Below are 57,671 nucleotides of genomic sequence, written 5' to 3'. Positions count from 1 at the left end.
CGATCCGGAAGCTGGCGTCGGCGATGCCGCGGATGATCTCCTCGTGGAAGGGCAGGTAGCGCACCCGCCCGACCGCCGGATCGTTCTTGATCAGTTCCAGGATCATGGCGTCGAGTTCGTCGCGGTTCTCCTCCAGCGCGGCGGCGATATTGCGGGTGTACCGGCCGCGGCGCAGCACATCGGCCACCTCCTCCAGCACGGCCATGGTGACCGGGCGCCGGACCGCGTCGACGATCACGGCGATCGAGCGGTTCACGACCGCGGCGGTGACCCGGTCACCGAAGGCCCGGTCGGCGACGCGCGCCAGCCGGACCAGGATCACGACGATGCGCAGCAATCGGAATCCCCGGAAGAACGGGCTGGTCACCGGGATCATGCCCAGGACCTCGTACCAGTAGACGAACGGGTAGGTCCACGACCAGTCCGCCCGCCGCCAGCGCCACAGGAATTCGAGGGCGAACACCGCACAGATCGACGAGTCGACCACCACGATCACGTGATATGTGTGCTGCGGCACGGTGAAGAAGGTGATCCAGGTGACCAGACCCACCGAGACCACGGCGAGAGCCAGCATCAGCAGATCGGTCCACAGCGCCGGCGGCTTGCGCGGATACTGCTCGGGCAACGGTCCAGCCGGGTACTGCGCCACAACGGTCCCTTCCACATCGAACGGGTACCCGCCGAGAGTAGCGGCCCCGACGGCGCCGGGAAGCCGCCACGAGTGCCCGTGCGGCGCGAATCAGTGCCCGGCGCGGATGATCGCCTCGACGTTGCGTTCGGCCAGTGCGGTGATGGTCAGCGACGGATTGGCCGCGCCGGTGCTGCCCGGAATCGCCGCACCGTCGACTACGTACAGCCCGGGATAGCCGTTGACCCGGCCGTAGTTGTCGGTGGCCAGGCCCAGCACCGCACCGCCGAGGGGATGTGCGGTGAACGGGGCATTGGCGTCGTAGCCGAGCGCCTGGTAGTCGAACAGAGCCCCCGACCGTTCGGCGATGCGCTGGTCGACCGCGCGGCAGGCGGCCACGATCCGGTCCTGGGCCGCACGCGGCCAGCTCAGTGCGGCGGCGTTGCGCGCGGCGTCGTAGGTGATGCGAGCACGGGTCGGATCGATCACCAACCCGAGCGAGGCCAATGCGCCGGTCTCCAGCGGAATTCCGGGGATGTACCAGCTTTCCAGTGTCAGCGGCATACCGGATTCGTCGAAGATCCGGCTGGCACTCGGCACGCCCTGGCCCAGGCCCGAGAGCCGGCTCTCACCGCGGGCCAGCGCGACGTCGCCGTTGGTGCCCCAGCCGTCGCCGACATGTTCGTCGAGGTTGGGCAGGGCGCCGGTGGCGCGGGCGCGGACCAGCAGCTCGGTGGTGCCGATGGACCCGGCGCCGAGGAACAGCTTGTCGCAGGTGAGCGTCCGGGTGCCCAGCACCGTGCCGGTCGGGTCGAGCTTGGTGACCTGCAGGACGTAGCGGTCACCGTCGCGGCCGATGCTGTCCACCCGATGCCCCGCGAACACCGACGAGCGGCCGGTGGCATGCGCGTACTTCAGGTAGTTCTGGTTGAGGTCGAATTTCGCGCCGTTCGAATTACCGAGATTGCTGCGGGCCGCGGTGGCCGAGGCGCGCGTGGCACCGGCCAGTTCGGCACGAACCGTATCCCATTTGAAGATGGACTCGTTGGGCTGCGGCTCGTATCCGGCCGCGCGCACCTGCTCGTCCCACATTCGGGAATGGGTGAACGGGGAAGAATTGTAGATGTCGGCGGGCATGACCGACAGGTTGAGCATCTGCCGCACACGCGGATAGTAGGTGCGCTCCAACTCGGTGTAATCGACTGTGCCACCGAAGATCTCGTCGAAATGCCGACGCTGCGGGGCGATCATGCACCCGGAGAAGACCACCGACCCGCCGCCCACGGCTGCCGCGCGCCACACATCGATGCCGTCGAATTCGGTGATATCCAGGACGCCGCCGAAATCGGCGAAACGCATGGCGACCTTGGTGACGCCGGTGAAGCTGGTGCGATGCCAGAAGCCGCGGCCGTCGGGCAGATCGTCACCGGTGAAGATCTCCCGCCACGGATCATTCGGCCAGCGCGACCCGCGCTCCAGCACGGTGTTGGCGATACCCGCCTCGGCCAGCCGCAACGCCGCGACCGCGGCGCCGAATCCGGATCCGATCACGATGGCTTCGGTATGCGCCGGAGGATCCGGCTGCGGGACGAAGATCTCGGAAACCCAGTTGCGGAACATCCCGTTCCACGCCGGATCGGCGGTGGCTGTTCCGGTCTCGCGCAACGCGCCCGTGGCACCCAGCAAAACCGCAGCACCGGCCGCCTGTAAAAAGGCACGTCTCCGCACCGGCCACCTCCCTCATCACGCATGGCCGCGCGCGAGATTACCGCCGAACTTCCTATCTCTCAACAGGATCGGCGCCGACGACCGCGCTGTTACATGCGCGATCGCTATATCACGTAGTAGAGGGTCTCAGGCGCGCAGACGTTCGCGACGCAGCCGGTCGACCTCGGGCAGGTCGAGCGGTTCCAGTTCGCGACCGCCGAGGGCCCGCGTGAGCAGGTGGTCGGCCAGTTCAGGGTTGCGGGCAAGTGCCGGGCCGTGCATGTAGGTGCCGATCACCGAGCCCTGCACCACTCCCTCGAGGCCGTCGCCCACACCGTTGCCGACGCCCTTGGTGACCCGGCCCAGTCCGGTCGCGTCCGCGCCGAGAGACGTTCCGCCCCGGTGATTTTCGAATCCGGTGAGCGGCTGGGTCAGGCCGGCGAGCAACGGTGTGGTGGCGACCTCGCCGATGGACCGGACCCGCTGCGGAGCGGTGGTCACGTCGAACAGGCCGACACCGTCCACGCGCTCGCCCGCGGAGGTTTCGTACCAGTTGCCCAGCACCTGGATCGCGGCGCAGATGGCAAGTACCGGAACACCTTTCGCGGCCGCGCGCTGCAGGCCGGGATAGCGCTGCAGATGCCGGGTCGCCAACCGCTGCGCGGAGTCCTCCGCGCCGCCGAGGGTGTAGATGTCCAGCGTCTCCGGCACCGGGTCGTTCAGCGTGATCTCCACGATCTCCGCATCGATGCCGCGCATGCGCAGCCGCTGCCGCAAGACCAGCGCGTTGCCGCCGTCACCGTAGGTCCCCATCACATCGGGCAGCACCAGCCCGATCCGTACCGTCGATTCAGCCATCAGTGCTGTCTCCTCTCGGGCATTCGCGGCTCGCTCCGTGGTTACGCAGGCTGCCGCCTCCGCTCGCGTCGCTCATGCCCGAGTGTCCAGATCGCGATTCAGATCCCGGAAGGCGGTGTAGTTGGCGAGCACCTCGACCCGTCCGGGCGGACAGGATGCGATGGCACGCAACGGATTCGGCACGGTGGTGTGCTCGACGCCGGCGTAGGTCAGCCGCACGCCCAGGTCGGTGGCGCGCTCGCCCGCCGCGACCACCTGGGTGCCCTCGAAGTGCTCGAAGCGCACATCCCACAGCCAGGACAGATCCTCGCCGTCGGGCACCTGGCCGTTGACCGCGATCACCAGACCCGTCGCCTCGGGGTCGATCATGGACAGCGCCTCCTGCCAGCCGGCCGGATTCTTGGCCAGCAGCAGCCGTGCGGAGTGCTCGCCGACCTGCACGGTGCGGTAGCGGCCGGCGATCTCGCGAACGGTTCCGGCGGCTTGCGCCGCGGTGTCGGCATGTCCGCCCAGCGCGACCGCCGCGGCCACCGCCTGCGCGGCGTTGCCGCGATTGGCGCGGCCGGGAAGGGCAAGGTGCAAAGGCAATTTCAGCCCGTCGGGCCTGCACAGATACTCCGCGTCGACCCACCACTGCGGTTCCGGCCGCCGGAAGTCGGCACCGGTGCTGCGCCAATCGGTGCCCTCCCAGACGATCGGCTCGCCGCTGCGCGGACAGCTGGTGGCGTCGACCGCCCAGCCACTGCCCGCCGACACCCAGACCACATTGGGGTGGTCGTAGGCGATCGAGGTGATCAGCACGTCGTCACAGTTGGCGATCAGCACGGTGTCGGGATGCCGGGCCATGCCCTCGCGCAGTTTGCGCTCGATCATGTTGATCTCGCCGACCCGGTCGAGCTGATCGCGGCTCAGATTCAGCAGCACCACCGCGGCGGGGTTCAGCGCATCGGCCACGTGCGGCAGATGCAGTTCGTCGACCTCGATGGCGGCCAGCGGCGCGGTGCGGTCGACGCTGAGCGCCGCGACGATTCCGGCATCCATATTGGCACCGTCGGCCTGGGTGACGACGCGGCCCAGTTCGGCCAGCGCGGCCGCGGTCATCCGGGTCGTCGTCGACTTGCCGTTGGTGCCGGTGACCAGCACCGTCCGCCGGTTGCGGCCCAGCTGGGTCATGATGTCGGGGGCGATCTGCAGGGCGATCAGCCCGCCGATCATCGACCCCTTACCGCGTCCGGCCTTCTGCGAGGCCCACGACGCCGCTGCCGCCGCCCGCAGCGCCAGCCGTCCGCGCACCGAGATGTCTGCCACCACGCGAGTGTATTGGTGGCGAGACACCCGCGCGCGAGCGGCCGATGTGATCTGCGACCGACAGGCAAGAGCCGGTCAGTAGAGCATCCGCCGGTAATTCTCCGGCGAGTAGTAGTCCCGCAGTTCCGCCAGCGATTCGGTGGTGTTGCGCTGGACTTCCTTCACCAGCACCGCATGGCTGGGGAGCGGGTCCTCCGGCCAGCGTTCGGGCCGCCACAGCTCGCTGCGCAGCAGCGCCTTGGCGCAGTGGTAGAAGATCTGCTCGATCGCCACCTCGACCGCGAGGATCGGCCGGTGGCCCTTGACCACCATCTCGTCGAAGTAGGGCGCGTCGCGCAGCAGCCGTGCCCGGCCGTTGACCCGCAGCGTCTCGTTGCGTCCGGGAATCAGGAAGAGCACGCCGACGTGCGGGTTGGACAGGATGTTGAAGTATCCGTCGCCCCGGCGATTGCCCGGCCGCTCGGGAATGGCCAGGGTGCGGTCGTCGATCACGTGCACGAATCCGGCCGGATCGCCCTTGGGCGAGGCATCGCAACAACCCTCGGCATCGCTGGTGGCGAGGACGGCGAACGGCGCGGTCGCGATCCACTCCCGATCGCGCGGATGCAGGCGCGTCCGTTCCTTCGTCGCAGCGCGCGGCGCCGGCTCACCGAGCAGTTCCCGAAGTTCGGCGGCGCTGGTGATCTCGCTCATCACCCCATTGAACGCGCGAGATCGGCCGCCCGCCACCTACATCGGGACGTCGAACATGTTCGGCCGGCCCGCGGCATAGCGCGCGCGGTCGGCCTGGCGCAGCGGCTCCAGCTGCGGCGCCCGATACAGCTCGAACAGCCGGCAGCGGGCGGCATTCGAACCGGCGACGTCCAGCAGCGCGTTCACCGCGGTGCGAGCCGCCTCGCAAGCGCCTTCCATCGTCGCGAGATCGATGTTCGTGCGTACGTAATCGCCCGCGAGGAAAAGGTTTTCCAGGGCTCCGTGCGCATTCGGGCGCGCCGCCCACGAACCGGCGGTGTTGATCAGCAGCGGGTCGGCGTTGGCGTTGCGGTTCTGCGCGGCGTCCCAGCTCACGCCGGTATCCAGGAACCACGACACCAGGTCCGAATCCTGCAGTGCGGCAGCGCCTTCCAGATGCTTCTGCAACTGCGCCCAGACCTCGCGGGCGATTTCGTCGTGGGTGCATTCGATCGCCGGCTTGCCGTACAGGATGCCGGGTGTATTCCAGTCCGAGATGTCGACCGACAGGCAGTCCCGAACCGAACCGTCACCTGATTCGGAAAGCTTTGTGCGCGACCAGAACTGGTTCTGCGCGATGGAGGTGAGCGACCACGGCGAGTCGACGTAGGCGGTATGGCCGCGGGCGATCTGGGTGGGGCGGCGCAGATAGAACTGCATTCCGCTCATCCAGTTCACGACCAGGCCGTCCATGGCCGCCAATTCCGGCTGCACGGCCAGAATGTCCGGCGTCCACAGTCCACGGGCGACCTCGACCGGTACCGCGAGCACGAAGTAGTCGGCGTCGACCGCCCGATCGCCACCGCTGCCGCCGGCCACCCGGGCACCCGAGATGCGCCGATCGCGCACGTCGAGCCCGCGCAGTTCGGCGGTTTCGAACCGCACCCCCAGGCCGCGCAGATGGGCCACCCACGGGTCGATCCAGGCCTCGTTGGTCGGCCCGTTCAGCAGCCGGTCCAGCGGTCCGTCGTTACCGGTCTCCAGCGGATTGCCGAGGAACTGCTCCCCCATGGAACCGATGGTCCGGGTACTGGCGTGATCATCTTTCGCCGCGACCAGCAATGTGGTGAGAGTGCGCGACATCAGCATGCGGAATTCCTGCGAGCGGCCGCGAGCGCCCACGAAATCGCGCCAGGCGAGTTTCTCCCACTCGCCGAAACGGCGATCGTCGCAACTGGTGTTGAAAACCAGCAACCGATTGGCGAAATACGCCGCATCGGTCATCGGCATCCTCATCGAGGTGGAGATCACCGAGGCGACCGTCTGGCGGAAATCGTCCGGAGTGGCCCACGGCTTTCCGGCGCGGCCCATCGGCAGGATGGTGTCGTCGGCGCCGGCGCGGGAGAAACGCGCCTCGGCGGCCGGGACCAGATTGTCCCAGACACCGTTGGCATTGCCCGCGAACGGAATTCGCCGCATGGTGTCGGGAATGTGGTGATAGAAACCGGGGAAGAAACGGAAACCGTGTTCGCCCGGCAGATCGGGCCGGCCGTCGCGGCCACTGCCCGCCACCGGAATGCTGCGCGCCTTACCGCCCAGCGCCCGGCGTTCGTACACCGTGACGTCGAATCCGCGTTCGGCCAATTCGTGCGCCGCGGTCAGTCCGGCGACGCCACCGCCGAAAATCGCGACCCGCCGACCGGGATCGGCATTCGCACGAATCGGGCGCACCATGGCGCCCGCGGTTATCACACCCGCGCCGGCCACCCCGCGAAGTACCGTCCTTCGCGAGACGGCCCCGTATTTTTCTGCCATCTATCGGGACCTCCACACCGCGGGTAACTGTATGCGGTGCGGCCGGGCCCCGTATCGATTGGGGTGACAATTCGCGCCGGGCACCAATTCGGTGGGAAGAATCCCCGGAATCGGCGCCCGGTGCGAATCAGTAGCCGTGCGGACCCGGATAGTGGCCCTGCGGGCCCGGGTACTGGGTCTGCGGCCCCGGGAAGGGTGGCTGCGGGACGTGGTATCCGAAATCGTCGGCGACCATGGCCGCCAATTCCAGCAGCGCCCGCCGGGTGGGCTTGCTGACCAGTTCCAGGTCGATCTCCGCGCCCTCGGCGAGATGATCGTCGAACGGCACCACCTGCACCGCGCGGGTGCGGTCGAGGAACAGTTTGCGCAACTGGTCCAGGTCCACGGTCGAGGCGCCGCGGCGGGAGGCATTGACCACCACCACGGTCCGCTCCACCAGCTTGCTGTAACCGTGGTGCTCGAGCCAGTCCAGAGTCGCCGAGGCACTGCGCGCGCCGTCGATGGCCGGGGAGGTGACCAGGATCAGCGAGCTCGCCATATCCAGTACGCCGGCCATCGCCGAATGCATCAGGCCGGTACCGCAGTCGGTGAGAATGATGTTGTAGAACTGCTGCAGAATGCCGATCGCGCGCCGGTAGTCGGCCTCGCTGAAGGCCTCCGAGACCGCCGGATCCTGTTCGCTGGCAAGCACTTCCAGTCGGCTCGGTGCCTGGGAGGTATGCGCCCGCACATCCGAGTAGCGGCTGATGTGCTGGTCCTCGAGCAGGTTGCGGACCGTCGAGCGGGTCTGGCGCGGCACCCGGTGGGCCAGGGTCCCCAGGTCGGGGTTGGCGTCGATGGCGATCACCCGGTCACCGCGCAGCGAGGCGAAGGTCGAACCCAAACCGACTGTGGTCGTGGTCTTTCCGACGCCGCCCTTGAGCGACAGGATCGCGATCCGGTAGTCGCCGCGCACCGGCTGGTTCACCCGATCCACCAGTTCGCGGTAGATCAGATCGGCCGACGATTCGCCCGGATTGATGGCGCCGCCGGTCACCTTGTGCACGGCGCGTCGCCAGCCGCTGCGCGGCGACCGCCGCGCCCGCTTGAGCAGGTTCAGGTCGTTGACCGAATTCCCCGGCTGCACGGGCTGGGTCATGTGCTGCGGCTGGAACGTCGATTGCGGCTGCTGCTGATATCCCTGCGGCAGTTGCTGTTGCGGTCCCGGACCGCCCTGCCAGCCGCCCTGCTGCTGCGGCGGTTGCTGCTGCGGCGGCATGTGCTGCGGCGGCGGAGCCGAGGGCAGCGGCGGTGGCGCCCAGCTGAAGATCTGGCCGCCGGCATCGGCGTCCGCGCCCTGCTGCTCGGGAACGGGCGGCGGTCCCTGCCGATCGTCGAAGACCCGGCGGACCATGCCGTCGGCGCCGATCTCCTGGCGGATCTCGCCGTACGGCGTTTCCTGCCGGACCTCGCCGTACCCGGATCCCGGCTCACCGGCGGCGGGCCGGAAGCCGCCCTGCTCACCGGGATTGCCCTGCACGGCGAAACCGCCCGGGTCGCCCGGATTGCCGTGCGGCGCGAATCCGCCTGGCTCACCGGGGTTTCCGGGCGGCGGGAAACCACCCTGCTCGCCCGGAGGCGCGAAACCGTTCTGCTCACCCGGAAATCCGCCCGGGGCGAAGCCGCCCGGTTCACCGGGATTCCCGGGCGGCGGGAAACCACCCTGCTCGCCGGGGAAAGCGGTCGGCGCGAAACCCTCCGGGCCGGGCCCGCCCGCCCACGGCGGCGGGAATCCGTTCGGATCTCCCGGCGGGGCGAACGGACCGGAATGGTCGTTCATCGGGAAGCCCGGCGGGGCGAAACCTTGATTCGGCGGATACGGATTCGCTCCCGGCGGCGCGAACGGCCCCGGTGCGAATCCCCCCTGCTCGGGCGGAGCGAAGCCGTCGGGCCCGAACTGCGGGCCGGGCGCAAACGTGGTCTGTTCGATACCGTCGGGCACCGGCGGAATGATCCCGGAGGCCGCGTGTTCGAATTCCGCGGATTCCTCGGCGGGTGCGCCGGTCGGTTCGGATTCGGACGTCACGCTCGCCGTCCCGTCGGATGCCGTTGTGTCCGCGTCGGATTCGTCCTGCGACGGCAGCGAGGTCGGATTGTCCTGTTCGGCAGCTGAATCGCCCATCCCCTGCCCCTGCAACCAAGGCGGTGAAGTGGAGTTGTCGTTAGTCGTCACGTTTCCCCCATCTGCTCGACAGAGTTCGAGCAGAGAGCTCGCGGCCAATGCGCCACAACGCTAGCACGCTGGCCGAATACGAGTCCCCCGGTGAACAGAGGCCGCACCCCGTACCGGACGAGTTGCCCCAGAACACCGCCCACCGCCTTCCCGGCGGTGGGCGGTCCCGGCTGTCGAGCAGGGTGTACGGATCAGCGCGCGCGCAGTGCGCGGTTCACCGCGGAGACGACCGCGCGCAGCGAGGCGGTCGTGATGGAGGTGGCGATACCCACGCCCCAGGTCACCTTGTCCCCGATCGCGCATTCGACATAGGCGGCGGCCTGCGCGTCGTCACCGGAGGACATCGCGTGCTCGGAGTAGTCGAGCACTCGCACGTCGTAGCCGATGGTCGCCAGCGCGTCGACGAACGAGGCCAGCGGGCCGTTGCCGGAACCGACGATCTCCTGTTCGGCCCCGTCCACCTTCACCACCGCGGTGATGGTGTCGGTGCCGGAATCGGTTTCGGCGGCGGTCATCTTCTGCCGGATGCGCTCCAGCGGCAGCACCGGGTTCAGGTACTCCTCGGCGAAGACGTCCCACATCTCCTTCGGCGTGACCTCGCCGCCCTCGCCGTCGGTGATCTTCTGAATCGCCTGCGAGAACTCGATCTGCAGCCGCCGCGGCAACACCAGTCCGTGGTCGGTCTTCATGATGTAGGCGACGCCGCCCTTGCCGGACTGCGAGTTCACCCGGATCACGGCCTCGTAGGTGCGGCCCACATCCTTGGGGTCGATCGGCAGGTACGGAACCTCCCAGACGATGTCGTCGACATCGGAATCGGAGGCGTCCGCCGTGTCCTTCATGGCGTCCAGGCCCTTGTTGATGGCGTCCTGGTGGCTGCCGGAGAAGGCGGTGTAGACCAGATCGCCGCCGTAGGGGTGGCGCTCGTGCACGGGCAACTGGTTGCAGTATTCGACCGTGCGGCGGATCTCGTCGATATCGGAGAAGTCGATCTGCGGATCCACACCGCGGGAGAACAGGTTCATCCCCAGGGTGACCAGGCAGACGTTTCCGGTCCGCTCACCGTTGCCGAACAGGCAGCCCTCGATGCGGTCGGCGCCGGCCTGATAGCCCAGTTCGGCGGCCGCGACCGCGGTGCCGCGGTCGTTGTGCGGGTGCAACGACAGCACGATCGAATCGCGGCGGGCCAGGTTGCGGCTCATCCACTCGATGGAATCGGCGTACACGTTCGGCGTCGCCATCTCGACCGTCGCCGGCAGGTTGATGATCAGCGGCTTCTCCGGAGTCGGCGCGATGATCTCGGACACCGCGTCACACACCTCACGGGCGTACTCCAGTTCGGTGCCGGTGTAGGACTCCGGGCTGTACTCGTAGCGCCAGTTGGTGTCCGGGTAGCGCTGCTCGATCTCCAGGCACAGCTTCGCGGCGTCGGTCGCGATCTTCTTCACCGCGTCGCGGTCGGCACGGAACACCACGCGACGCTGCAGGATCGAGGTGGAGTTGTAGAAATGGACGATCACATTGGCGGCGCCCTGGCACGCCTCGAAGGTGCGCTCGATCAGCTCGGGACGACACTGGGTCAGCACCTGGATGCTGACGTCGTCCGGGATCGCGCCGTCCTCGATGATCTCGCGGACGAAATCGAAGTCGGTCTGGCTGGCCGACGGGAAGCCGACCTCGATCTCCTTGTAGCCCATCCGCACCAGCAGGTCGAACATGCGGCGCTTGCGGGCGGGGCTCATCGGGTCGATCAGGGCCTGATTGCCGTCGCGCAGGTCGACCGCGCACCAGCCGGGCGCCCGGTCCACGACCCGGTCCGGCCAGGTGCGGTCGAAAGGAATCGGCGCAGCGTCGAATGCCGGGCTGCCGCCCGGGACCTCCTCGGCGAAGGGCCGGTACCGGAAGGTCGGCATCGAGGAGTTCTTCTGCTTGTTCCACGCGGGCTGATCGGCGGGCGCGGGTTTGGACGGCGCGGTGATGGTGCGCGTGCCGGATACGAAGGCGTCAGCGGGTGACATGGCGTTTCTCCGAGGTGTGGGTGGGTGTCCCAAGTATTGGGGTCGACCGGCACAGCTGAAACCCCGCGACGGGAGCCGGTCCGATTCAGACCCCGTCGCGGCGGCCGAGGAGGAGTGCCCGCTGCATGATGTCGGCCAGTTTACAGGTCGGGCCGCGGCGTGGAAAAGGAGCCTCGCCACACCGCCACGTAGCCTGGCCGGATGAGTTACGACCACGTGCTGCTTCCCGCGGGCATCGCCACCTCGCCCGATGCGGTGGAGACCTACCTGGCCGCGCAGCAGGGACGGCCGCAGACCGAGACCGTGGCGGCGATCGCGGCCGAGGTGAACCGGCGCAACGACGCCCTGCCGGAGGAAGAGGCGTTCCTCAGTGTCGCCACGGGCGGCGAGGGCACCGGCGGCGCGCTGTACGTCGCCGCCCGCTACGACGCCATCGGCCACGTGCGTAACCTCCTGTTCGAGCTCGCGACCCCGCGTGACTACGCGCTCTACGATCCGCAACTGAACTGGCTGATCGATCCGACCGATCGCATCGACGTCACCGTCACCCACGGCGGTGCGGGTGAGTTCCCCTATCTGACCGAGCGCCTCGCGCATCAGTGGATCACCGAACTCGGGGAACCGAATCCGTATCTGATCGTGGAGCGCGACGACCACGTCTATATCCAGACCTATCGCGACGAGCCCGGCCTGTACACGCTGGAATACCGTGACGGCGGTCCCGATCGGCATTTCGCGGTCCGGTTGGAGGACGGCCAGCAGGTGGCCGCACTCGTCTGGGACTGGACCACCGGAGACCGGAGCCGTCTCGACGCGATCGGCTGGGAGGCGGTGACGTTCTGATCGGTGACGTTCCGATCGGTGACGTTCCGATCGGAGCCCGCCCCGAGTTCAGAGCGTTCGCCGTCCCGACAGCGCGCGGCCCAAGGTCAGTTCGTCGGCGAATTCCAGGTCGCCGCCCATCGGCAGGCCGGAGGCGAGCCGGGTAACCGACAGGCCCGGGAAATCCCGCAGCATGCGCACCAGATAGGTGGCCGTCGCCTCGCCCTCGGTATTGGGATCGGTGGCGATGATCACCTCGGTGACATCGACACCGTCCTCCTGATTTCCGATGCGCGCCAACAGTTCTCGAATGCGTAGCTGGTCCGGGCCGACCCCCGAGAGCGGGTCCAGCGCACCGCCGAGCACGTGGTAGCGGCCGCGGAACTCGCGGGTGCGCTCGATGGCCTGGACGTCCTTGGGCTCCTCGACGACGCAGATCATGGTCCGGTCCCGGCGCGGGTCGGCGCAGATGCGGCACAGTTCGCCGTCGGAGACGGTGCCGCAGACCGCGCAGAACCGCACACCGTCGCGCACCTTCTGCAGTGCCGACTGCAGCCGGTCGATCTCCGGCGGCTCGACCGACAGCAGATGGAAGGCGATGCGCTGCGCGCTCTTGGGACCGACTCCGGGCAGTTTGCCCAGCTCGTCGATCAGATCCTGGACCGGACCCTCATACACGGATATGTCCTATCGGGCCGCTCAGAACGGCAGGCCGGGCATGGAACCGCCGCCCATGCCACCGGCGAGCGGGCCCAATTTCTCGGCGGCGAGCTGCTGCGCGTTGGCCATCGCGTTGTTGACCGCGCCGACGATCAGATCCTGCAGCGTCTCCACGTCCTCGGGGTCGACCACCTTCGGATCGATCTGCAGCGACTGCACCTCGCCGCTGGCCTTGATCGTCACCTTCACCAGACCGCCGCCGGCCTCACCCGCCACATCGGTCGCGGCGATTTCGGCCTGCGCGGCCATCACCGCCTGCTGCATCTGCTGCGCCTGTGCGAGCAGTGCCTGCATATCGAGCTGTCCACCAGGCTCCACGGTGATGTCCTCTCTGCGGGATGCGGATGTGCACCAGCGTAGTCACGTTCGGATCCAGCCCGGTACCGGCCCGGCCGGGCACCTTTACCATCGGAACCGGGCCGGGAGTCGGCACACGGGTCGGGCCAATCCGGTGGAGGCCGGTCATGTATCGGGACCAAGATCAACATATGTCTTCCGCACTCGCGCACACCACATCCGCACATCCGGCGCGCCGCGCCCGGCGGAGTTCGGCACTGACGACCGTCGTCGCGCTCGCCGTGCTGGGCGTCGGCTCCGCCGTCCTGGCGCCGGCCGCCTCGGCGGATACCGATTACGGTGGTGGCTGCGTTCTCTACACCGACAATCCGGCGGCGACGGTCGACGCGCTGCACAACCACTGTTCGGCCGAACAGCAGGATCAGATCTTCCGGGACGCGCCCCGTGGCGATGTGCCGACCGGGGTGACCAACGGCTGGGTGACCCGCCCGCCGGTGATGGAGGCGGTGGCGCCGCCGTTCTGGATCGGCAAGAACTTCTACACCGGACCCGACGGCGGAACCCTGACCAACCGGATCACCGGGGCCGGGGTCGAAGGTTTCCCCGCCGACGTCTATTCCGGGCCCGCGCGGTTGGACGGCCAACCGGCCTGGCTTCTGGACTACACCCCCTCGATCACGCCCCAGATCCTCGACGAGATTCGCCAGGTGACCCCCGGCGTCTGGTTCGGTTACTCCTGGTGGCGAGGGTTTTTCCAGACCACGCTGCTGCTGACCTTCGCCCTCACCGAGCAGTAGGGCTTGACTCTCCCGTTGCTGGAGGGTGTTCGCTTGTCCACATGGCCGCGACAGTCTCCATTGGCGAGTTCTCCCGCCTCACCTATCTCAGCGTGAAAACGCTGCGGTACTACCACGAGATCGAGTTGCTCGAGCCGGCATCGGTCGATCCCGGCTCGGGGTATCGGCGGTATTCGACCGCGCAGGTGGAACAGGCACACCTGATTCGGCGCCTGCGCGATCTGGATATGCCCATGCCGCAGATCCGCGCGGTCCTCGCGGCGCCGGATCGTGCCGCCCGCGATGCCGCGCTGGCCGCACATCTGGAGCGAATGGAAGCGGAGTTGCTGCGGACGCGTGATGTGGTGGCATCACTGCGGGCGCTGCTGTCCCCGGGTGCGCCGATCGACGTGCAGTACCGCCTGGTTCCGGAGTTCGCCGCGGTGACGATTCGCGCACTGGTGTCGCGGGAGGAGATCGGCGACTGGTGCGGGGCGGTCTTCCCCCGGCTGTTCGAACTGCTCGCCGGGGCGGGGGTGGCCCCGGCCGGCCCGAGCGGGGCGACGTACTCGGCGGACTTCTTCGAGAACGAGATCGGCGAGGTGGTGGCGTTCGCGCCGCTGGCGGCGGATCCGGGCGCCGCCTTCGACCAGTACCGCGAGGTCGCGGTGCGGCGATTTCCGCAGCGCCGCTTCGCGATTGCGGTGCACGCCGGAGCGTTCACCGACTTCGACCGCACCTACGGCGCGCTGGGTTCGCATGTGGCCGAACACGATACCGCGCTGGCGGAGCCGATCCGCGAAATCTACGTGGTCGGCCCGCAGGACTGCGCGGACCCGGCCGCGCAGCGCACCGAGGTCTGCTGGCCGATCGCACCGGAGTGATCGGGCAGACGCCGCACGCTCCCCCGCATATTCACGAATTACCCACGAAGAGAGGATATTTCATGTCGATCAGTCTGGCCGCCGTCACCTTCGACTGCCGTGACGCCGCCGCCTTGGCGAACTTCTACGCACAGTTGCTGGAGCGTCCGGTGGACGCCGACGCCAACGAATATTTCGCCTCGATCGGCCGCGGTGACGACCGCGGCCCGGGGCTGATGTTCATCCAGGTCCCCGACAAGACCCCGGGCAAGAACGTAGTCCACCTGGATCTGAGCGCACCGGACTGGCGCGCTCAGATCGAGCGGGCGGTCTCGCTGGGCGCGAAACACATCGGCGACTTCGACGAATACGGCGTGCAGTGGGTCACCCTCGCCGACCCCGAGGGCAACCTGTTCGACATCGCCCACCAGCACTGAGCCGCTGGGCCGCAGCGAAGCGGAGGCGGACTAGCTCAACTCGCGCTTCAGGTTTTCCAGAACCTCGGCCTGGATCTTCTTCAGGCCGAGCGGGGCGAAGATGCCCTCGAAGAAGCCGGCGACCCCGCCCGCACCCTTCCAGCTGGTGCGGACCGTCACCAGCGAACCCTCACCCGAGGGAGTGACGGTCCAGGTGGTGACCATCGTGGAATTCGAATCCCGTTCGGTCACCATCGAATCGGAGACCGAGACGACCGCGTGGACGTTGCGGGAGCGCTTCTGCGTCGCCTGCAGCGTCCATTCGGCGACGGTTCCGGCACCCTTTCCGCCTTCGAGCACCTTGTAGTCGTGGTAGTGCGAAGACAGGATGCGGGGCCGCACATCCTGATAGTCCGCGATCGCTTCCAGCGCACGCTGCGGTTCCGCAGCGACGACGGTCGAGCTGGATGCACTGACCTGTCCCACAATGAGCTCCTATGCGATCCGGGGTCGTTCGGGTTTATTCGGGCCGTTCTGCGGGGCTATGCTACGCCGCGTCCGGTGCAGTTCCGGACCGGCAGACGCGGTTTCGCTCTGCCCACAGCTACGCCCGGGGGGATGAGGTTGTCGAACGCCGCGATCGGCGCGCGCCGTGTCAAGAATGTGCTCAAGTGGATCGGCGTGATGGTCGTCGGCGTCGTCATGATCGTCGGCGCCGTCACGATGCTGAACAGCCACGGCAATGTCGACTGCGGGGGTGAAACCATGCGGTCGGGGGACCAGTGCGTCCAGGTCGACAAACACGGTCACCGCACCACCCGCTCGATGGACGAACAAGCATCGGACAACACCCGCACCGGCTGGCTGCTGCTCGGCTTCGGCGTGTTGATGATCGTCGGCGGTGGCGCGTTCCTGGCCGGAGAGCTGCGCCGCTCGGGCGGCTCGGGTGCGAAGACCGGTATGCAAGTGGTCCCGAATCCGGCCGCCGTCCCCGCCTATCCGGTGACGCATGCCGCCTCGCCCGGTGGAGGCGGCTATCCCGCGCCCGGTCACGCCGCCGGAACCGGCTACCCGCCACCGTCGCCGGGCTATCCGCCGCACCCCGGGCCGGCCCGCTACCCGGAATACCCTTCTGCCACACCGCATTTCGCACCGACCGGGCCGGCAGCGAGCTATCCGCCGGCGCCGCCCGGTTATCCGCCGGCCGCCCCGGACGGAGCCCGTCCCGCCTATCCGACGCGCTGAGTTCCTTCCGGCGCATCCCGCCCCGTCCGTCGCGTCGCGCTCTGCCCACTGCACCGAGCTCTATCCGCAGCATCGCATTCCCCGGCATCCCGCACTGCCCGGAACTCCCCGCAGCGCGATAGCGATCGGGCATCGCACGGTCCGCGACTATCGACGCTCGAATACGGCGCGGCGGACCATCGATCGCAGGTTTTCGGCCCCAGCCTTCGACCCGGAACCGGAACGCTCGTTCCGGGACCGGCGAGAAATTTCGATTGGTTCGTCACAAGCCCGCAGGCAGCGTACGGCGGTACGATTCCGCCCGGAAATATGTCCGCGAGCTGGGTGGATGACTCAGGAGTGGGAACCGGGCCCGTGATCGAACGCAATGCAACATATGCGTGAAGAATCGCGCCCATAGGTACCCTCGCGGTGGCCGGGGGAAACCGGGAGCGATAGCGTCAGGGGGTGGCAGTGAGTCTGTTGGGGAAGGCCGGCCGCGCGCCGGCCGCACGCGAATCAGGTTTTGCCGCGCACCGAGAAGGTGTCGAGCGTCTGCTCGCCAGCTATCGTGCGATTCCTTCGGATGCCAACGTGCGGTTGGCGAAAAAGACGTCGAACTTGTTTCGCGCCCGGGCGAAGAACCCCGCACCTGGACTGGATGTTTCGGGTCTGAACCGGGTGATCGCTGTCGACCCCCAGGCGAAGACCGCCGATGTGGCCGGCATGACCACCTATGAGGACCTGGTCGCCGCCACCCTGCCGTACGGCCTGGCGCCCTTGGTGGTTCCGCAGTTGAAGACGATCACGCTGGGTGGCGCGGTCACCGGTCTGGGAATCGAATCGACGTCCTTCCGCAATGGTCTGCCACACGAATCCGTACTCGAGATCGATGTGCTGACCGGTGCGGGCGAGATCATCACCGCCACCCCGGACGGCGAATACGCCGACCTTTTCCGCGGGTTCCCGAATTCCTATGGCACGCTGGGTTATTCGACGCGCCTGAAGATTGAGCTGGAATCGGTGCAGCCGTATGTGGCACTGCGCCACGTCCGTTTCCACGATCTGCGCGAACTCGAAGCCGTGATGGCGCAGATCGTCACCGACCGCAGCTACGACGGCGAGCGGGTCGACTATCTCGACGGCGCGGTATTCACCGCCGAGGAAAGCTATCTCGTCCTCGGCCGCCAGACCGACGAACCCGGCTCGGTCAGCGACTACACCGGGATGGATATCTACTACCAGTCCCTGCGGCACGACAGCGCCGAGCCCAAACGCGACCGGCTGACCATCCACGACTATCTGTGGCGCTGGGACACCGACTGGTTCTGGTGCTCACGGGCATTCGGCACCCAGAATCCGAAGATCCGCCGGTTCTGGCCGAAGCGGTATCGCCGTTCGAGCTTCTACTGGAAGCTGATCGCGCTCGACCACAAATACGACATCGGCGACAAGCTCCAGGCACGCAAGGGAAATCCGCCGCAGGAGCGCGTGGTGCAGGATATCGAGGTGCCGATCGAGCGCACCGCCGAATTCCTGCACTGGTTCCTGCGCGAAATTCCGATCGAACCGCTGTGGCTGTGCCCGCTCCGGCTGCGCGACAGTGCGGAAGTGCCGGGAAAACCCGAGGACCCGTCGCGTCCGTGGCCGCTGTATCCGCTGGAACCGGATCGCACCTACGTCAATGTCGGTTTCTGGTCGGCGGTGCCGAAGCAGCCCGGGCAGATCGAGGGTGCGGCCAATCGCGCGATCGAGGACGAGGTCGCCCGCCTGGACGGCCACAAGTCCCTCTACTCGGATTCCTACTACGCAGAAGACGATTTCGCGCGCCTCTACGGAGGCGATCACTACGCGAATCTGAAGAAACGATACGACCCCGATCATCGTTTGCTGGATTTGTATTCGAAGGCGGTGCAACGCAAGTGACGACATTCAAGGATTCCCAGCTGCCCCCGTTCTCGGAGCTGGGAACGAAACTCAGCATTGCCGAAATCTTCGAGACGCTCGTCGACGGCGGCGTCCCGATCCGGTTCTCCGCCTACGACGGCAGCAGCACCGGACCCGACGATTCGAAGTTCAGCCTCGAGATCACGACCCCGCGCGGTATCAACTACATCGCTACCGCACCGGGCGATCTCGGCATGGCGCGGGCCTACATCTCCGGCGATATGGCGGTCGACGGCGTCCACCCGGGTGACCCGTACGACATCCTGAAGGCGATGACCGACCTGAAGTTCCGGCGCCCGTCGGCGCTGGCACTCGTCACCATCGCGCGCTCGTTGGGCTGGGACGCCCTCAAGCCGATCGCGCCGCCGCCGCAGGAAACGCTGCCGCGCTGGCGGCGCATCGCGCTGGAAGGCCTGCGGCATTCGAAGAACCGCGACGCCGAGGTGATCCACCATCACTACGACGTGTCGAACCGGTTCTACGAGCTGGTCCTCGGCCCCTCGATGACCTACACCTGCGCCTGCTACGCCGACGAGAACCAGACTCTCGAAGAGGCCCAGGAGAACAAGTACCGCCTGGTGTTCGAGAAGCTGCGGTTGAAGGAGGGCGATCGACTCCTCGATATCGGCTGCGGCTGGGGTGGCATGGTCCGCTACGCGGCCCGGCGCGGAGTCAAGGTCATCGGCGCCACCCTGTCCAAGGAACAGGCCGAGTGGGCGCAGGCCAAGATCGCCGAGGAGGGTCTGCAGGAACTGGCCGAGGTCCGCCACAGCGATTACCGCGACATCAGCGAAACCGGTTTCGACGCGCTGTCGTCGATCGGTCTCACCGAGCACATCGGGGTGCAGAACTACCCGAGCTATTTCGGCTTCATCAAGAGCAAGCTGCGCGACGGCGGCCTGTTCCTGAACCACTGCATCACCCGCCCCGACAACACCCGCACGACGAAGGCCGGCGACTTCATCGACCGCTACGTCTTCCCGGACGGCGAGTTGATCGGTTCGGGCCGCATCATCACCGATATCCAGAACATCGGGCTCGAGGTGGTGCACGAGGAGAATCTGCGCCCGCACTACGCGCTGACCCTGCACGAATGGTGCAAGAACCTGGTCGCGAACTGGGACGAGTGCGTCGCGGAGGTCGGTGAGGGCACCGCCAAGGTGTGGGGCCTGTACATGGCGGGCTCCCAGCTGGGCTTCGAGCGCAACGTGGTGCAGCTGCACCAGGTGCTCGGGATGAAGCTCGGCGACAAGCAGACCTGGGACGTGCCGCTGCGCCCCTGGTGGAACGCCTGATTCGGCGCGAAATATGTTGCCGGCGGGCCGGATTCGTGGCGACGAATCCGGCCCGCCGGCGTTCTCAGCGCAGCAGTGCGTTCAGGAACGGCCGCGGAATATCGAACGATCCGGTGCCCTCCCCGGCGAGCAGCATGTCGTCACGCAGTGAATGCAGCAGATAGCTCAATTCCGGGCCGGCGTCGAGAAGTGGTCTGGTCCAGCCCAATCGGGCACAGCGGTCCAGCGCCGGCAGCAGTGAGGTGATCGCCTCACCGTTCCAGCCGGCGACCGACAGGCATTCGACCAGCAGTAGCGCGGCATCCAATTCCGCACGGGGACGGTTTTGTTCGACCATCCGGCCGTAGAGCGCGCGCGCCCGTTTCACCGCCGATTCGAGGCCCTCGGCCGCCACGTTCGCCCCGTCCAGACCGCGATAGTGCCGGGCCAGCAGCACGCGCACGGCCGCGACCTCCTCGGCCTCCGCGGTGAGGGCGACCGTACCGGCGGACTGGCGCAGCACCGGAGCGGGCGGCTCCGGCCCCGCGGGCGGCTCGACGAGGCCCAACCGCAGCCGTTCCGCCCGGATATGGGCGGCCATGCGCGGAAGTTTGCGTTCGGCCGCCATCCGCGCACCCTCGTCGAGCCGGGCTCGCGCGGTTTCGGTATCGCCGAGCACCGCTTTGACCCGCGCACCGACCACGAACGTGGTGATCATGAAATCCACCGCACCGATCCGCGCCGGCAACTGGTGGCTCTGCTCGAGCAGCCGATCCGCAGCCTCCAGATCACCGCGCCGATACCTCAGCTCCCCCAGCAGCGCCGCCGCCACCCGCACGGCATGCGAACGCGGCCCCGAGCGCTCCCGGCCGATCTGCCAGGCCTTCTCGAAACACCGTGTAGCGGTGTCGATATCGAGCTTCTCGTAGGCCACCGCGCCGGTATTGAGCAGACCCAGCACCACCCCGAGCGGATCCTTGGACCTGCTGTGATAGGGCGCGGCCCAGTCCTGGATGGCCAGCGCGCCGTCGAAATCGAAGTCGCACAGCCGCACGAACGACACCAGATTCGCGGCGGTGGACACCGTCCACGGCGGCAGCTCGTCGGGCTCCTCCAGACACGGCAGCACCTTCTCGAGCACACCGTCGGTGCGGTCGCGGGCCACCAGGTCGGCGGCCGACAGCACCGCGGCCTCACAGCGCTGCCGGGTGGCATCGGCATCGGAGGGCGAACTGCGGGCGAGCATATTCGACAGCCGTCCCAGCGCCGTGCGGGCCGCTCCGGACTGTTGCAGATTGATATTGGCGCGCGCCAGCGTCATCAGCAGCTTCGACCGCGAAGTCACCTGCTGCACAGGTAGTTTCGACACCGTGCCGAGCAGGGTCGCCAGGCGCGAGGTGTCGATCAGGTCCATGCCGCCGTTCTCGACCAGATCCACCGCCATCTTCAGATCGGTGGCGGCCAGGGCGTGATCGACCGACTTGCGCAGTTGCTGATGTTCGGCGTACCAGCGAGATGCCTTGCGGTGCAACGATTTCAATTTTCCGGGATGAACCCGGTCGAGCCGGGCACGCAACTGCTCGGCGAACAGCGGCTGGATCCGGAACCAGCCCGGGTCGTGTTCGACGCGGGTGACGAACAGCTCGCGCTGTTGCGCCTGTTCCAGCAGTTGCTCGGCATCGGGTTCACCGCTGAGGGCCGCGGCCAGCCCGCCGTTGAGCTTCTCCGCGACCGAGATCGACATCAGGAATTCGAGCATGCGCGGCTCGAGCCCCGCCAGCACGTTCTCGGCCAGATACTCCCGGATGGCGTGGTTTCCGCCGGATAGATGGGCGATCAGCTGCGCCGGATCCACGGGCGCGCCCGTGGTGGCTCCGCGCAGCGACAAGCTGACCAGCTGGATCGCCGCCGGCCACCCGTCGGTGGCGGCGTGGATCTGTTCGACCTGTTCGTCGGTGAGCGGAAACTTGTTGCGCTCCAGCAAGATCTGCCGGGTCTCGGTGAGAGTCAGCCGCAGTTCGTGGCTGCCGATCTCGACCAGCTCGTCGCATACCCGCATCCGGCTCAGCGGCAGACCGGACTGCTCGCGGGTGGTGATCACGAAGCGCAGATGGTGACATCCGTTCTCCAGCAACGCATCCATCACCCGATGCGCGCCCTCGTCGGAGACCCGATCCCAGTTCTCCACCACCACCACGACGACCTGCCCGCCGCTGTGGATCTCGTCGATCAGGGTGGAGATCGCATAAGGCACCGCCTCCGCGGGGCGCTCCTCGAGCACCTCCGCCAGCCCGGAACCGATATCCGGCGCCACTCGCCGGATGGCCTGGATCAGATGGGCCAGCAGCCACACCTCGTTGTCGTCGTCGTGATCGATCCCGATCCACGCCACCGCGATGCCGTCGGCGGTGAGTTCGGAGCGCCACTGGGCGGCGATCGTACTTTTCCCGAAGCCCGCCGGTCCGTGGATCACGGCGAGCCGGCGGCGGCCACCCGTGCGCAGGATATCGAGCAGCCGCGGCCGGGGAATCGGCTCGCGGGCCGGGGTCGGCGGACGGAATTTCGTTGCGGCCGTGGGCGGTAGCGTCGCGGGCGGGGCGAGGGCGGGCGCCCCCGGAGCGCGCAGCGCGGGCAGGCCCAGGACCGCGCGGCTGCGACGCGAGGTGATCGGGTGGGGCGGCGCCTCGGTGGCGGCGGTGCGGCCGTCGGTCGTTTCGCCGTCGAGCAGAGCCATCTCGTCGGCCGATTCGCCGTGCGCGATCTGCACCGCGCGCATCTCCTGCCCGAACTCCAGGGCGGAGGCCGGGCGATCGGCCGGATCCTGGGCCATGGCCTGTTCGATCACGCCCGCCACATCGGCTGGAATGTCCTGTTCGCGCAGATCCGGGACCGGCTGAGTGGTGATCCGCAGGAATTGGGCGACCACGCGCTCGCCGGAGCGGCGTTCGAAGGCGGCGTGCCCGGTCAGCAGCGCGAACAGGGTTGCGCCCAAACCGTACACATCCGACCTAACGGTCGGTTCCTCACCCTTGAGCACCTCGGGCGCGGTGAAGGCCGGTGATCCCGTGATCATGCTGGTCGAGGTCTGGAAACCACCCGGAATGCGCGCGATGCCGAAATCGGTGAGCTGTGGTTCGCCGTAGCGGCTCAGCAGCACGTTCGCCGGTTTCACATCCCGATGCAGGACGTGCACACGATGTGCGCTCTCGATCGCGCCCGCGAGTTTCACACCGACCCGCAGCGAATCCGACCAGCTCAGCGGGCCGTGATCGCGGATCAGCTGTTCCAGCGAGCCGTGCGCGGCGAACGGCATGACGATGAACGGCAGGCCGCTGGGCGTGACGTCGACCTGCAGGACGTCGACGATATTCGGATGGCCCGACAGCCGGCCCATGGCATGTTCCTCGCGCAGGAACCGCTCCCGGCTCTCCTCGTCGATCTCCGAGGACAGCACCTTGACCGCCACCACGCGATCCAGCGCCCGCTGCGCACAGCGATAGACCACCCCGAAACCGCCGCGCCCGATCTCCTGGGCATCGAACAACCCCATCGCCTCGAGTTCGTCGGCGATGCGAATCGGTTGGTAGCGCTGGGTATTCGCCCCCGCGGCTGCCTCCGAGTCCGCCGCGGGATCGTCGTCGCTGCGGACCTTGCCCGTCTGTGGATTCATCTGGCCACCTCGAACGTTCCGCCCTCATTCCAACGTAGCGCGGTCGGTGCGCATCCGGACACAGTTCCGCCCGCTTCGATTCGCGACCGTTTCCATCGGCAGCGGACACGCGGGTGAAGGCGACGAGACAGCACACGGCCCGGATCACGCGAAAACGTGATCCGGGCCGTCGCAGAGCATCTCGGCGTGGCGAGAACCTTACTTGCGCAGCGAGTCCGGCACCTGGAAGCGCTCACCGAACTTCGCGGCCAGCTCGTCGGCACGGGCGATGAAGCCCTCCGTGCCACCGGGGTAGCCGACGATGAACTGGTGCACACCACCGGTCCAGGCCGGGTAGCCGATACCGAAGATCGAGCCGATGTTCGCGTCGGCGGTGCTGGTCAGCACGCCCTCGTCGAAGCACTTCTGGGTCTCGATGGCCTCGATGAACAGCATGCGGTCCTTCAGATCCTGCAGCGTGACGCCCTCGGGCAGCTCACGCTTGGAGTTGAAGGCGTCGCGCAGGCCCTCCCACAGACCGGCGGTCTTGCCGTCGGCGTAGTTGTAGAAGCCCGCACCGTGCAGCTTGCCCTTGCGATCGAACTTGTCGATCATGGTCTCGACCACGCGGCCCGAGGCCAGCGAAGCGGCGGAGATCGCGATGCCGTCCTTCTCGGCGGCCTCCTTGGTCTCCTTGAAGATCTTCTGCATGGTCTCGAAGTTGAGCTCGTCGCTCAGCTTCAGCGGCGCGGCCGGGTAGCCCGCCTGCAGACCGGCCTGCTCGATGGTCTGCGGGTCGATGTTCTCCTCGAGCATCATGATGGCCTCGTTGATGAACGTGCCGATGACGCGAGAGGTGAAGAAGCCGCGGCTGTCGTTGACCACGATCGGGGTCTTGCGGATCGCGAGGGTGTAGTCGTACACCCGGGCCAGCGCCTCGTCGGAGGTCTTCTCGCCACGGATGATCTCCACCAGCGGCATCTTGTCGACCGGGGAGAAGAAGTGGATGCCGATGAAGTCCTCGGCCCGCTTCACACCGTTGGCCAGCAGGGTGATCGGCAGGGTGGAGGTGTTGGAGCCCAGCAGCGCGTCCGCGTCGACGACGTCCTCGATCTCCTGGAAGACCTTGGCCTTCAGGTCGGGGTTCTCGAACACGGCCTCGATCACGAAGTCCACACCGGCCAGATCCTGGGGATCGGCGGTCGGGTGGATGCGATCCAGCAGCGCCTTGGACTTCTCCTCGGTGGTCTTGCCACGCGAGAGCGCCTTCTCCTCGAGCTTCACCGAGTACTGCTTGCCGCGGTCGGCGTTCTCCTGGGAGACGTCCTTCAGCACGACCTCGTAGCCGGCCTTGGCCGAGACGTAGGCGATGCCCGCGCCCATCATGCCGGCGCCGAGCACGCCGATCTTCTTGATCTCACGCTTGGGCACGTCCTTCGGACGCGAACCGCCGTTGTTGATCGCCTGCAGGTCGAAGAAGAACGCCTGGATCATGTTCTTCGCGACCGGGCCGGTCAGCAGCGAGACGAAGTAGCGCGACTCGATCAGCGACGCGTTGTCGAAGTCGACCTGCGCGCCCTCGACCGCGGCGGCCATGATGGCCCGCGGCGCCGGCATGTTCTGGCCCTTGAGCTGCTTGCGCAGGTTGGCCGGGAAGGCCGGCAGGTTGGCGGCCAGCGCCGGGCTCGACGGCGAGCCGCCGGGGATCTTGAAGCCCTTGCGGTCCCACGGCTGGGTGGCGGCCTCGGCGTTGTCCTTGTTGGCCTTGATCCACGCCTTGGCGGCCGGGACGAGCTCCTCGACGCTGCCGACGACCTCGTTGATCAGGCCCTTTGCCTTGGCCTTCTGCGCGGTGAACTTGTTGCCCTGCAACAGCACGCTCATCAGGCCGTCGGCGATGCCGAGCATGCGGGTGATGCGGGTGACACCGCCACCGGCCGGGAGCAGGCCGAGCGAGACCTCGGGCAGACCGATCTGCACGCCCTTGACGTCGGCGGCGATGCGGTAGTGCGTGGCCAGCGCGATCTCCAGGCCACCGCCGAGCGCGGCGCCGTTGATGGCGGCCACGACCGGCTTGCCCAGGGTCTCGAGGCGACGCAGGTCGGCCTTGATGCTGGTGAGTTCTTCCATGATGTCCGGAGCGTTCTCCGGAGTGGTCTTCATCATGTTCTTGAGGTCACCGCCGGCGAAGAAGGTCTTCTTCGCGGAGGTGATGACGACACCGCTGATGTCGTCGACCTCGGCGACCAGGCGGTCCACCGTGGCGTGCATCGAGCTCTTGTAGAGCTCGTTCATCGTGTTGGCGCCCTGGTTCGGGTCGTCCATGGTCAGCACGACGATGCCGTCGGCGTCCTTTTCCCAGCCGATCATGTTCTCTGTCATAGTTTTTCGTTCTCCTGGAGAATGTGAAGGGTTGGGCGTCAGACGCGCTCGATGATGGTGGCCACACCCATGCCGCCGCCGATGCACAGGGTCACCAGGGCGTAGCGGGCGTTGCGGCGCTCCAGCTCGTCGACCATGGTGCCGGTGATCATCGCGCCGGTGGCGCCCAGCGGGTGGCCCATCGCGATGGCGCCGCCGTTGACGTTCAGCTTCTCGTCCGGGATCTTCAGATCCTTCTGGAACTTCAGCGCCACCGAGGCGAAGGCCTCGTTGATCTCGAACAGGTCGATGTCCTCGACCGACAGACCGGCCTTGGCCAGCGCCTTGTGCGCCGCCGGGGTCGGGCCGGTGAGCATGATGGTGGCGTCGGCGCCGCTGGTGGCGGTGGCGACGATGCGGGCGCGCGGGGTCAGACCCGAAGCGGCGCCGGCCTCCTCGGTGCCGACCAGCACCAGCGCGGCGCCGTCGACGATGCCCGAGCTGTTACCGCCGTGGTGCACGTGGTCGATCTGCTCGATGTAGTGGAACTTCTGCAGCGCGACGGCGTCGAAGCCACCCATTTCGCCGATGCCCGCGAAGGACGGCTTCAGCTTGGCGAGATCCTCGACGGTGGTGCCGGGACGCATGTGCTCGTCCTGGTCGAGCACGGTCAGGCCGTTGATGTCCTTGACCGGCACGACGGACTTGGCGAAGTAGCCGCCGGACCACGCCTGTGCGGCGAGCTCCTGCGAGCGCACGGCGAACTTGTCGACGTCCTCGCGGGTGAAGCCCTCGATGGTGGCGATCAGGTCGGCGCCGATGCCCTGGGGCGCGATGTAGAGGTCGTAGCTGGTGGCCGGGTCGGCGAACAGCGCACCGCCGTCGGAGCCCATCGGGACGCGCGACATCGACTCGACACCACCGGCGAGGACCAGGTCCTCGAAGCCGGAGCGCACCTTCTGCGCGGCCATGTTCACGGCCTCGAGGCCGGAGGCGCAGAAGCGGTTGATCTGCACACCGCCGACCGTGTCGGGCAGGCCCGCGGTCAGCACGGTGGTGCGGGCGATGTCGGCACCCTGGTCGCCGATCGGCGACACGACACCCAGGATGATGTCCGAGATGCGATCCTCGTCGAGGTTCGGGAAGCGGTTGCGCAGCTCCTGGACCAGACCGGTCGTCAGATCGATCGGCTTGACCGAGTGCAGCGAGCCCTTCTTGTTGCGGCCGCGCGGGGTGCGGATGGCCTCGAAAATGTAGGCCTCTGTGGTCATATCGGAGTGTTTCCTTCCTTAAAGGTGCCGACCGGCCATCCGACCGACCGTGTTCGATCCCGGCGAGCCCGCAGGCACACCACACCGGCGAACCGGGAGGTCACACACGGTTCCCTCCACAAGTCCGCCGAGCGCATAACGCTGTACAAACGCCGACATGCATCGACCTACGAGGCCCCGGGGCGCCCGTATGCCTGGGCATACCATAGAACCTCGTAGCACCGATGCTGACGACCACCCGTTCATAGTACAGCGGGATGCGAACTCCGGTTAACTTAACGTATTCCGGCAGGTGGCTGTCAACCACCCAGATGTGTGGCACCCAACTCAGTTCGCAGCAACTCCAAGGCCACCTCATCGGGGTCGCGGCGCTGTTCCGGGGGGACCGGTCGCGCCGATTCCGCGAGCATCTCCTGCTCTTCTTCCGGCGTCAACGCAGGTGGGACACCGTCGTAACCTACCGGCGAGTAGTCCGGCGGCCCGGGATCGTCCGGAAGGTCCGGCGCCTCGGGCGGCGGAATATCGTCGTCCGGCGCCGCTCGGTCGGCGGCACCGGCACTGCGCGGCGGGCGGAATTCCCGCCGCTGGCCCTGTCCCTGACTGTCGCGCCGATCGGCCGCGGCGCCCCTGGTGTCGGTCTGACCGCCGCGCGCATCGCCGTCCGCCGGCTGCGCCTGGTTCTGGCTGGGCCGGACGAATCGCGGAGGTTGCTGCTGCCCGGGGTTGCCCCCGCCCGCACCCCGGCCGGCCGGCGGTTCCGCGCCGCCGCGGGCAGAACGCTCCGAGGCCGCACCACCGGCACGCGCACCACCGGTGTCACCCGACCCGACTTCCCACCGCACGCCGTACTGCCGGCCGATCACCGCGTGCACCGCGGCCCGGACGGCGTCGATGTTCTGCGGGATCGACAGACGCTGCGCGAGCGGAGCATGCGGATGCGCGAACACGATCGTGTCGTCCTCGACGCGGACGGCCCCGACCGCACCCGAGAGCAGCGCCGGCAAGGCCGCACTCGACTCTCGCGCCTTGGCCCGGATATCGGCCCAGGCGGTCTCGATCTCCCGCAGAACGTCCCCACCCGTATCGGCGGGCGAGGCCACCGGTTCCGTGGTCGCATCATCTGCGGCGCGGTCCACCGCCGCGCCCGACGCATCCCGCGACCCGGGGCCGGCGGCCGCAGCGGGTTCGGCGACGGAAGCTCGGGCAGCACCGGCATCATCGCCGGAAGCGGGGGCGGACTCGGACTCGGCACCGCGGGAATCGGGACCCGCGCCGGCATCCGGACCGTTCGAACCCGCGGAACTCCTCGGCCGACCGGCGGGATCCGAGTCACTATCGGGCTCGAGGGACCTCACGGTGGGCGTGGCCGAGCCCGCGGGACCTCCTACCTCCGGTCCGTCCACGACCGAGCCGGAAGCCGCGGCGTCCTGCCCCTCGTGAGCGCCCTCATCGGATTCGGGCGACGCCGGGCTTCGGCGGGCAGTGGAGGTCGCGCTACCAGGTTCGGGATGCGACACGTCGAGCGATTCCGGCTGGGCGACGTGATCTGCAGCGGACGGCCGATCGACGGCGACCGATTCGGCTGCGGCAGCGCTCCGATCGGGAGCGGACTCCGCGGAACCCGTATGTCGCTCGGTATCGACAACCGACTGCGCGCCAGGGTGAGATCCGGCGTCCGGTCCCGACTCGACGCCCCGATCGGCACTGCCCGCAGTGGGGTCGGAAGCGGTTGTCGCCGTGGCCTTTTCGTCCCCATCCGTACCGGTCGACGCCTGACGACCGGTTTCACGGTCGGCCGATCCGGCTTCAGCGGACGCTGTGGAGCCGGGCGCGGAGACCTGCTCACCGGTCGCCGGAACATCGGCGGCACCGGGTGCGGACCGATCATCCGAGGACGGGCCACCGACCGGGGCCGCACCGTGCGAATCGGCCGAAAGTCCTTGGGGCCGTTGCTCTTGCGACTCCTGCTGGGATTGCGGCGGCGCCGATGATTGCGGGCCGGTCGGCGATTGCGCCCGCTGCGCCGGATGCGGCGCACTCTTCTTCCCCCGCATCGCGGCCAGCGCTTCGGCGCCACGGCGACGTGGCTCACCGGACGGCCGGCCCGCGCCACCGGAGGACTCCGGCGCGGCGGCGGGAGCAGCGGACGACTGTGGCGCCGCGGCGGGCCCGGCGGCCGGGACACCGCCGGATTCCATCCGCCGTTCCAGCCGTTCCAGTCGCTGCAACGCCGCCGATTCGGCCTCCGAGACCGAGGGCAGCAGCATGCGGGCGCACACCACCTCCAGTAGGAGCCGGGGCGCGGTGGCGCCGCGCATCTCGCCGAGGCCCTCGTGCAGCAGCTCCGCGTAGCGGGCGAGGGTAGCCGGGCCGATCCGGTCGGCCTGGTCCGCCATCCGGTCGATCACATCGCCGGGGCCGGTGACCAAATTGCGCTCGGCGGCATCGGGAACCGCGCGCAGCAGGATCAGGTCGCGGATGCGTTCGAGCAGGTCGGTGGCGAAGCGGCGGGGATCGTGACCGGCCTCCACCACTCGGTCGACGGTGGCGAACAGGGCCGCGCCGTCGTCGGCGGCCAGCGCGTCGACGGCCTCGTCGATCAGCGCGATATCGGTGACGCCGAGCAGCGCCAGCGCACGGGGATAGGTGACACCTTCGGGGCCGGCTCCGGCCAGCAACTGGTCGAGCACACTGAGGCTGTCGCGTGGCGAACCACCGCCGGCCCGAATCACCAGCGGGTACACCGATTCCTCGACCTGCACCTGTTCCTGCTCGCAGATCTTGCCGAGCAGCCCGCGCATGGTGGCCGGCGGCAGCAGCCGGAACGGGTAGTGATGGGTGCGCGAGCGAATGGTCGGCAGCACCTTGTCCGGCTCGGTGGTGGCGAAGATGAAGATCAGGTGGGCCGGTGGCTCCTCGACGATCTTCAGCAGCGCATTGAATCCGGCCGTGGTGACCATATGCGCCTCGTCCACGATGAAGACGCGGTAGCGCGATTCCGCGGGCGCGTAGAACGCACGATCGCGTAGCTCGCGGGTGTCGTCCACGCCGCCGTGGCTGGCGGCGTCGAGTTCGATCACGTCGAGATTGCCGGGCCCGCCCGGAGCCAGCGCGACGCACGACGGGCACACCCCGCACGGTCGCGAGGTCGGACCCTCGACGCAGTTCAGCGAGCGCGCCAGAATGCGCGCCGAGGACGTCTTGCCACAACCTCGCGGGCCGGAGAACAGGTAGGCATGACTGATCCGCCCGGTGTCGAGCGCGGTACTCAGCGGATCGGTGACGTGCTCCTGCCCCACTACCTCGGCGAAGGATGCCGGTCGATACTTCCGGTACAGAGCCACGGCCCGAGGGTACCGGCGGACACCGACAGGGAACCATTCGCGCACCCGGTATCCACCCCACCCGCCGAAGCGTTCGGCGGCATGAATAAACTATGATCTACATCACAAGCATTCTTTTCGTCCGATCTCACCGCGGACAACCGACCTGGTCAACAATCGGTTCGCGCCCGGAAATCGGAAACGGTGTGAATGTTCTGCCGATTTCGTCTGCGGGCCGTCGAGTAACGAAAGCTTTCGGACACGCGCCCCGTTTGCGCCCGAAATTATGGACGTAACGATTCCGTCACCCGGTTAGCGCCCGATCCGCTCTGCTGACTACCGTTGATTTCGGCAACTTCGGTAGCCAAACCTTCATCAGGTTGGTGTCCCCGGTCGGTCCCTCATCCCGACCGGGGCACAACAACATCCGGCCCGTTTCGGAGGTAATGACGGGTAATGACGACCGTGCCGTCGTGTGACGACATCGCCGCCGCCTGGCTCTCACATACCGATTTCGCCGGCGACCGGACCGCCACCGATCTGCTCAGCCGCGCCATCAGCCCCCGCGACTTCGCTCGCAACCGCGATTCCCTTCCGGTTTCCGCCGCGGCCGATCCGGTCACCGCGGGCGCCATTCTGGAATTGCTGGGCCGCGGCCAGGTTCCCACCATGCCGGCCATTCACACCCTGATCGCACAGAATCGGATACGCGCCGAGGCCGAACGCATCGAACGGCTGGGCCGGCGCGCGCAGCGCAGTATCGACGAATTCGGCCGCACGCTCGCCGAGCTGACCCAGAACTATTGGCACACCCACGCGACAGGCCCGACCCGCCGCGATATTCTCGCCGCCGAACCGGTGATGACGTTGATCCGCGAACGCGTCGGAGATATCGCCCCGAATGCGGTCAAACATTTGTGGCTCATCGAACGGGCGCAGCGCGCGGGGTGGATCGCCTTCGACGCCACGCCGCGTTCGCTGTGCGCGGCCCGGCGCTTCCACTCGGCGAAATACGGCAACCGCGTGTCGCTGCGCCCGGTCAACACCATCGGCACCCTCGTGGCCGAGTTCCTGGACACCTACCGCACCACCCACGGCCGCCCGCCGCGCTGGTCGGTTGTCGCGCACGAGCTGCGCGACGACCGCGGCCGGCGGGTGTTCAACGATACCGCCGACGCCCGCGCCCAGCAGCAGTGGCTCGTCACCGCGCAATGGGTCGCGCTCGAGGACGATCTGCCGGTCCCCGGGGACCGTGGCCGGCGCGCGCTGGCCCGGCGGGCTCGCAAGCGCGGGAATTGAATCCGAACGGAAGTACCAGACTCGCTCATCGGCCCGACACGAGGGGTTCGGTAGTTTCTTGCCACGCGAACGCGTGTGGAAAAGGAGTTGTCCGTGCCCCCGACCATCGACCCCGCCGCCACGGCGTGGCTGTTGACCAGCACCGCGCTGGTCCTGCTCATGACCCCCGGCCTGGCGATCTTCTACGGCGGCATGGTGCGCACGACCGGCGTGCTGAACATGCTGATGATGAGCTTCATCTCCATCCCGCTGGTGACCGTGGTGTGGCTGCTGTTCGGTTACACCCTGGCCTTCGGTGACGACGCCGGCGGTGGATTCATCGGCGGGCTGGAGCATTTCGCGATGACCGGCATCACCCCGGGCACCGTGCGCAGCGGCGTTCCGGAACTGCTGTACGCGACCTTCGAACTGACCTTCGCGATCCTCACCGTCGCGCTCGTCAGCGGCGCCATCGCCGATCGCGCCAAGTTCTCCGCGTGGATGGTGTTCGTACCGGTGTGGGCGCTGGTGGTGTTCGCTCCGATCGCGCACTGGGTATGGGGCCCGAACGGCTGGCTGGCTTCCTTCGGCGTGCTCGATTTCGCCGGTGGTCTGGTGGTCGAAATCGCTTCCGGCGCTTCGGCTCTCGCCTTGGCGCTGGTATTGGGACCGCGGATCGGGTTCAAGGTGGACGCGATGCGCCCGCACAATCTGCCGTTCGTGTTGCTGGGCGCCGGACTGCTGTGGTTCGGCTGGTTCGGCTTCAACGCCGGATCCGCGTTCAAGGCCGACGGACTGGCCGCCGCGGTCTTCCTGAACACCTTGGTCGCGGGCTGTCTGGGCATGCTCGGCTGGTTGATCGTGGAGCAGATCCGCGACGGCCGCCCGACCACCTTCGGCGCGGCCTCCGGCGCGGTGGCCGGTCTGGTCGCGATCACGCCCTCGTGCGGTTCGGTCAATGCCCTCGGCGCGGTGATCGTGGGCTTGGCGGCCGGTGTGGTCTGCTCCTTCGCGGTCGGCTGGAAATTCAAGGCGGGCTACGACGATTCGCTCGATGTGGTGGGCGTGCACTTCACCGGTGGCGTGGTCGGCACCCTGTTGATCGGTGTGCTGGCGAACCGGGTGATGACCGGCGGATCGCGCGGGTTGTTCTACGGCGGCGGACTCGCCCAGCTCGGAAAGCAGGCGGTCGGCGTCGTTGTGGTCGCGCTGTGGGCCTTCGGCGTCTCCTATCTGATCGGCAAGGTCATCGATCGCGTGATGGGCTTCCGGGTCAGCAAGGAGGACGAGGTCGGCGGCATCGACTTCGCCCTGCACGCCGAGACCGCCTATGTCGAGGGCGTGCACGGCCACGCCCCGCGCGGGCTGTTCGGTCATCATCCGCACAACGGCGGTGAGCGACCCGCCGGTGACGGGGATCGCTGACACCGATCCCGGCTCTCCTCTTGCGGCCAGCTAGGGTAACGGCGTTACGCTAACACCGTTACCCAATGCCGGCCGCCCGAGGAGCACTCATGCTGACCCGCATCGCACGGCTCGCCACCCGGTACCCGAAACGGGTGCTCTTCGCCGCTCTCGCCCTGGCGCTGCTCTGCGGCGGCTTCGGCGCCACGGTCACCGCCCACCTGCAAGCCGGCGGATTCACCTCCGACAAGGCCGAATCCACCCGCGCGGCACAACTGGTGGCCGACGAGTTCAACGGCGCCCAGCCCAATCTGGTGCTGCTGGTGCACGCCGACGAGGGCGTGGAGTCGGCCGCGGCCCGCTCGGCCGGCGCCGACATCGTCGCCCGGCTCGGCAGTCGCTCCGACACCGTCGGCGTCCGCTCGTATTGGACCAGTCCACCGCAGCTGGCCGCCGCACTGCGCAGCACCGACGGTAAGAGCGCGTTGGTCATGGCCTATCTCACCGGGGGCGACGACAAGGCCCAGCGCGCCGCCGGTGCGATCGCGAGCTCCCTGCCCGTTTCCACGCCGGGTGTCACCGTGCAGTCGGGCGGAATCGCCGCTGTCTACCACGATGTCAACAACCAGGTCACCAAGGATCTGGCGATGGCCGAGGGCATCGCGGTCCCGCTCACCGCGATCGTGCTGATCCTGGTGTTCGGCAGCGTGATCGCGGCCTCGCTGCCGTTGGCGGTCGGGATCTTCGCGATTCTGTGCACGCTCGCGATCCTGCGCAGCTTCACCCTCTTCACCGATGTGTCGATCTACGCGCTGAATATGACCACCGCGCTGGGACTGGCCTTGGCGATCGACTACAGCCTGTTCATCGTCAGCCGATACCGCGAGGAATTGGCCGCGGGGTCGAGCCACGAGGCCGCCGCGGTGCGCGCGGTGCAGACCGCGGGACGCACGGTGTTGTTCTCCGCGCTGACGGTCGCGCTCGCGCTGGCGGTGCTCAGCGTCTTCGACATGTACTTCCTGAAGTCGTTCGCCTATGCCGGGGTCGCGGTGGTGGCGGCCGCGGCGATCGCCTCGATCGTGATTCTGCCCGCGGCGCTGGTGTTGCTCGGGGACCGGATCAATTCCTGGAATCTGCGGGTGGCGATCCGGAAACTGTTCGGCCGCACCGAGCCCGCACCGCGACCGGAGCACGAGTCCGGCTGGTATCGCACGGTCACCTGGGTGATGCGGCGGGCGTTGCCGGTCTCCATCGCGATCATCGCGGTGCTGCTCGCGGTCGGCGCGCCATTCCTCGGGGTGAAATTCGGCTATCCCGACGACCGGGTGCTGCCCGCCGGATCGACCAGCCGCGCGGTCGGCGACGAGTTGCGGGCGGAATTCCCCGCCGTGAACTCCGGAACCGGGACGACGATCGTGCTGCCGGGTGCGCCGAGTGAACCCCAGGCGATCAGCGGCTACGCCACGGCGCTGTCGAAGGTCGACGGCGTGAACGCGGTGCTGTCGAGTAGCGGCGTCTACGTGTCCGGCGCCCGGATGGGCGGTGCCGCGCCGGGGATGGCCGGCGACTCGGGCCAATATCTCACCGTCACATCGACATTCGATCCGTACTCCCAACAGGCGAAGGATCAGCTGCAGGCATTGCGCGATGTGCCCGCGCCCTCGCCGGCGCTGTTCGGCGGTGCCGCGGCGATGAACATGGACTCCCTGCACGCCCTGGGAGAACGGCTGCCGCTGGCGATCGCACTGATCGCACTGGCGACCTTCGTGGTCCTGTTCCTGTTCACCGGCAGCGTGGTGCTCCCGCTGAAGGCCGTGGTGATCAACTCGCTGTCGCTGACCGCGATGTTCGGCATGATGGTGTGGATCTTCCAGGAGGGGCATTTCTCCGGACTGCTCGGCTTCACGCCCACCGGCTTCCTGGTGCCCACCATGCCGATCCTGATGTTCTGCCTGGCCTTCGGGATGTCGATGGACTACGAGGTGTTCCTGCTCTCCCGCATCCGCGAGGCCTGGCTGGCTTCCGACCGCACCGCCGCCGACAACGACCGTTCGGTGGCCATCGGTGTCGCCCGGACCGGTCGCATCGTCACCGCGGCCGCCCTGCTGATGGCGATCGTGCTGGGCGCCATGATCACCGCGAAGGTGTCGTTCATGCAGATGTTCGGTCTCGGTCTCACGATCACCGTGCTGGCCGACGCCACCGTCATCCGCATGCTGCTGGTTCCGGCGCTGATGCGGCTGATGGGCCGCGGAAACTGGTGGGCCCCAGGCCCCTTGGCACGCTGGCACGAGCGGTTCGGTCTCACCGAACATCCCACGCCCGCGACGCCGGAGCGCGCCGCGGAACCGGAACCGGCGGGGCGGCCGTGACACGTTCGAGCCGTCCCCGTTCCGCCCGCGGCTCCGGTACCGAGCTGCGCGCCGAAATCCTCGCCGCGACACGAGAGTTGCTGGCTCGCACCGGCAATGCCGATTCGGTGTCGATCCGTGAGGTCGGCAAGTCGGTGGGCGTCACCGCACCGTCGATCTACCGCCACTTCGCCGACAAGGACGACCTCATCGATGCCGCGGTGGCGGAGGTGTTCGAAGATCTCGACGCGGCCATCGGCGCCGCGAGCGACCCGACCGTCTCGCCCATGTCCCGGATGCGTCAGCAGGGCCTGGCCTATGTGCGCTTCGCCTTGCAGCATCCCGGTCAATACCGAGTCGCCACCGCCGCCTCACCCGGCGAAGGCCCCTCCGCGGTGGACGTGGTGCTGGGTAGTGGTGCGTTCCAACGGTTTTCGCAGACGGTACAGGAGGCGATGGACTCCGGCGTGATCGCGCCCGGCGACCCGATGCCGCTGGTGCTCGAACTCTGGGCCGCCGCCCACGGCATCGCGTCGCTGCTCATCGCCAAACCCCATCTGCCGTGGGGCGACGCCGAAGCCGTCGCCGACCGGGTCATGGCGGCGGCCTGCCTCGGGCATGCGGTCCTGGACGTCATCGGCGGGGAAACGCCGGATCCCGACGAGGGTGCGCGGTGGTTGGCGCAGTTGCGGGAGCAGGGATAGGCCGACCGCTCACGCCGACCGGATTCGGCCGCCGGTCACGACACCGAATCCGACGGCGAGTTCCAGGTGTTGCACATCCAGGTGCGGTTGTTGTCGTGTCCCTGGTCGTACCACGCCCCGTAGTGGTCGGGCGTGCCGTGATCGCGCATATCGCCCGCTCGGTCGCCGCGACGATAGTTGGTCTGACGAATCCTTCCGACCTGATCGGTGGTGAGCGAGCCGACGAATTGCGATGAGCCTACCCACATTCCGCCGAAGCACTGCGCTTCCAGCTCCAGGCGACGCGACAACTCCAATCCGACCGCGGACCGCACCCCCGCGTCGTAGCGATCCTTGTTCTCCTTGTCGGAGATGCCGGAGATCCCTTGTACGTGATGTCCGTACTCGTGTGCGAACACCGAGGCGTAAATCTCGGCCTGGTCGCCGAATTGTTCGACCTGCAGGTGATCGAGCGGCATATAGATCGTGTTGTTGGTCGAGCAGTAGAACGCCGCGTAATTGCCGCCCGAACTGGTGCAGGGCGAGACGGCGTCCACACCGCGCGCGGGCACGCTGACCGTCGGACTCGAGAACGGCAGGTTCGCCGCCTGCAGGACCGGCTGCCACATCCGGTCCAGGCAGTCCTTCTCGGCGTTGAAGAAGGCGGTGGCGGCCGCGACACTCGAACCCCAACGCGGATAACCGCATTCGATATTGATCAGGCCGGAGTCGTGATCGCCGAACAGCGGATTGTTCGCGGTGGCGACAACCGGTTGCGGTCCGGCCGGTTTCGTCGACGTCGGCGCGGCACGCGTGGTTCGCGTCGCGGCCCGGGTGGTGGTGGCGCGAGCCGAGGTGGAGTAGGTGGTGACCTCGGAACTGGACGCGGTCGGGTCGCTCGTGCTCGTGGCCCACGTCGGCGTCGTATACGTGAAACTCGGCGCCGACGTCGAATACGACGACGCCGACGAATTGTCACGACCTCCCATGGTCGCGAACGCGACCAAGCCGCCGACCACCACGAAGACGAACAGCACGGCGAAGACCGCACCGACCGCGCCGCCACCGGACCTCGGCGGCGGATAGGGACGGCCGTAATAGCCGGGCGGCGGCAACGGCGGACCGCCGTACGGACCGACCGGATACGCACCCGGCGGCGGCAGCGGCGCACCGTACGGTGGTCGCGGACCGGGCGGCGGATACCCCGGCGGCGGGCCGTATCCGGGTGGTGGTCCGTACCCGGGCGGGCCGTAAGGCGGGCGCCCGTGCGGCGGAACACCGTGCGGCGGTGGGTATCTCGGCGGTTGCGGCATGGCGGATCAGCTCACCTGTCCGGACGGCGCGATGAAGGTGTTGCAGGGCGCGGTCGCGTTCTTGTCGAATCCGGTGCTCCACCAGTCGCCGGCGTGTTCCGCGGTGCCGTGGCTGCGCATATCGCCGGCGCTGTCACCCCGGCCGTAGGCATCCTTGCGCGCGGACTGCGCCTGCACCGGCGTCAGCGACTTCCCGCCTGCCGAGGACGCGAAGTACATGCCGTCGAAACAGTTGGCCTGCAATTCGATTCGCCGGGAGAGGTCGAGCCCCTCGTCGCTGTAGAGGCCGGTCTGGCGGCGTTGTTTGTTGGCCGCGCCGAGAATCCCGGACAGCGCCTGGATGTGGTGACCGTATTCGTGGGCGAAGACCGAGAGGTAGATCTCCCAGTGATCGTGGAACATATCCGTCTGCAGCTGACTGATCGGCATGTAGATGGTCTGATCCGCACCGCAGTAGAAGGCCGCGAAATTGCTGCTCGATCCACTGCACGGCGTGGTGATGCCCGAAGTGCTCGCGGTGACAACGAGTTTCGGCGGGGTGAAACTCAACTTCGCCTGCTCCAGCACCGGCTTCCAGGCGTCGGCCAGACAGGCTGCGGCGCTGTCGAAGAACGCGCGCGCGGCGTCGACCTGCGTGCTCCACGGGGTGTACGGACAGCGCGCCGGATTCAGCGGCGAACCGGGATCGGCCAGGAGCGGATTGGCGCCGGTCTCGGGGACGCCCGCGGAATCCTTTCCGGGCGGCGGGTTGTAGCTGTAGTTGCCGTGTTCTCCCGTATGTGAGGCAGCGTCGAATCCGGTCCGCACGGCGAAGCGGATGAGGCCCGAGGTGACGATCAGCAGCACCACGACGACGACCGCGCCGAAGCCCCCGCCACCTCGCTTGCGCGGAGGAGCGGAGCGCGGACCGGCCGGACCGTACGGCCGCGGCGGTGGCACGGGTGGACGATGTCCGGGCGGCGCGGACGGTCGATAACCTTGTCCCGCAGCGTATCCGGGATGTCCGCCGTAACCCGGAGCGGCGGGGTACGGCGGAGGCCCGGCGGGCGGTGCGTAACCTGCATAGCCGGGCGGCGGATATCCGGGCGGTGCCGTGTGGCCGTACCCCGGCGGCGGTCCCGGACGCTGCCGGCCGCCCGGAGCATGGGGTGGAACCGGCCGTCCGCCCCGCGGATTCGGGCCGTGCCCGTAGGGTGGTCGACTCACTCCCCCACTCCCCCTTGTCCGTTCCTCATCCGGCGACAGCCACCACTCTCCGGCGACAGCCGCCGACGCAGAATAGCAAGCCGCCGGATTCGCGACGCCTGCTCGCACAATGGCCCACCGCTAAGCTACTGCCCCATGCTGATCTTTCGGGGGGGCGCGTTCGGCGCTCTGTTGTTGATAGCGGCCGGGCTGTTCGCCGCAGCACCGGCCGCGCGGGCACAGGAGCCCGCGGGTGTGTCGATCATCGCGGATGTCAAACTCAGCGAGGCCGGTCTGCTCGAGGTGGCGGAAACCGTGAAGGTACCGCCGGGTGGTCAGTTCCACATGGCGTTGCCGTTGCGGGTGGGACGCGACGACGGGAGTGAACGCCGTTTCGGTGTGACCGACATCTCCAGTACCGGACCGGGTTCGGCGAAGGTGGCGGGCGATGTGTTCAGCGTGGACGCGCCGCCGGGGGAGTCGTCGTTCAAGTACACCGTGCACGGCACGGTCAGCGATGCGCCGGGTACGCAACTGTTCCATTGGACGGGGGCCCTCAACACCGATGTCGCCTCGTTCGACGGTTCGGTGATCAGCCCGAGTTACCGGATGGGGATCGCCGACTGCACGGTCGGCTCGGTGGGTAGCACCCGCAAATGCAACGACGCCCGCGTCGAACCGGACGGCGTGCTCACCATGCACGAGGAGAATCTGCACAAGGGCGACATTCTCGATGTGACCCTGCAGGTACCGCCCGGCACGGTGAAGGCCAACGCCGATATTCGCGGCGGCCGCGGGACGGGCGCCTTCGCCGTCACCGCACCGGTGCTGATCGCCTTCGGTGTCCTGCTGGCGGCGCTGGCCGCCTTCGGCGCCTATCTGGCCTGGGCTCGCCGCCAGGACGCCGCGGCCCTGACCGCCACCGGAACTCTGGATCCGGTGCAGCGCAACGGAAACCACAGCGAATTCGTCTCTCCCGACGGCATTTTGCCCGGTGAGGCGGGACTGTTGCTCGACGGCTCCGCCGATGCCGCCGATATCGCCGCCACCGTGGTGGATCTGGCGGTGCGGCGCTATCTGTGGATCGCGCCGGTGAGCGATTCGGACTGGCGCATCACCCGGGTGAATCCCGTCGACGATCAACTGCGCAGCTACGAAAAGCACGTCTATACGACCCTGCTGCCCGAGGGCGCCGACTCGGTTCTGTTGTCGGAACTGCGGGCGCCGGGTCGCGTCGCCGCCGAGCCCGTACGCTCCGCGCTGCGCCGCGACGCGCTCGAACGTGGCACGCTGATCGATCACGATCGGCGGGGACTCGCCTTCTGGATCGGCGTCGCGCTGCTGGTGATCGGGGTGGGGGCCACCGTCGGCCTCGCCGTCGCCGGCGGATATGCGCTGGTCGGCGTGGCCATCGCGCTCGGCGGCGCGGCCATGCTGCTACTCGGCCGGTATCTGCCGGCGCGGACCGCCGCGGGCCGCGCGCTCGCCACACAGGTGAAAGCTCTGCAGAACGGTCTGGACGCGCAACGGCCCGATCAGATCCCGCCGGCCGATCGCGAACTGCTGTTCTCGCGGGCGCTACCGTTCACGATCATCGGTGGCCGGGCCGACAACTGGATCCGCACCTTCCGCGATGTGGATCCCGGGGCCGATCGTCAGGCCGGGCTCTACTGGTTCGGCGGCTTCGATCGCGACCGGAATCTGCACCGGTTCGCCGGGCATTTCCCGTATTTCATCACCGCATTGGAGGGGCTTTTCACGACGGCGGGTCGCTGACCCGCCGGATGACCTCGTAGGCCGCCCGAGGGGTGGTGCGGCCTTCGGCTACGGCGGGCAGCAACCCGACCAGCCCCCACGACAGGAATGTGGTCTCGGGCTCCGCGCTGCCCTGGCCGGCCAGGATCTCGGCGAACATCTGCTGGGTGCCACGCACGACGACCATGGTGCTCTTCGGGCCGAGCAGCGCCCGGTAGACCTCGCGATGCCCCTCGGCCAGTTCGATGATGGTTCGGATCGGGTCACCCGAGCGGCGGGCGAGCGCCGCACGCAGGAATTCGGTTCCACTGACCACGAGCAGGTCGTCCTTGCTGCGGAAGTGGGCGTAGAACGTCGAACGGCCGACATCGGCGCGGTCGAGGATGTCCTGCACGGTGATCCGGTCGTAGGGGCGTTCGATCATTAGCTCGATCAGGGCGCGATGCAGCGTGCTGCGGGTACGCCGGACGCGGCGGTCGTTATCGGACACTGTGCCTCCGGGTGTGCGGAAACGAACGGTTTCGATGCTTTTGCCTCTGGTGGGAGCAGCCGCTTCACCAGATCATGAACACATGTTCCGAATCGAACAAGACCCCCAGGGCATTTTGATCACCAACCCGCGCGGCTACAGCGCGTTCACCACCGTCTTCTTCGGCGGCAGACGCCGACGACACGCGGCCGCCCTCGCCGCCGCCAGTGGCGCGGAACCCGGCGGACGCGCCCTCGATATCGCCAGCGGCCCGGGCACATTGGTGTTCGCGCTGGCCGACCGGGTCGGACCCCGCGGTGAAGTCGTCGGTATCGATGCCGCCCGCGAGATGGTCGAGTACGCCACCGCCCGGTCCGGCAACCGGACGAACTGCCGCTTCGAGTACGGCGTGGCCCAGTCGCTGCCGCTGCCGGACGCTTCGTTCGACGTCGTCACCTGCACGTTCGGGATGCATCACATTCCCGAGGCGGATCGTGGGAACGCCTTGTCGCAGATGTGGCGGGTACTACGGCCGGGTGGACGGGTTCTCCTGGCCGATATGGCGCCCGTGGGTGTGCACGGGCGGCTGACGAAGCTGCTCAGCAGGCATATGGATCCCACCGAGATCGATATCCGGCGGTATCGGAATCCCTTGGAGCAAGCGGGATTTCAGGACTTGGAGTATCGGACGGTGCAACCGTCGACAGGTGTGCTGACCGGCGTCAAGCCCGCATAGGGCCACAGCCACGGCCGGGACGGTGGACCCGCCCCGGCCGCCGAGTCTTCGCTCGTGGACTCGGCCGCCGCTCGTCTGCTCAGCGCGAGCGCCCGGGTCCTCAGCGCGAGCGCCCGGGTCCTCAGCGCGAGCGCGTTGCCCGGCGCAGCGCCGACAGCGGATCGGCGTAGCAGACGCTGAGTGAGGTGACGGCCGCGGCATGCTCCTGAACCCGCCCGCCGAATCGGCTGATCCGCAGATCCGCCGGGGCGAGAGTGGTGGCGCGACCGAAGGCCTGCACGACTCGTTCGAGTCCCGGCCGGTAACCGGTGAAGGCCTGTCCGCCCAGCACCACCCGATCGGGATTGAACATGTCGCGCACCAGAGCCGCGGTGTTGCCGAGGATTTCGGCCCGCTCGAACAGCATGTCGCGAGCCGGGACGGAACCCTGTTCGGCGGCACGGTACAGCTCGGCGATCACCGGTTTCCGCGGCGCCTCCCGCTTCGGCACGATGCCGGCGCGCACGGCGCGAGCCAGCACGCCCGCCTCGCCGACCGTGGCTTCCAAGCAGCCCCGCCGGCCGCACGAGCAATCGATATCGGATCCGGTCGGCAGATGCGCGATCGAACCCGGGCCGTTCGCCGGGGTATAGACGCGATCGTGCAGCGTGACCGCGACACCGACCGTCTCCCGGCCGTAGATGTAGAGGCTGCTGCCGGGCCGGTCCTGGGCGCCGGGACGATCCGGCGCACCGGTGGTGAGCAGCAGTTCGGCCGCGGCCATCGCCTCCACGTGGGCGGCGACCGAAACCGGCAGGTCCAGCACGGTGGCGAAGATCGGGCCGACCGGCGCCGACTGCCAATCCAGGCGGGGATGATCCACGACGCCGGCGACGGGATCGACCCGTCCGGCCAGCGCCACACCGACCCACAACGGCCGGCGCCGCGGTAATCGGTCCAGGAAGGCCTTGGCGCTGCGCGCGATGATGGTGATGGCCGCCTCCTGCGCGGCCTGCGGGGTGGCGATCTCCAACCCGCCGAGAATGCGGCCGGACAGATCGGCGGCCACGATCCGGGTGAGATTCGCACCGATATGGACGCCCAGTGTGGCGAAGCGGTCGGTATCGACCTCGAACGGCACGCGCGGGCGTCCGACCGCACCGGATGCGGTGAGGTCGGCGCGCTCTCGCAACAGTCCGGACGAAAGTAGCGCCGACACTTGCCGATTCACGGTGGCGATGCTCAAACCGGTTGTCTGAGCGGCGTTGTCGCGGAAGATGGGTCCGCGGGTGGCGGCACGCAGCACAGCGGCCGCCGGGTTGTCGGTGATCCGCAATTCCGGCGGCACCACCGGCCGCGGCACACTGCGTACCGGCCGCGGACGAGAAGGGGAAGACTGTCGTTCGAGGATGGGGCTCGTCATGGGGCGAAGTCCTTGTCGAAAGTCTCGTGAAGAGACGACTACATCGGCAACAAGGCAGCGAGAAGGGCCCGAAAAGGGTCGACAGACGGACGACTGGAGCGGTCTCAGCTGCGCGGCCGGGAACAACACAGTTCCCGCTGCCGCGGCAGCCGCACACCGAGCGCCACGGTCACATAGGTGACCCGTGCGCGGTTCGAACGGCTGGTGGACATGTGGAAAACGGTAACACCCCGATTCCGCGCCGCGCCAGCGAACGGTCACGGCACATATTGCGCTCACACTGATTCGAATGCGGGCCCGCATCGCCGCAGGTGGCGCATTACCTTCGATCGCCCGGATTTCAGCAGGTCCGACGCTCGGGCGGGCGGCGGATAACCGCACGCCCGGCCGGCGCCGCCCATGCGGCCGGCGCTCCCGCCCGGGCCCCGCCGTTACGCTCGGAAACCGCAGGTCACAAGCGTGAGGAGGTGGAGATGACGGCCGATCCGGTACCCCTGCGTCAGCAGCACGGGTCCGCTGCCGACCACCCGGCTTCCGGGGCGGAGACTACGGCGGCAGCCGGCGCCCGCACCATCCGCAAGGCGGATCGGGCCCGACAGGTGGCCGATGTGCTGCGTCAGCAGATCCACACCGGCCAGTGCTGCGACCCGCTGCCCACCGAATCCGAACTCGCCGCGGAATTCGCCGTCTCCCGCAACGCGGTGCGCGAGGCACTGGCACTGCTGCGCGACGAGGGCCTCATCGGCCGTGTCCCGCGAGTGGGAACCTATGTGGCGCAACGCAAATACGATCACGGCCTGGACAGCCTGCGCGGCCTGAAGGAAACGCTGCGCGGGCACGGCGAGGTGCGCAACGAGGTGCGCGCGGCGGTGCGCCTCACGCCACCGCCCGCGGTTGCCAACCGGCTCGGCCTGGCGCCCGGCGAATCCGCGGTCTACCTGGAGCGGCTGCGCTACCTGGGTGATCTGCCTCTCAGCCTGGACCACACCTATCTGGCGCCGGACATCGGCGAGCGGGTACTCGACTGCGATCTGCGGTCGGAGGACATCTTCGGGCTCATCGAACAGATCAGCGGCCAGTCGCTCGGTTCGGCCGATCTGGCGGTGGAGGCCATCACCGCCGACATCCACAGCGCCGCCACCCTGCAGGCCCCCGAGGGCAGCGCACTGCTGCTGCTGGAACGTCTCACCTATCTCGCCGACGGGCGCCCGGTGGATCTCGAGTACATACGCATGCGTGGTGATCGGATCACCCTGCGCGACAGCCTGATTCGCACCACGGAAAGCAACGATTGGAGGCTGAGCCGCCATGGCGTCGGTCAATCAGCGGGCTGATGTCCCGGTAACCATCGACGAATCGCTGTGCATCGAGGGATGCACGCTGTGTGTGGAGATCTGCCCGCTGGATTCGCTGGCGATCAATCCGGACAACGGCAAGGCGTTCATGCACGTCGACGAGTGCTGGTACTGCGGGCCGTGCGCGGCGCGCTGTCCCACCGGCGCCGTCACCGTCAATATGCCGTATCTGCTGCGCTGAATCGCGCAGCGGAATCTTTCAGTGGCCGCCCTCGGCCCGATTTCGAGGAAATACCATGAAGTACCGTCGTGGCCGCATACTGGCCGCCGCCGCCCTGATCGCCACCCTGGCCGCCGGATGCTCGCTCGAGCAGACCGGATCCGGGGACACCGTCCGGGTGGTCGTCGGCTATCAGTCCAAGACCATCAATACCGTCACCGCCGGAACGCTGCTGCGCGCCAAGGGTTTCCTGGAGAATCGCCTGAACGGCCTGACCGCGAAGGGCGGCCCGAAATATCAGGTCGAATGGCAGGACTACGACACCGGCGCGCCGATCACCGCGCAGATGATCGCGGAGAAGATCGATATCGGCTCGATGGGCGATTACCCCCTGCTGATCAACGGTTCCCGAACCTCCGCCAGTGAGCGTTCGGCCACCGAATTGGTCTCGATCACCGGCTACCAGCCGCGGGGTTCCCTGAATATGGTTGTCACCGCGCCGAATTCGACGGCGATGTCGCTGTCGGATCTGGCGGGCAAGAAGGTGTCCGCGAGCGTCGGCTCCGCCGGTGACGGCACTCTGCGCCAGGCTCTGAGCCGCGCGAACATCGACCCCGCGCACGGTGTGGACGTGCTCAACCAGCAGCCGCAGATCGGCGCGTCCGCATTGGAATCCGGCCAGGTGCAGGCGCTTTCGCAATTCGTGGCATGGCCCGGCCTGCTCGTTTTCCAGGACAAGGCCAAGCTGCTCTACGATGGCGCCGAGTTGAACGTGCCGACATTCCACGGTGTGGTGGCACGTCGTGATTATTCGAAATCCCATCCCGAGGTGCTCGATGCATTCCTGCAGGCGCAACTTGACGCCACCGATTTCCTGCACGCGAAACCGCTCGAAGCCGCGCAGCTGGTCGCTGACAACTCCGGACTGCCGGCGGAGGTCGTCTACCTCTACAACGGACCCGGGGGAACCTCGTTCGACACGCCCCTGAAGCCGCAGCTCGTCCAGGCGTTCAAGGGTGATGTTCCGTATCTGAAGTCGATCGGCGACTTCGCCGATTTCGATATCGACAAATTCGTCGACGACGCCCCATTGCGGAAAGCCTTCGCCGAACGCGGTGTGAATTACGAGGCGGCCGTAGCGAACTTCGCCGATCCCGCGCCGATCACGGGCACCGACCCGAGCACCGGTAAACCGGTCTCCGATGCGGCCCTCGCCGGCGAGATCTGGTTCGACGGCCAGGCTGCCGCACAGCCCGCGGGCAACCCCACCGACCTGCTGCGCGCGGTGAAAGCCGCACGGGCGCAGGGGAAGAAGATCCGCGCCGCCTACGTGCCGGATGCGGAACTCGGCACTCGCTGGTTCGCGGACAAGGCGCAGTGGGTGCGCGAGGGCGATACCTACCTGCCCTTCATCACCCCCGGCGCGGTGCAGCGGTATCAGGCCCGCCACCCCGGTGCGGTCGCGGTGAGTTACGACCAGGCCATCGGTGAGGTGCGGTCGTGAGCGCCACCACCATCCCGGTCGACGCCGGCGCTCCGGACATCACCGCGGCACGGGAAACCACTGCGCCCGCCGGACACCACGGCACCGCAGGGTTGTGGGGCTCGCGGCTGGTTCGGGTGGCCTCCATCGTCATCGCGCTGATCGCCTGGCAAGTGCTGACCGCCAACCATCTTCGGCTGTGGGTTCGCTTCGATACGCTGCCGACGGTCACCCAGATCCTGCACCGGCTGCGGGTACAGGTGCAGACCGACACCTTCTGGCTGGACCTCGGCCAATCATTGATCCGCATTCTCAGCGGCTTCGGGCTGGCCGCGGTGATCGGTGTCGCGACCGGGGTGGCACTGGGGCGTTCACGCTGGTTCGCCGACATCTTCGGACCGCTGACCGAGTTGGCCCGCCCGATTCCGGCGGTCGCGATCGTGCCGGTGGCCATCCTGCTGTTTCCCACCGACGAGGCCGGCATCGTGTTCATCACCTTCCTCGCCGCCTACTTCCCGATCATGGTGAGCACCCGGCACGCGGTGCGGGCACTGCCGACCATCTGGGAGGAATCGGTGCGCACGCTGGGCGGTAACCGCTGGGACGTGCTGGTGCGGGTGGTGTTGCCGGGCAGCCTGCCGGGCGTGTTCAGCGGGCTGTCGGTCGGGATCGGCGTCGCGTGGATCTGTGTGGTTTCGGCCGAGATGATCTCCGGGCGCCTCGGCATCGGCTACCGCACCTGGCAGGCATACACGATCGTCGACTATCCCGGTGTGTTCGTCGGCATCATCACCATCGGCGTGCTGGGCTTCGCCACCTCGGCGGCCATCGAATTGCTGGGACGGCGCGCCACCCGCTGGCTGCCACGTGCCGGGGAGGTGACGAAATGAGCTCGAGCGCAATGGGTTTGCGACTCGATCGGGTGGACCTTCGCTACGGTGGCGCACCTGTGCTGGACGGGCTGACACTCGATATCCGCGCGGGCGAGATCCTCGTCCTGACCGGGCCGTCCGGATGCGGGAAATCCACGGTGCTGCGCGCTCTGGCCGGCCTGCTGCCGCCCCGCTCCGGACGCGCGCTCGCGGACGGCGACGCGATCACCGGGCCCTCCCGCGATCGGGCGATGGTGTTTCAGGACAATGCGCTGTTGCCCTGGCGCACTGTGCGTTCCAATATCGAGCTGGCGTTGAAGTTGCGCGGGGAGCCGCGGGCTACCCGTCGAGCGCAGGCCGAGCGCTGGATCGAGGAGGTCGGGCTCACCGGTTTCGGCGACTATCTGCCCAAGAGCCTCTCGGGCGGTATGCGCCAGCGCGTACAACTCGCGCGCGGGCTGGCCGGGGCGCCGCGCGCGGTACTGATGGACGAGCCGTTCGGCGCTCTGGACACTCCGACGCGAATGACCATGCAACGACTTCTGATTCAAACCTGGCAGACCCATCCCGCCACGGTCGTCTTCGTCACCCACGACGTGGACGAGGCGCTGACCCTCGGGGACCGGGTCGCGGTGCTCGGCGGCACCGACCGTGCCCTGCATTCGCTGATCGCGGTGCCGAACCCGCGCGGCAAGGACGTCGATCGCAGTGCCGAGCGTGCCGAAATCCTTGCCGCTCTCAATCGTTCGCCGCGGTCGGCCGCTGCCTGAGCCGCCCCGACTATTCACCTCCCTGGAGTGCGCTGATGAAGATTCCCGAGCTGTCCGACACCGTGCGCCTGGACTGCGATGTGCTGGTGATCGGCGGCGGAACCGCCGGCACCATGGCCGCGCTCACCGCCGCGGAGAACGGCGCGAACGTGCTGCTGCTGGAGAAGGCGCACGTGCGTCACTCCGGCGCGCTGGCCATGGGCATGGACGGCGTGAACAACGCCGTCATCCCGGGTAAGGCGGAGCCGGAGGACTACGTCGCCGAGATCACCCGCGCGAACGACGGAATCGTCGACCAGCGCACCGTGTATCAGACCGCGACCCGCGGTTTCGCCATGGTGCAACGGCTGGAACGCTACGGCGTGAAGTTCGAGAAGGACGCCTACGGCGAGTACGCGGTGCGCCGCGTGCACCGCTCGGGCTCCTATGTGCTGCCGATGCCGGAGGGCAAGGACGTCAAGAAGGCGCTCTACCGCGTCCTGCGGCAACGCAAGATGCGGGAACGGATCCGGATCGAGAACCGGCTCATGCCGGTGCGGGTCCTCACCGACGGCGGTCGCGCGGTCGGTGCGGCCGCGCTCAACACCCGGACCGGGGAGTTCGTGGCGGTCGGCACGAAGGCGGTGATCCTGGCGACCGGACCGTGCGGCCGGCTCGGGCTGCCGGCGTCGGGCTATCTGTACGGCACCTACGAGAATCCGACCAACGCCGGCGACGGGTACGCGATGGCCTATCACGCCGGCGCGGAGTTGTCGGGTATCGAATGCTTCCAAATCAATCCGCTGATCAAGGACTACAACGGGCCGGCCTGCGCCTATGTCGCGAACCCCTTCGGCGGATATCAGGTGAATGCCGCCGGTGAGCGTTTCGTCGACTCGGACTACTGGTCCGGGCAGATGATGGCGGAGGTGAAGCGGGAGATCGAGTCCGCGCGCGGGCCCATCTATCTGAAGGTCTCGCATCTGCCCGAGGAGACGCTCGACGCGCTCGAGGGCATCCTGCACACCACCGAGCGACCGACCCGGGGCACCTTCCACGCCAACCGCGGCCACGACTACCGCACCCACGACATCGAGATGCATATCTCCGAAATCGGTTTGTGCAGTGGACATTCTGCCTCCGGAGTGTGGGTGGACGAACACGCGCGCACCACGGTCCCGGGGTTGTACGCGGCGGGCGATCTCGCGTGCGTACCGCACAACTACATGATCGGGGCGTTCGTCTACGGGGATCTGGCGGGCGAGCACGCGTCGTCGAGGCTTACGGAAGTGCCTGCGCCGCAGACTCTTCCGGATGATCAGCTGGCCGCGGCGCACGAACTGATCTACCGTCCGCTGCGCCATCCCGACGGCCCGCCGCAGCAGCAGGTCGAATACAAGTTGCGTCGTTTCGTCAACGACTACGTCGCGCCGCCGAAGACTCAGACCAAACTGTCGCTCGCGTTGGAGACCTTCGAGCGGATGCGGCAGGAGATCGCCGAGATGGGCGCGGACACCCCGCACCAACTGATGCGGTGCGCCGAGGTCGATTTCATCCGCGACTGCGCCGAGATGGCGGCCCGGTCCTCGCTGACCCGCACCGAATCGCGGTGGGGTCTGTACCACGACCGCGCCGACCTGCCCGAACGCAACGACGAGGAGTGGCGCTACCACCTGAACCTGCGCAAGGGCGCCGACGGCGAGATGGAATTCCTGAAGCGCCCGGTCGCACCGTATTTCGTGCCGGTGCCGGAATGGGAGGATCTGCCTCGCGCCGAGCTCGAGCCGGTCGCGGTGGCGCAGCCGGAACTGATCGCCGGCCCACCCCGGACCGGAGCATCGGCAACCGGCGCCGAACCCCGTCCCGGAATCACGATCCCCGCCCCCACCGACGACTCCGCCGCACCCCGGATCGCGCTCCTGCTCGGGCTGGACAGTCCGGCGGCCGCCGAGCTGCGTGACTATCTGGACGACAGCGACCCCCGGGTGCGAGCCACCGCGCTCTCGGTGCTGACCGAGGGCACTCCGGACGGATTCGCCGATGCCCTGATCGCCGCGCTCGGCGACCACGACGCCGGCGTTCGCGCCGCTGCCGTCTCCGGCCTGCGCGAGCTGATCGAAATCCTGCCTCCCGCAGGACAATTGACCGCACACGCCGAATCGTCCGACCCGCTCGTGCGAGCCGCGGTGGTGGATCTGCTGCGCGCCCAGCGCCGCGGCTCGGCGGACCTGTTCGGCAAGGCCGTGGTGGACAGCGACCACCGCGTGCGCATCGAAGGTGTGCGCGCCCTGGTCTCCCTCGACGACTGGTCGGCCCTCACCGCCGCCGCGTTCGACGAGAACCGGGAGGTCCGGGTGGCCGTCGCCCGCGGCCTGGCCGAGGTCGGCGCCGGCGGCGCCGACACGATCCGTGCCCTGGTCGACGACCGGGATCCCCTGGTCCGCGCCGCCGCCCTCGCCGCCCTGGCGCGGCTCGGCGATTCGTCCGATGCGGCGATTCTGACCGCGGCGCTGAAGGATTCGGCCTGGCAGGTGCGCGAGGGCGGCGCCCGCGGCTGGGCCGGACTGGGCCCGCACGCCGCGTCCGAGGCGCTGGAATCCGCCTTGACCGACCCTCATCCGGACGTCCGCAAAGCCGCCGTCCTGACCCTCTCGCATTGGCCCGACCACGCGGCCGTCCGAACCGCCCTCCAGGTGGTACTCGCGGATACCGACGCCGACGTCCGCGCCTACGCCCGCCGCACCCTGGAGGCGGCGTGAGGCGGAGGGCAGCGATTCGTCGCGTCGCGCGGGGACTCGGCCTGCCTTCACAGTTCCCTCAGAAAGCCGGTCTACGCTCTGCGCAATTATCGGTCGACTCAGCTGAAGGAAACTGATGGCCAGGATTGCCAGGAACCTTCGCCACGCCGCCACGCTGATCGCAGCATCGGTCGGGGTAGGCGCCGCATCCATCCCGTTCACCGCGCACGCGGCTCCGCTGCCGACTTTTCCGGTAGGCGCACCCGAATACACCGTGGATGTGAACACCCCGGCCGCGGCGCCCGGCTACATCTACTACAGCAACGGTGTCAGTGCGGCGGCGCTGGTTCCGGGGGCGGGTAAGGCGCTGTCCGCCGTTCCGGCTACCGCTCCGGCGAATATCGTGGTGGACAAGGCCGGGCATGAGGTCTGGCGCTACACGCCTCCCGCCGGACAGGACGTCTCGAACTTCCGCACCCAGAAGTATCAGGGCAAACGGGTGCTGACGTGGTGGCAGGGCGGCACCGTCGGCGGGCACGGCTCGGGTGCCGACTACATCGCCGACGAACACGGCAACGTTATCGAAACCCTCGATGCCGGTGGCGCTCCCAGCGATGTGCACGAATTCCGCCTGACTCCCGACGGCCGAGCGCTGATCACGTCGTACCAGGAGGTGGACGCCGATCTGTCCGCGATCGGCGGCCCGAAGAACGGCAAGATGTACGACACCGTCGCCACGGTGGTCGACGTGGCCAGCAAGCGAGTTCTGTTGCGCTGGAGCGCCGCCGAGCACGTCCCGCTCACCGACACCACCACCCCCGGCAAACTTCCCGGCAGCGACACCTACGACCCGTACCACATGAATTCGATCGCGCTGGATCCCGACGGCAATCTGGTGATCTCGATGCGCGATACCTCCACCGTCTACGACGTCGACATCCGCACCGGTGCGATCAAATGGCAACTCGGCGGCAGGCATTCGACTTTCGATCTCGGCCCCGGCGTCGAATTCGCATTCCAGCACGATGCGGAATTCGCCGACCCGGATACGCTGCGCCTGTTCAACAACAACTCCAGCGGCTTCGAGACACTGGGCGTGTCGAGTGTGCAGTGGATCCACCTGGACCTCGACAACCACCGAGCCACATTGGTGCGCAACCAAACCCACCCCGCCGGCCTGACCGCCTTCGCCATGGGCGACGCCCAGCCGCTCCCCAACGGCAACACCCTGGTGGGCTGGGGCATGGCACCGCATATTTCAGAATTCACCCCGACCGGCGACATGGTCTACGACGCCCGGTTGCCGCTGGGCACCTACCGAGCCTTCCCCGCCGACTGGGCACCGAACTGAGGACGACATCGCCCCTCGGCGAGTCACTCCCGGCGAGCGGTCATGCGCTGGCGAGCTTCTCGTTCACCCATTTGTTGACACTGATCCCGCGCTCGGTGGCCTCGATGGTCAATCGCCGGTGCATGTCGGCGGATGTGCGAACCAGGAACTGGCCGCTGTACGTGCGATCGGCCAACGGCACCGGCACCGCCTCGCCGTTGGCCTCCAGGTCCGCTACAGCGAATTCCACCAGGTCAGCGATACCCCGCAGCGCATCGAGGGGATCGCCGTCCAGATGTGACAAAGACGGAAATTCGAGACATGTACCGGCCCACTCGCCGTCCTCGGGAGACCACATCACGCGGTACGAGTAGTGGTTCACCATGCCTCCTTCTTCGCGATCGCGGCCAGAACCTGCCTGACCTGGTACGACTTCGCCTGCGCGCCACCGGCCTGGATATTGACGCGGGGATCTCCCGGCCACGGCATCGAAAACACGTAGTGGCTTCCACGCTGTCGGTAACTACCGAAATGGTGCTCGCACACCGTGAGTAGATCGGCGAAACGAACATTGGATGGGTTGGCAGCCATCCTCTGGACCAGCTTGTCGATCTTCTCCTCGGTCGTCATATCGCGGACGATATCGCATATGATATCACTCGGTAGTCGACTTACGCATAGCGGCAAAGGCCGGCTGAATCGAAAGCCCCGTCTCCGTTCGTTATATTCGATCTGTGCGCCCTGCTCGACGGGGTTGCGCGGTTCGTACGAAGGGGGCGGGGTGGCGACGTGAACGCATCCGATAGCTACCACACACCGGGCGGGGCGGCCCGATGAGCAGTGGTCAGGTGCACGTCGATCCGGACAAAATCCGCACACATGCGAAAAATGTTCAGGGCGTGAGTGATTCACTGCACGTGGCGCTACAGGCCGGTCAGGCCGTCTCGGTGCCGACCGACGCCTTCGGGAAGTTGTGCTCGTTCCTGCCGCCGCTGTTCGTCGACACGGTCGAAGACGGCGGACTGCAGGCGATCAAGACCGCCGCCGACGCGTTGAACGCGGATGCGGGCACGCTCGGCCAGGTCGCGACCTCGCTGCAGAGCACCGATTCGGCGAATGCGAGCGAGCTGGCTTCGGTGAAACCCGAGGCCACCTGGTGACGACGGAAGCCGACAACCCGCTGATCGCCCAGCGGGAGGATTCCACGAAGTCCTACACCGGCATCGGAATCGCCGAATCGGTTGCCGACGTGCACGATGCGATCTCCTCCGGATCGTGGGTCGACGGCGGCCTCGCCGTGCTCGGCGCAGGGATGGAGGCCGTGTCCTTGGCGGTCGATCCGATCGGCACGCTCGCCTCCTACGGCGTCGGTTTCCTGATGGAGCACGTGAAGCCGCTGCAGGAAGCGCTGGATTGGGTGGCCGGCGATCCGGATACGGTGCAGGCGTATGCCAAGACCTGGGAGAACGTCTCTACCCACATCAAGCAGGTCGCCGACGATCACAAGAAGTCCGTCGATCAGGACGTGGCCGACTGGGTCGGCAGCGCGGGGGACGCCTACCGAACCCATGCGGCCGAGACGAATTCGCTGCTGACCGCGGCATCGAATGCGGCTTCGGCGGCCTCGTCGGCGATCGCGATGGCCGGCGGCGTGGTGGCGTTCGTCCGCCAGACCGTGCGCGACCTCATCGCCCAGGCCGTGGGCCGGCTGGCCGCGTGGGCGGCCGAAGAGGTGTGCACGCTGGGCGTGGCCACCCCGTTGGTGGCCGCGCAGGCGACCACGTTCGTGGCGAAGGTACTGACCACGATCGCCAAACTGTTCCGCAAGCTCGCCTCGACCTTCAAGAAGCTCACGCCCCTGCTGCACAAGCTCGAGGGTGCATGGGAAGACATCATGAAGGCACTGAAGCGCGGGCGCGGCGGCACGCATATCGACGGCGCGAAACCGCATACGAAAACCACTGCCGGCGATACGCATCCGAGCTCACACAAGCCGGACACGCCGAACGAACACGGCAAACCGCACGACGACGGCGCCGATACGCACAGCACCTCACACGACGGTTCCGGCGATCCGGACGACGGTTCGACCGGTAAACCCAGGAACGACCCGCATCAGCAAGCGGACAAGGATCAGGGCAGCGGCACTCATGCCGCGGAATCCGGGCCGGAGAATTCTCGCACCGAGAAGCAGGTCACCGGATGTGGTGATCCGGTCGACGGGGCGACGGGTGAATTCCTGCTGCCGGAAACGGATCTCGAACTTCCCGGGGTGCTGCCGCTGGAGTTGCGGCGGCGCCATCGCTCCGACTACCGGTTCGGCCGCTGGTTCGGGCCCTCGTGGTCGGCGACGCTGGATATCCGGATCGTGGTCGAGTCCGCGACCGTCACCTTCATCGGTGACGACGGCATCATGCTCGCCTACCCGCATTCCGAACCCGGCGATCCCGTCCTGCCGCTGAACGGTGAACTGCGCTGGCCCCTGGTGCGCACCGACACCGGCGGATATCGCGTCAGCGATCCGGACCGCGAGCTGAGCTGGTGTTTCGAGCCCGAGGCCACGCTCGAGGGACTCGACGTGCGATTGGGCAACTACGCGATCAGCGCGATCGTCGACCGGCACCACAACCTGATCCGATTCCACTACGACAGCGACGGGTCACCGATCGAGGTTTCGCATTCGGGTGGGTACCGGGTCCGGGTGGAGACCGGGGCGGGGCGGGTCACCGGGCTGGTGGTCGTCGGCCGCCACCACGCCGCCAACGACGAAACCTCCACTCCGGTCCGGACTTTCATTTACGAAGCGGGCGCGCTGGTAGGTGTCACCAACGGGGTCGGCGCGACCACGACCTACACCTACGACACCGAGCAGCGGATGACGTCGTGGACCGATTCCAACGGCAACTCCCTCACCAACACGTACGATCCGGCGGGTCGCGTCGTCCGCCAGCGCGGCACCAACGGCATCCTCGACGCCGATTTCGACTACTTCACCTATCCGGACGGCAGCGGGACCCGCACCACGGTCACCGATTCCACCGGCGCGGCCACTATCTACGACTTCGACCCGGACCACAAGCTTCGCGATGTGATCGACCCGCTCGGCGGACGGATCCACACCGACTACACCCCCGATCGCAAGCCGCTGCGCGTCATCGCGCCCAACGGGGGGATCACGTACTACACCTACACGCCCGACGGTGATCTGGCCAAAGTGGTTCGGCCCGACGAGAAGTCCATCACCATCGGCTACGCGGCACACAACCGGCCGACCGTGATCACGGACGCCGACGGTTCCACGCGGCAGCAGGAATGGGACGCGCACGGCAACGTGGCCGCCACCGTCGACGAAGCCGGACGCCGCACCGCATTCGACCATTCACCGAGCGGTGCGGTGACGTCGGTGATCGAATCGACCGGCGCGACAACGGTGTTCGACGTCGATGCAGCGGGCCTTCCGATCGCCGTCACCGACCCGTACGGCGCGGTCACGCGTATCGAACGCGACCACTTCGGGCGCCCGGTCGCCGTCACGGACGCACTCGGCGGCATCACTCGCCACGAATGGTCGCCCGAGGGCAAACCGCTGCGCCGCACCGACCCCGACGGCTGTTCCGAATCGTGGACATGGGACGGCGAAGGCAATCTTCTCACCCACACCGACCGCGCCGGCAACGTCACCTTCCACAAATACGGCGCCTTCGACCTGCTCGCCTACCGCACGGACCCCGATGGCACCAGCACCCTCTACACCTGGGACACCGAACGCCGCCTCACCACCGTCACCAACCCCCTCGGCGACTCCTGGACCTACAGCTACGACCGGGCCGGACGACTCGCCGCCGAAACCGACTACAACGGCGCCACCACAGCCTACGAACACAACCCGGACGGCACCCTTGCCGTCGTCACCACCCCCACCGGCGTCCGCCGCTACCACACCCACGACATCCTCGGCCGCCTCACACAGATCCGTTGTGACACCGGCGAATACCAGCTCTACACGCACGACGAGGTGGGGCGCCTCCGCACGGCGATCTCCGGCGTCGGCCACGACCGCACCCACACCCTCGAATTCGCCTACGACCCTGCGGGCAACCTCGCCTTCCAACGCGTCGACGACCACCCGCCGATGCGCTTCGAACACGACGAACACGGCCGCCGCACCTTCCGCCGCAGTCCCACCGGGGCTGTGACCAGCTGGGGTTACGACCCCGCCGGCCGCGTCACCTCCATGACCATCGACGGGCATCGGGCGACCTTCTCGCACGACGCGCTGGGCCGCCCGACCGGATGGTCCCTGGGAAATCTGGTTGTGGAGCAAACGCTTTCACCGGTGGGCCAGGTATTGAGCCGCCAGGTCGCGGCGCGGGCACCGCAGGTCCCCGGGTCGGCGGGACCTCCGATGTCCGGTCAGCGCCCGGGCGAGGCATCGTTTCCTGTACCTGGCCCCGGCGCACCTCCCGTCACCGATCATGGCCGCTTGATTCGCCGCGACGACTACACCTGGCGCCCCGACGGCTACCTCACCACCCAAACCACCCACCGCACCGGCACCGCACCCCAACACCGCACCTACACCCTCGACCCCGCCGGCCGAATCACCACGATCACCGACAACGGCCGCCCCACAGAGCATTACAGCTACGACGCCCTCTCGAACATCACCAGCACCCTGCCACCGTCGACCACCCCCGCATCCCTCCCCACCACCCACGCCCCCGACGCATCGACACCGCTACCCGACCACACCCCGAACGGCCGCCGCGAATACCGCAACAACCTGCTGATCCGCAACGGACGAACCCGCTACTTCTACGACGCGGCCGGGCGGTTGATCCGGAAGGAAGTAACGCGGCTATCGCGGAAGCCGGACATCTGGCACTTCCGATACGACGGGTTCGATCAGCTGACGGATGTTTATACGCCAGGGAAGGAGTGGTGGCGGTATACGTACGACGCGGTGGGGCGGCGATTGTCGAAGCAGCGGCAGACTACAGATGGCGGTCGATTCCTCGAAAGAACCCATTACACCTGGGACTCAACGTATTTGATCGAACAGACGTGGGTCGGGTCGCAAGAGCGAGGTGCCGTCACCACCTCCTGGAGGCACCACGCTGGGACGTACACCCCTCTGTCACAGACTATTCAAGGAGATTCCGCCCACAGCGGGCTTTGCGCCATCACCACCGACCTCGTCGGCTCGCCTGTCGAGCTCATCGATCTCGTCGCCGTGGAGACCGTGGGCATAGCTACCGCCGATCTCTGGGGCCGCACAACATGGCGCGGCACTACGCAGACGTTGCTTCGTTTCCCCGGACAGCTATATGACCACGAAACCGGCGAACATTACAACTACCACCGGTACTACGACGCAGAGGCAGGACGCTACACGGCGCCGGATCCGCTGGGTCTCGAGCCGTCCGCGAACCCGATGGCTTATCCTCACAACCCCCTCACTTGGTTGGATCCTCTCGGGTTGCGTTGCAAGAACAAACAGATACATCTGTACCGGGCCGTGTTGGACAAAGAACTACAGGACATCAAGGCCAACCGAGGGTTCTCCAATCCTCGCGGGATAGAAACGAAGTACTTCGCCTTTTCAGAAGAGGGCGCAAATGCGTATGCACGCGGCATGTACAAGGCTTTTCCGCACGAAGGCCCGTATACTATCGTGCGAACGACGATTGATGCCCACCTGATCCCTGAGAGCGCCTTCATCGAACATCTCGCCGATTCCGGAGTCGGCGAGGGGATTGCTCTACCGACCGAAATTCTGTCACAACTCGGCAGGCCTAGGATACTACCTCACGGTTTGGTAGGAGGATGAAAATTGAAGTTCGTTATTTTCGCGCCGTACGAGAACGCGTTGGTAGAAGCGCGAGCCGCACTGCGTAACATGGACAATGTGGAATTCCGCGTCGGGGCCATGCCCGAAGCAACCCGCAGCTGTGACGCTTTGATACTTCCAGGAGTGTTTGCCCATGACCGATACGGTGGGCGCACAGATACCGAACGGGCGCAGATTCTTGTCAACACGACTGGCGACGTCGCGCCAGAGTTCATTGTGGCAACGCCGAGTTATGCTCCATATTTCAAGGGCAGTCATCCCGCACCGGAAGAATCTAAGCTGAGCGAAATACTGGATAAATGCATTGCCGTCATCAAGAACTCGGCTGGGCATTCGATAAGCACGGTTGCAATACCGCTGGAGTCGATGGGGTTCGAAGGGATGGACAAGCGGCTT

The 57,671-nt window shown here is 67.6% G+C and carries 44 protein-coding genes (1 of these 44 running past the window's edge); 23 read left to right on the top strand and 21 right to left on the bottom strand.

Annotated elements, in window-relative coordinates; all coding sequences use genetic code 11:
• The 8 genes from NN2_RS05590 to leuA form a co-directional block, all read right to left on the bottom strand.
• Nucleotides 1-664: the 5' portion of a hypothetical protein gene (locus NN2_RS05590; RefSeq protein WP_063011007.1), read on the bottom strand. 164 nt of this gene lie to the left of the window's left edge; 664 of the gene's 828 nt are visible here — the first part of the coding sequence; the start codon lies at nt 662-664; its stop codon lies off the left edge, out of view.
• 75 nt (nt 665-739) lie between these two features.
• Nucleotides 740-2,314, bottom strand: a complete 1,575-nt coding sequence (locus tag NN2_RS05585) for a GMC oxidoreductase (protein WP_245658567.1) — start codon at nt 2,312-2,314, stop codon at nt 740-742.
• Nucleotides 2,315-2,482: 168 nt separating this feature from the next.
• Nucleotides 2,483-3,193, bottom strand: a complete 711-nt coding sequence (locus NN2_RS05580; protein ID WP_063011003.1) for a type 1 glutamine amidotransferase — start codon at nt 3,191-3,193, stop codon at nt 2,483-2,485.
• Between the two features lie 72 nt (nt 3,194-3,265).
• Complete coding sequence (locus NN2_RS05575) at nt 3,266-4,501, bottom strand: MurT ligase domain-containing protein (RefSeq protein WP_063011070.1); 1,236 nt, start codon at nt 4,499-4,501, stop codon at nt 3,266-3,268.
• Between the two features lie 75 nt (nt 4,502-4,576).
• A complete protein-coding gene (locus tag NN2_RS05570) occupies nt 4,577-5,194 on the bottom strand; it encodes a pyridoxamine 5'-phosphate oxidase family protein (RefSeq protein WP_063011068.1) in 618 nt (205 codons plus the stop codon).
• 36 nt (nt 5,195-5,230) lie between these two features.
• On the bottom strand, nt 5,231-6,988 hold the full coding sequence (locus NN2_RS05565; protein ID WP_082856756.1) for a hydroxysqualene dehydroxylase: 1,758 nt from the start codon (nt 6,986-6,988) through the stop codon (nt 5,231-5,233).
• 127 nt (nt 6,989-7,115) lie between these two features.
• Nucleotides 7,116-9,149: a MinD/ParA family ATP-binding protein gene (locus NN2_RS05560; RefSeq protein ID WP_245658566.1), complete on the bottom strand. Its 2,034-nt coding sequence runs from the start codon at nt 9,147-9,149 to the stop codon at nt 7,116-7,118.
• Between the two features lie 242 nt (nt 9,150-9,391).
• On the bottom strand, nt 9,392-11,218 hold the full coding sequence (gene leuA / locus NN2_RS05555) for a 2-isopropylmalate synthase (protein ID WP_063011001.1): 1,827 nt from the start codon (nt 11,216-11,218) through the stop codon (nt 9,392-9,394).
• A gap of 201 nt (nt 11,219-11,419) precedes the next feature.
• On the opposite strand from leuA, the gene NN2_RS05550 reads away from it, so the two are divergent.
• Nucleotides 11,420-12,061 carry a hypothetical protein gene (locus tag NN2_RS05550; RefSeq protein ID WP_063010999.1) on the top strand — a complete coding sequence of 214 codons (642 nt, stop codon included), beginning with the start codon at nt 11,420-11,422 and terminating at the stop codon, nt 12,059-12,061.
• A 48-nt stretch (nt 12,062-12,109) separates the two neighbouring features.
• On the opposite strand, the gene recR is transcribed toward NN2_RS05550, so the two are convergent.
• Together recR and NN2_RS05540 are read right to left on the bottom strand one after the other, a co-directional pair.
• A complete protein-coding gene (gene recR / locus NN2_RS05545) occupies nt 12,110-12,718 on the bottom strand; it encodes a recombination mediator RecR (protein ID WP_030516496.1) in 609 nt (202 codons plus the stop codon).
• 21 nt (nt 12,719-12,739) lie between these two features.
• On the bottom strand, nt 12,740-13,078 hold the full coding sequence (locus NN2_RS05540; protein WP_081879613.1) for a YbaB/EbfC family nucleoid-associated protein: 339 nt from the start codon (nt 13,076-13,078) through the stop codon (nt 12,740-12,742).
• 170 nt (nt 13,079-13,248) lie between these two features.
• Here NN2_RS05540 and NN2_RS05535 point away from each other — a divergent pair, with 170 nt between their 5' ends.
• From NN2_RS05535 to NN2_RS05525, 3 genes are all read left to right on the top strand, one after another.
• A complete protein-coding gene (locus NN2_RS05535) occupies nt 13,249-13,854 on the top strand; it encodes a hypothetical protein (RefSeq protein WP_063010997.1) in 606 nt (201 codons plus the stop codon).
• Nucleotides 13,855-13,895: 41 nt separating this feature from the next.
• Nucleotides 13,896-14,717 (top strand): MerR family transcriptional regulator, encoded by an 822-nt coding sequence (locus tag NN2_RS05530; RefSeq protein WP_063010995.1) that lies wholly within the window; start codon nt 13,896-13,898, stop codon nt 14,715-14,717.
• A 62-nt stretch (nt 14,718-14,779) separates the two neighbouring features.
• Nucleotides 14,780-15,133: a VOC family protein gene (locus NN2_RS05525; protein ID WP_030516500.1), complete on the top strand. Its 354-nt coding sequence runs from the start codon at nt 14,780-14,782 to the stop codon at nt 15,131-15,133.
• 30 nt (nt 15,134-15,163) lie between these two features.
• On the opposite strand, the gene NN2_RS05520 is transcribed toward NN2_RS05525, so the two are convergent.
• Nucleotides 15,164-15,598: an SRPBCC family protein gene (locus NN2_RS05520; protein ID WP_030516501.1), complete on the bottom strand. Its 435-nt coding sequence runs from the start codon at nt 15,596-15,598 to the stop codon at nt 15,164-15,166.
• 132 nt (nt 15,599-15,730) lie between these two features.
• On the opposite strand from NN2_RS05520, the gene NN2_RS05515 reads away from it, so the two are divergent.
• The 3 genes from NN2_RS05515 (at nt 15,731) to NN2_RS05505 (ending at nt 19,578) form a co-directional block, all read left to right on the top strand.
• A complete protein-coding gene (locus NN2_RS05515) occupies nt 15,731-16,357 on the top strand; it encodes a hypothetical protein (RefSeq protein ID WP_063010993.1) in 627 nt (208 codons plus the stop codon).
• A gap of 453 nt (nt 16,358-16,810) precedes the next feature.
• Nucleotides 16,811-18,262: an FAD-binding oxidoreductase gene (locus NN2_RS05510; protein ID WP_063010991.1), complete on the top strand. Its 1,452-nt coding sequence runs from the start codon at nt 16,811-16,813 to the stop codon at nt 18,260-18,262.
• On the top strand, nt 18,259-19,578 hold the full coding sequence (locus NN2_RS05505) for a class I SAM-dependent methyltransferase (protein ID WP_063010989.1): 1,320 nt from the start codon (nt 18,259-18,261) through the stop codon (nt 19,576-19,578). Before NN2_RS05510 ends, NN2_RS05505 begins: the two co-directional genes overlap by 4 nt.
• Before the next feature lie 64 nt (nt 19,579-19,642).
• Here NN2_RS05505 and NN2_RS05500 read toward each other — a convergent pair whose 3' ends face one another.
• From NN2_RS05500 to NN2_RS05485, 4 genes are all read right to left on the bottom strand, one after another.
• Nucleotides 19,643-23,227, bottom strand: coding sequence for a serine/threonine-protein kinase (locus NN2_RS05500; protein WP_063010987.1), 3,585 nt, complete (start codon nt 23,225-23,227; stop codon nt 19,643-19,645).
• Between the two features lie 198 nt (nt 23,228-23,425).
• Nucleotides 23,426-25,588: a 3-hydroxyacyl-CoA dehydrogenase NAD-binding domain-containing protein gene (locus NN2_RS05495; protein WP_063010985.1), complete on the bottom strand. Its 2,163-nt coding sequence runs from the start codon at nt 25,586-25,588 to the stop codon at nt 23,426-23,428.
• Nucleotides 25,589-25,626: 38 nt separating this feature from the next.
• Nucleotides 25,627-26,838, bottom strand: a complete 1,212-nt coding sequence (locus tag NN2_RS05490) for an acetyl-CoA C-acetyltransferase (RefSeq protein WP_063010983.1) — start codon at nt 26,836-26,838, stop codon at nt 25,627-25,629.
• Between the two features lie 299 nt (nt 26,839-27,137).
• Complete coding sequence (locus NN2_RS05485) at nt 27,138-30,182, bottom strand: DNA polymerase III subunit gamma and tau (protein WP_082856754.1); 3,045 nt, start codon at nt 30,180-30,182, stop codon at nt 27,138-27,140.
• Nucleotides 30,183-30,617: 435 nt separating this feature from the next.
• Here NN2_RS05485 and NN2_RS05480 point away from each other — a divergent pair, with 435 nt between their 5' ends.
• The 4 genes from NN2_RS05480 (at nt 30,618) to NN2_RS05465 (ending at nt 35,898) form a co-directional block, all read left to right on the top strand.
• Complete coding sequence (locus tag NN2_RS05480) at nt 30,618-31,460, top strand: hypothetical protein (RefSeq protein WP_227462884.1); 843 nt, start codon at nt 30,618-30,620, stop codon at nt 31,458-31,460.
• A gap of 93 nt (nt 31,461-31,553) precedes the next feature.
• A complete protein-coding gene (locus tag NN2_RS05475) occupies nt 31,554-32,864 on the top strand; it encodes an ammonium transporter (protein ID WP_063011062.1) in 1,311 nt (436 codons plus the stop codon).
• 89 nt (nt 32,865-32,953) lie between these two features.
• Nucleotides 32,954-35,215, top strand: coding sequence for an MMPL family transporter (locus tag NN2_RS05470; protein ID WP_063010981.1), 2,262 nt, complete (start codon nt 32,954-32,956; stop codon nt 35,213-35,215).
• Complete coding sequence (locus NN2_RS05465) at nt 35,212-35,898, top strand: TetR/AcrR family transcriptional regulator (RefSeq protein WP_063010980.1); 687 nt, start codon at nt 35,212-35,214, stop codon at nt 35,896-35,898. The genes NN2_RS05470 and NN2_RS05465 overlap by 4 nt, the downstream gene beginning before the upstream one ends.
• A 35-nt stretch (nt 35,899-35,933) precedes the next feature.
• Here the strand turns inward: NN2_RS05465 and NN2_RS05460 are convergent, their stop codons facing one another.
• Together NN2_RS05460 and NN2_RS05455 are read right to left on the bottom strand one after the other, a co-directional pair.
• Nucleotides 35,934-37,190: a neutral zinc metallopeptidase gene (locus tag NN2_RS05460; RefSeq protein ID WP_063910684.1), complete on the bottom strand. Its 1,257-nt coding sequence runs from the start codon at nt 37,188-37,190 to the stop codon at nt 35,934-35,936.
• A gap of 6 nt (nt 37,191-37,196) precedes the next feature.
• A complete protein-coding gene (locus tag NN2_RS05455) occupies nt 37,197-38,129 on the bottom strand; it encodes a neutral zinc metallopeptidase (protein ID WP_063010978.1) in 933 nt (310 codons plus the stop codon).
• 402 nt (nt 38,130-38,531) lie between these two features.
• Between NN2_RS05455 and NN2_RS05450 the strand changes: the two genes are divergently transcribed.
• Nucleotides 38,532-40,151, top strand: coding sequence for a DUF2207 family protein (locus tag NN2_RS05450; RefSeq protein WP_063010976.1), 1,620 nt, complete (start codon nt 38,532-38,534; stop codon nt 40,149-40,151).
• On the opposite strand, the gene NN2_RS05445 is transcribed toward NN2_RS05450, so the two are convergent.
• Nucleotides 40,132-40,620 carry a TetR/AcrR family transcriptional regulator gene (locus NN2_RS05445; protein ID WP_231983200.1) on the bottom strand — a complete coding sequence of 163 codons (489 nt, stop codon included), beginning with the start codon at nt 40,618-40,620 and terminating at the stop codon, nt 40,132-40,134. The genes NN2_RS05450 and NN2_RS05445 overlap by 20 nt on opposite strands.
• Before the next feature lie 82 nt (nt 40,621-40,702).
• Here NN2_RS05445 and NN2_RS05440 point away from each other — a divergent pair, with 82 nt between their 5' ends.
• Nucleotides 40,703-41,335: a class I SAM-dependent methyltransferase gene (locus NN2_RS05440; RefSeq protein WP_063910683.1), complete on the top strand. Its 633-nt coding sequence runs from the start codon at nt 40,703-40,705 to the stop codon at nt 41,333-41,335.
• A 121-nt stretch (nt 41,336-41,456) separates the two neighbouring features.
• Here the strand turns inward: NN2_RS05440 and NN2_RS05435 are convergent, their stop codons facing one another.
• Nucleotides 41,457-42,737 (bottom strand): ROK family protein, encoded by a 1,281-nt coding sequence (locus NN2_RS05435; RefSeq protein WP_063010974.1) that lies wholly within the window; start codon nt 42,735-42,737, stop codon nt 41,457-41,459.
• A gap of 473 nt (nt 42,738-43,210) precedes the next feature.
• Here NN2_RS05435 and NN2_RS05430 point away from each other — a divergent pair, with 473 nt between their 5' ends.
• The 7 genes from NN2_RS05430 to NN2_RS05400 all read left to right on the top strand — a co-directional run bounded on the left by NN2_RS05430 (nt 43,211) and on the right by NN2_RS05400 (nt 51,445).
• Nucleotides 43,211-44,071, top strand: a complete 861-nt coding sequence (locus NN2_RS05430) for a GntR family transcriptional regulator (protein ID WP_082856758.1) — start codon at nt 43,211-43,213, stop codon at nt 44,069-44,071.
• Nucleotides 44,046-44,273, top strand: coding sequence for a 4Fe-4S dicluster domain-containing protein (locus NN2_RS05425; RefSeq protein ID WP_030516520.1), 228 nt, complete (start codon nt 44,046-44,048; stop codon nt 44,271-44,273). Before NN2_RS05430 ends, NN2_RS05425 begins: the two co-directional genes overlap by 26 nt.
• A gap of 55 nt (nt 44,274-44,328) precedes the next feature.
• A complete protein-coding gene (locus NN2_RS05420) occupies nt 44,329-45,756 on the top strand; it encodes an ABC transporter substrate-binding protein (RefSeq protein ID WP_063010973.1) in 1,428 nt (475 codons plus the stop codon).
• Between the two features lie 38 nt (nt 45,757-45,794).
• A complete protein-coding gene (locus tag NN2_RS05415; protein ID WP_063011053.1) occupies nt 45,795-46,625 on the top strand; it encodes an ABC transporter permease in 831 nt (276 codons plus the stop codon).
• Nucleotides 46,622-47,377 carry an ABC transporter ATP-binding protein gene (locus NN2_RS05410; RefSeq protein ID WP_063010971.1) on the top strand — a complete coding sequence of 252 codons (756 nt, stop codon included), beginning with the start codon at nt 46,622-46,624 and terminating at the stop codon, nt 47,375-47,377. Before NN2_RS05415 ends, NN2_RS05410 begins: the two co-directional genes overlap by 4 nt.
• A gap of 35 nt (nt 47,378-47,412) precedes the next feature.
• Nucleotides 47,413-50,115 carry a fumarate reductase/succinate dehydrogenase flavoprotein subunit gene (locus NN2_RS05405; protein WP_063010969.1) on the top strand — a complete coding sequence of 901 codons (2,703 nt, stop codon included), beginning with the start codon at nt 47,413-47,415 and terminating at the stop codon, nt 50,113-50,115.
• A 115-nt stretch (nt 50,116-50,230) separates the two neighbouring features.
• On the top strand, nt 50,231-51,445 hold the full coding sequence (locus NN2_RS05400; protein ID WP_063010965.1) for an arylsulfotransferase family protein: 1,215 nt from the start codon (nt 50,231-50,233) through the stop codon (nt 51,443-51,445).
• Between the two features lie 40 nt (nt 51,446-51,485).
• Here the strand turns inward: NN2_RS05400 and NN2_RS05395 are convergent, their stop codons facing one another.
• On the bottom strand, nt 51,486-51,809 hold the full coding sequence (locus NN2_RS05395; RefSeq protein ID WP_063010963.1) for a type II toxin-antitoxin system HicB family antitoxin: 324 nt from the start codon (nt 51,807-51,809) through the stop codon (nt 51,486-51,488).
• On the bottom strand, nt 51,803-52,054 hold the full coding sequence (locus NN2_RS05390; RefSeq protein WP_063010961.1) for a toxin HicA: 252 nt from the start codon (nt 52,052-52,054) through the stop codon (nt 51,803-51,805). Before NN2_RS05390 ends, NN2_RS05395 begins: the two co-directional genes overlap by 7 nt.
• A 203-nt stretch (nt 52,055-52,257) precedes the next feature.
• On the opposite strand from NN2_RS05390, the gene NN2_RS05385 reads away from it, so the two are divergent.
• From NN2_RS05385 to NN2_RS36930, 3 genes are all read left to right on the top strand, one after another.
• Nucleotides 52,258-52,584 carry a type VII secretion target gene (locus NN2_RS05385; RefSeq protein ID WP_063010959.1) on the top strand — a complete coding sequence of 109 codons (327 nt, stop codon included), beginning with the start codon at nt 52,258-52,260 and terminating at the stop codon, nt 52,582-52,584.
• Nucleotides 52,581-57,254: a DUF6531 domain-containing protein gene (locus tag NN2_RS05380; RefSeq protein WP_063010954.1), complete on the top strand. Its 4,674-nt coding sequence runs from the start codon at nt 52,581-52,583 to the stop codon at nt 57,252-57,254. The genes NN2_RS05385 and NN2_RS05380 overlap by 4 nt, the downstream gene beginning before the upstream one ends.
• Before the next feature lie 3 nt (nt 57,255-57,257).
• On the top strand, nt 57,258-57,671 hold a 414-nt coding region (locus NN2_RS36930), incomplete at its 3' end, for a hypothetical protein (RefSeq protein ID WP_156511223.1).

Origin of the sequence: Nocardia nova NBRC 15556, assembly GCF_001613005.1 — a bacterium.
GTDB classification, from domain to species: domain Bacteria; phylum Actinomycetota; class Actinomycetes; order Mycobacteriales; family Mycobacteriaceae; genus Nocardia; species Nocardia nova.
This window is presented reverse-complemented; position numbering and strand designations above follow the sequence as displayed.

Coding starts and splice junctions, on each gene's coding strand:
- NN2_RS05560 (WP_245658566.1), bottom strand. CDS start 9,149: ATGGGCGATTCAGCTGCCGAACAGGACAATCCGACCTCGCTGCCGTCG.
- NN2_RS05525 (WP_030516500.1), top strand. CDS start 14,780: ATGTCGATCAGTCTGGCCGCCGTCACCTTCGACTGCCGTGACGCCGCC.
- NN2_RS05420 (WP_063010973.1), top strand. CDS start 44,329: ATGAAGTACCGTCGTGGCCGCATACTGGCCGCCGCCGCCCTGATCGCC.
- NN2_RS05400 (WP_063010965.1), top strand. CDS start 50,231: ATGGCCAGGATTGCCAGGAACCTTCGCCACGCCGCCACGCTGATCGCA.
- NN2_RS05450 (WP_063010976.1), top strand. CDS start 38,532: ATGCTGATCTTTCGGGGGGGCGCGTTCGGCGCTCTGTTGTTGATAGCG.
- NN2_RS05495 (WP_063010985.1), bottom strand. CDS start 25,588: ATGACAGAGAACATGATCGGCTGGGAAAAGGACGCCGACGGCATCGTC.
- NN2_RS05515 (WP_063010993.1), top strand. CDS start 15,731: ATGAGGTTGTCGAACGCCGCGATCGGCGCGCGCCGTGTCAAGAATGTG.
- NN2_RS05430 (WP_082856758.1), top strand. CDS start 43,211: ATGACGGCCGATCCGGTACCCCTGCGTCAGCAGCACGGGTCCGCTGCC.
- NN2_RS05470 (WP_063010981.1), top strand. CDS start 32,954: ATGCTGACCCGCATCGCACGGCTCGCCACCCGGTACCCGAAACGGGTG.
- NN2_RS05395 (WP_063010963.1), bottom strand. CDS start 51,809: ATGGTGAACCACTACTCGTACCGCGTGATGTGGTCTCCCGAGGACGGC.
- leuA (WP_063011001.1), bottom strand. CDS start 11,218: ATGTCACCCGCTGACGCCTTCGTATCCGGCACGCGCACCATCACCGCG.
- NN2_RS05440 (WP_063910683.1), top strand. CDS start 40,703: ATGTTCCGAATCGAACAAGACCCCCAGGGCATTTTGATCACCAACCCG.
- NN2_RS05385 (WP_063010959.1), top strand. CDS start 52,258: ATGAGCAGTGGTCAGGTGCACGTCGATCCGGACAAAATCCGCACACAT.
- NN2_RS05460 (WP_063910684.1), bottom strand. CDS start 37,190: ATGCCGCAACCGCCGAGATACCCACCGCCGCACGGTGTTCCGCCGCAC.
- NN2_RS05425 (WP_030516520.1), top strand. CDS start 44,046: ATGGCGTCGGTCAATCAGCGGGCTGATGTCCCGGTAACCATCGACGAA.
- NN2_RS05530 (WP_063010995.1), top strand. CDS start 13,896: ATGGCCGCGACAGTCTCCATTGGCGAGTTCTCCCGCCTCACCTATCTC.
- NN2_RS05550 (WP_063010999.1), top strand. CDS start 11,420: ATGAGTTACGACCACGTGCTGCTTCCCGCGGGCATCGCCACCTCGCCC.
- NN2_RS05405 (WP_063010969.1), top strand. CDS start 47,413: ATGAAGATTCCCGAGCTGTCCGACACCGTGCGCCTGGACTGCGATGTG.
- NN2_RS05570 (WP_063011068.1), bottom strand. CDS start 5,194: ATGAGCGAGATCACCAGCGCCGCCGAACTTCGGGAACTGCTCGGTGAG.
- NN2_RS05490 (WP_063010983.1), bottom strand. CDS start 26,838: ATGACCACAGAGGCCTACATTTTCGAGGCCATCCGCACCCCGCGCGGC.
- NN2_RS05500 (WP_063010987.1), bottom strand. CDS start 23,227: ATGAATCCACAGACGGGCAAGGTCCGCAGCGACGACGATCCCGCGGCG.
- NN2_RS05565 (WP_082856756.1), bottom strand. CDS start 6,988: ATGGCAGAAAAATACGGGGCCGTCTCGCGAAGGACGGTACTTCGCGGG.
- NN2_RS05435 (WP_063010974.1), bottom strand. CDS start 42,737: ATGACGAGCCCCATCCTCGAACGACAGTCTTCCCCTTCTCGTCCGCGG.
- NN2_RS05390 (WP_063010961.1), bottom strand. CDS start 52,054: ATGACGACCGAGGAGAAGATCGACAAGCTGGTCCAGAGGATGGCTGCC.
- NN2_RS05535 (WP_063010997.1), top strand. CDS start 13,249: ATGTCTTCCGCACTCGCGCACACCACATCCGCACATCCGGCGCGCCGC.
- NN2_RS05580 (WP_063011003.1), bottom strand. CDS start 3,193: ATGGCTGAATCGACGGTACGGATCGGGCTGGTGCTGCCCGATGTGATG.
- NN2_RS05410 (WP_063010971.1), top strand. CDS start 46,622: ATGAGCTCGAGCGCAATGGGTTTGCGACTCGATCGGGTGGACCTTCGC.
- NN2_RS05480 (WP_227462884.1), top strand. CDS start 30,618: ATGACGACCGTGCCGTCGTGTGACGACATCGCCGCCGCCTGGCTCTCA.